Genomic DNA, 56,214 nt, shown 5'->3' on the forward strand with positions numbered 1-56,214 from the left:
GCATACCACTCAGAGGAAGTGCGCGTTGTCACAGTGGGTCCGCGAGCCAAGCCGGGGTCTGCCGTGAGGGCGACACTTACTCTCCAGCGCCAATCCCAATCAAATGCTAGTGGTGGATTGTTAGTTTTGGCGGTTGGAAGCTGCTTTCTTTGCTTACTTTCTTTGCAGCAGCAAAGAAAGTGAGTCCCGCCCCGGACAGGGGCAGAGCAAATAGACCGCTAAGAAAGCAAGTTCCATAGGAGCACGAGCGCATCAAACGGCGTTCAACAAACCCACCTCAAGCGCCAGCGTCCAACATCCCCCAAAGCGCCAGCAACCCTAAAACGTCAGCACGCTCATAAAGAGCCGCTGCAACCACCCCATCGTAGTTGAATCCGCAAGCATCCCCGCACCCGCCTGCTCGATGCGCGCATTCGCGACCTTGTTCGACGGCACATAATTGCCCGCCTCGATGTCCTTCGGGTTCACGATGCCCGAGAGCCGCAGGCGGTCCTGGTTGCCGCCCATCGCGATTACCTTGTCGCCCGCGACCATCAGGTTGCCGCTCGGCAGCGTGCCGATCACCGATACCGCGAGCGTCCCGCTCATCGCGCTCACGTTCTTCGTATTGCCTTCGCCCTTGAACGTCGTGTTCGCCGAGCCGACATTGAACAGCCGCGCAAGCCGCGCGGCCGCACCAGTCGATTTGTCGGCGGCTTCTGCGCTGATGCTGCTCGCACGGCTCGCGTCGGCGTCGGCGGAATTGCTGCCCTGGTAGCTCTCCGCGAGACGAATCGTGAGGACGTTCCCCACTTTTTGCGCGCGCGGCGTCTCATAGAGCGAGAGCGTGGTGCCCGACTGGAAGATCGCGCCCTGCGTATTCACGTTGACAGGCTGCGAAACGGCCGGCGCAAACGTCGGCATCTCGACGATCGAACGCTCGGAAGTCGAGCAGGCGGAAAGCGCGAGCGATGTGCAGAGCATCGCGGTCATGCGGTTGCGTCGGATCATCATGGTGTCGGAGAGGTTCATGGCGCGTTGAGCGATGCCGTCGCCGAGCGCCAGGCGTTCATCACCGTGCGCAAGTAAGCCTCGTGATCGGCGAGGCGATAAATCACGCGACCGTTGCTCGCCGCTGCGCTGGTCTCGATCGTGATCGAACTCGTGGCGTTGTCCCAGATGCGGCGGCTTTCACCGTGCAGGTTCTCGACGCGGCTCCTGCCATATTTCGACGCGAGCGCTTCCGCGAAGTCGCCGAGTACGCGCGCGTCCACGACGAACGACATGCGGTACAGCCGTGGCGAAGCTTCCCCAGGCATCGCGAGAAAGCGCAGGATGTGGTCGCGTGCCGGCGCGCCGTCGACGACTGCTTGCGACGCCTGCCAGCCGCCGTCGCCGCGATGCGCCCACTTGCACGCGATCGAAAGGCTCTCGGCGTTGCGCAGGCTCATGCCGAGCGCGGCGGCTTCGGGATCGGTCTCGCAGATCGCGACGCTGCCTTCGGGCGTCGCGCGTGCGGCCTGATGGCGGCGGAAATCATCGAGCGAGATGCCGAGCGGCAGTCCGCGAAATTCGAACGGTTTTTGCGCGACGGACAGCGACGGCGCGAGCGAGCACGCCGTCATCATGCAGGCGATGATAATCGGGTTCATAACGTCGTGGATCAGTCGATGGCGTTCGCGCAGAGGTCGAACGGCGATGCCGCCGCGTGGCCGACCACCGGCACGATCTTGAGCGTTGCCGACGTGACGCGGCAGGGCAACGCGGCGAGCGCGCAGCCGTCGAGCAATAGTGTCGCGGTGATCATCGAGAACGCGAGTAGGCCGCGCGCGGCATGGCGAGTAAGCATCGACATCACGCGTTCAGGCCGTGGTGTCGATGGTCGTGCCGAGATGCGGCGGCAGCGAGCGCGTGGGCGTCGCTGGTTTCGCGGTGTCTTGTGTCGGCGCGGTGCCGGAGGTGTCAGTGCTGCGCTTGATGGGAAGCGTGTGCGCCGAGGTCGTCGGCAGGCGGTTTCCGATAGGGGTGCTGGCGGTCATGATGGCGTTCCGTGAAGAGTGATCGACGGGATCGAATGCGCGTCTTGCGTATTCGATGCGTCATCTTCACGCGCGGCCGGTTCGACCGATGGCGCGAGAAAAGCGCGCTTTTCGCGGGTCCTTACGATGCGTTACGCGAGGTTCGAGAATTGCACCGGAGCGGGTACGTCACCCCTCTTTCGCCACCATCCAGCCCACGCCGCGCACGTTCTTGATCGTGTCGCTGCCGAGCTTCTTGCGCAGCGAATAGATGATGAACTCGACCGCGTTGCTCTCCACTTCCTCGTTCCAGCCGTAGATGCGGTCTTCGAGTTCGGCGCGCGAGAGGATCGCGCCGGGGCGCACCATCAGCGCCTGAAGCAGCGAAAACTCGCGCGCGGAGAGGCGCGTCGACTGGCCATCGATGCTCGCCTCGCGCGTCGCGGGATCGAGCGAGAGCGCGCCGTTCGTCATCACGGGCGCGGCCTGCCCGCTTCGACGCCGCACGACCGCGCGCATGCGCGCGAGCAACTCGGACAGCTCGAAGGGCTTGAGGACGTAATCGTCGGCGCCGCCGTCGAGGCCGCGCACGCGATCCTCCACCGCATCGCGCGCGGTGATCACGACGAGCGGCACCGGGTTCATCGACGCGCGCACGGAATGCAGCACATCGATGCCATCCATCTTCGGCAAGCCGAGATCGAGCAGCACGACGTCGTACACCTGCGTTTCGATACTCGTGAGCGCCGTCTGTCCGTCGGTAACCCAGTCGACGGCGTAGCTCGCATCCTTTAAAGCGCCTTCCACCGCCTCGCCGATCATTCGGTCGTCTTCGACCAGCAGTACCCGCATCGCGCCACTCCGCCTGTTCATCGTCGCAAGGTTCCAGCGTAGCTCATTGTTCGGATCATGGTGATACCCAGCCGCGTCGAATGAGCGGCGCGAACACCGGCCGGTAGATCGCCGTCGCCACGCGCAGCAACGGTTCTTCGAACCAGCGACCCGAGCGCGCGGCGAACCACGCGCTGCCGCTCGCGACGAGGGCCGCGCCCGCCATATCCAACGGAAAGTGCACGCCAAGGTAGATGCGCGCCCACGCCATCGGCACGCCGACGAGCGCGAGGATCGAGCCGATGCGGCGCGTTTCGGTGTGCCACATGAGGCTCGCGGCGACGGCCCAGACGAAGGTCAGGTGATCGCTCGGCATCGACGAGTCGGCGACGTGCGGCAACACGTTCGTCCCGAGGCCGATCATGAACGGACGCGGATGCGGCCACAGCGCGCCGATCACCTGCGCGGCGAAGAGCGCGGCCAGCGCCGACGCGCACGCTTCGATGAGAAAGCGCCGCCGGGCGTCGTCGCCGCGCAGCCAGCCGGCGACGAGCGCGAGCGGCACGAGCGCGATCGCGTACTCGGCGAAGAAAACGGCCATCGAGACGACAGGCGGACTCGGATCGGCCGACGCATTGATCAGCAGGAACAGCGTGTAGTTAAGGGCTTCCATGATGTGCGGGCCGGGAAGGAGTCACGGGCCCGAGTGCGCAGACTTGTGCGGCACCCGGGGCGATTTTTTTTGCTATTGCTGGGCTCATCATTACCGCGTGCGCTTCCCGTTCGCCGTACGCTCGCCCACGGTATCGCGCGAGTAGAGGCGCGATGCAATTACGATTCGAAATGCTGCAGCGCCGTCGCTTAAGAGATGCTTAAGCGGCAGGCGTCACGCACGCTCACGCTCACCGCGGTGCGTAAAAAAATGGCCCGGCTTGCGCCAGGCCATAAGGGGACGGTCATGATTCCGAGGCCATGCCCGTCCGCGTGGGAGTCCGTGGAAGATCACGGGGGTGATCGATCACGGAGCGTGCCGCAGTCACTCTGCGGGGCGAAACTTAGAAGTCACTTAGGTGACGCGTTGCAGCAATGTGTTAGCCCTTGGCGTGCGCGCGCCGTTGCCTCATACCGTCATTCAGTTCGAGATGCAATTGCACGAGCCAGTCGTGGCGGCACTCGTCGGCGATCAGCGGCTCGCTCGCGCACACCGTCCACGTCAGATGCCGCGTCGATTCGGCGGCATCGAACGCGCGACGCGCCGTCCGCTTGACGATGAGCGCGATCACCACGGCGCTGCCCAGTGCCACGATGCGCACAGCCGGTGCGCCGATGACCTCCGGCCGGCCGAAGAGCGCGGCCACGAGCAGGCACACCGCATCGGCGAAGGCGACGGCGATCGCGAGCAGCACGAGATTCGCTCGCATCGAAACCCAATTCGGCACCTGCATGGCACGCTCCCTGACCCTGCCGCTCGTGACGCAAACGCGCCGCCAGCTTCATGCCGTCATAATGCAGGGCCGTTCCTTAGGAAACGCTTAAGGGTGGGCAGGCTTCTGTGCGTGCGCGGACAAAATGCATTTTTCATGCGTGAATGCGGGTCGCTTGCGTGACTTTTCGCACACGTCGCATCGGGTGTTGCGAGCTTAAGTAGCGCTTAAGCTCGCGCGCGTCACAATCCGCAAATCATCAGGACGAATCGACGGAGAACGCACATGCGTCTGCTTTTGGTGGAAGACGACGACATGATCGCCGAGACGGTTCTCGGCTCACTGCGGCGCACGGGCTATGCGGTCGATTGGGCGCAGGACGGGCGCGCGGCCGAACTGTCGCTTGCCAACGGCGTCTACGATCTCGTGCTGCTCGACCTTGGCTTGCCGAAGCGTGACGGCATCGACGTGCTGAACGACTACCGCCGCTCGGGCGGCGAGGCGCCGGTCATCATCCTGACCGCGCGCGATGCGGTGGATGACCGCATCCGCGGCCTCGACGCCGGCGCCGATGACTACCTGATGAAGCCCTTCGACCTCGATGAACTCGCGGCCCGCGTGCGCGCGCTGCTCAGGCGCCGCACGGGGCAGAAACATCCGGTCTACACGCACGGCGAACTCACGCTCGACCCCGCTGCGCACGAGGCGACGAAAAGCGGCGTCGCGCTCAATCTCGTGCCGCGCGAGTTCGCGCTGCTGCAGGCGCTGATCGAAGAGCCCGCGCGCGTGTTCCGGCGCGCCGAGCTCGAAGAAAAACTGTACGGCTGGGGCGAGGAAGTCGGCAGCAACACCATCGAAGTCCACGTGCACAGCCTGCGCCGCAAGATCGGCGCGGAAGAAGTGGTGACGGTGCGTGGCGTCGGTTATCGGCTGAAGAGGCTCGGATGACGTCGATACGCCGCTGGCTTCTCGGCTGGCTCATCTTCGGGCTCGCGGCAGCGTGCGCGGTCGCGGCGTTCGGCATCTTCCAGACGGCGCGCGGCGAAGCGGGTGAACTCTTCGACTACGAATTGCGCACCGTCGCGCTCTCGCTGCCGATGAACATCGCGGCCGCCGACAGCACGGAACGCCCGAGCCACGACTTCAAGGGCATCGCGGACGACCGGCTCGTCATCGACATCTGGGACAGGACTGGCCGGCTCATCTATCACCCGCTGAAGGAGCCGGCGTTGCCGCGCATCGGCGAGGGCTTTCGCTCGGTGGATCGCGAGGGTTATCGCTGGCGCGTGTTCGGCGTCGAGCAGGCCGATCGCTTCGTGCAGGTCGCGCAGCCGTACTTCGTACGCGAGGAACTCGCGCTCAAGCTCGCGCTGCGCACGCTCTGGCCGCTCGCGGTGCTCGTGCCAGTGACCGTCGCCCTCGTGCTGTTCGTGGTCGCGCGCGGACTCGCGCCGATCGGCTGGCTCTCGCGCGCGCTCGCCGGGCGCGCCGCCGAATCGCTCGAACCGGTGCGGCTTGAAAAGCCCGTGCCGACCGAGATCCGCCCGCTCGTCGAGGCCCTCGACGATCTGCTCGCGCGGCTCGCGGCGGCGTCGCAGGCGCAGCGTACTTTCGTCGCCGATGCCGCGCACGAGCTGCGCACGCCGCTCGCGGCGCTCAAGCTGCAGGTGCAGGCCGCCGTGCGCGACGGCTCGCTGCAAGGCAGCGGCGACACGCTCGCGCGCATCGAAGGGCGCCTCAACCGCATCATCCATCTCGCGCAGCAACTGCTCACGATGGCGCGCGAGGACGCCGAGCGCGAAACGTCGATGAAAGCGATGAGCCTTCGGCGTCTGTGCGAAATCTGCGTCGGCGATTTCTCGATGCTGGCTGAGGCGAAGGCGATCGATCTCGGCCTCGAACTCGAACACGCCACCGGTCCCGCCGATGCGTTCATGATCGTCGGCGATTCGCACGCGCTCGCCGTGCTGCTGAACAACCTGCTCGACAACGCGATCCGTCACACGCCGCAAGGCGGCCGCGTCGATGTGACGCTGCGGCGGGATCAGGGCGGCATCGCGCTCGCCGTCCTCGACGACGGGCCGGGCATCGCCGCTGAAGAGATCGAACGCGTCTGCGACCGGTTTTATCGTGGCGCGGGCGCGCAAGGGCAGGGCAGCGGGCTGGGGCTCGCGATTGCGTCGCACATCGCACGGCGCCATCGCGCGGCGTTTTCCGTCGCCAATCGCGAGAGCGGGAAGGGACTCGCGGTGTCGGCGAGCGGGCTGCGCGCGGCATGAATCCGCGGCCGTTTGGAAATCCGCACGCGATGGTCTAATGTCCAAAGACGCACCGTCCGTGCAGGGCTTTTAAGCGCCCGAGGAGTCCATCATGCAGCCGACTTACACGAAACCCGACCACTTGCTGCGCTACGAGACGCTCCGTGAAATTCTCGCCGGCAAGCCGCCGGGCGTGTATTTCGTGCCGCCCGATGCTACCGTCCTCTCCGCGTTGCAGACAATGGCGGAGAAGGATGTCGGCGCGCTCGCCGTCATCGATCAGGGACGGCTCGCGGGCGTCTTCTCCGAGCGCGACTACGCGCGCAAGGTCGTGCTGAGCGGCAGGACGTCAAAAGACACGCTCGTGAGCGAAGTCGCCACCGGCGACGTGTTCTCTGTCAGCCCGGAGCACACCGTTCCGCAATGCATGGAACTGATGACGGAGAAGCGCATCCGGCATTTGCCCGTGGTCGAGCGCGGCGAGGTGATCGGCATGCTGTCGATCGGGGATCTCCTGAAAGAAATGCTCGCGCATCACGAACAGTTGCTGCGGCAAATGGCGATCGAGCGGACGATTCTCCTCACGCCCGACCCAAGCAGCTACTGATTGCGCCCATAAAACGCACGCCCGTCCGCATTGCGACGCGGACGGGCGCCGGTGCGCCTTTAATGGTATTGGTCAGCGGAAAAGGGCTCGTCTTGCCGACCCACGGCATGCAGCGCCGATGTAAAGTGATGAGCGGCGGCGATGCGCGCGCGATGCCCGGCGCGCGCGGCGTCGTGCGGCATGACTGTTGCTCGAAATGCCGGTACACAAGCGCACCACCCGCGAATCATTCGCGCAGAATCCGCGCACAACTCGCGACCACCCCCGCGACCCCAGGAGACAATCATGGCTGACCAAACCAACCCCTTCGGCGATCTGACAAAGATGCTCGAACAGTTCAAGGTGCCGGGCGTCGACATGTCGGCGATCGTCGAGTCGCGCCGCAAGGACATCGAGGCGATCGTCGAGGCGAACAAGACCGCCTACGAGTCGATGCAGGCCGTCGCGCGCAAGCAGCAGGAAATGCTGGCGCGCGCGATGCAGGACATCCAGGCCGCCGCGACTTCCGGCATCTCCGACCCTGCCAAGCAGAGCGAAGTCGCTCGCAACGCCTATGTCAAGGCGATCGACGACATGAAGGATCTCGCGGAGATCGCGCGCAAATCTCAAGCCGATGCGATGGCGAGCATCACGCAGCGCGCCAACGAGCACATGGAAGAGATCAAGAAGATGCTGCAACGCGGCTAGTCACGCGCGTCTTCAGGCGATCAAGCCAACGCGGCACGCGCTTGAGCGCATGCCGCGCCGCAGCCTTTTCGACAGAATTATCAGGAGAAACGCATGCCCTCGCCGTTCAACATGCCGGACGAGTTCGTCCGGGGCTTTTTCAAATCGGGGCAGACGCTGTTGCAGGCCTACACGGGCGCCGCCGGCCACACCGCCGACGCGCCCGCCGCTCCGTTGTCATCGGCGAAACTGCCGGCCCTCGCGCTCGCCCAGGCCCAGGCGCATTACTGGCAGCAGCAGATGGCCCTTTACATGGGCATGGTGGCGAGCGCGACGGGGCAAAAGCCCACGCCCGCCGTCGAACCCGAGCGCGGCGACCGCCGCTTCAGCGCCGATGCCTGGCGCGAGAACCCGTGGTACAGCGTCCTCAAGCAAACGTATCTGCTCAACTCGCGCCTGCTCAACGACATGGTCGAAGCGGCGGGCGTCGGCGAGAAGGAGAAGCACAAGCTGCGCTTCTACGCTCGCCAGTTCATCGATTCGATGAGCCCCGCGAACTTCGCCGCGACCAACCCCGAGGCGATGAAGACCGCCATCGAGACGCAAGGTGAGAGCGTGCGCACGGGCTTCGCGAACCTGCTCGAAGATCTGAAGCGCGGCCGCATCTCCATCACCGATGAAAACGCGTTCGAAGTGGGCAAGAACGTGGCGGTGTCGAAGGGATCGGTGGTGTTCGAAAACGAATTGTTCCAGTTGATCCAGTACGCGCCGCTCACCGAACAGGTTGCCGAGCGGCCGCTCGTGATCGTGCCGCCGTGCATCAACAAGTTCTACATCCTCGATCTGCAGCCCGAGAACTCGTTCGTGCGCTACGCGGCCGAGCAGGGGCAGACGGTGTTCCTCGTGTCGTGGCGCAATCCCGACGCGGAACTCGGCCACATCACCTGGGACGACTACGTCGAGAACGGCGCGATCAAGGCGATCGAAGTCAGCCGCACGATCAGCGGCGCCGACAAGGTCAATGCGGTCGGCTGGTGTGTCGGCGGGACGATTCTGTCGTCGGCGCTTGCGGTGCTGCGCGCGCGCGGCGATGAATCGGTCGCGAGCTTCACGCTCCTCACGACGATGCTCGACTTCAGCGATCCGGGCGACCTCGGCGTGTTCATCGACGAGCAGGGCGTGTCGCAGCGCGAGCAGACGATCGGCAAGGGCGGCATCTATTCGGGCGGCGAGCTCGGCTTCGTGTTCCAGACGCTGCGCGCGAACGATCTGATCTGGCCGTATGTCGTGAACAATTATCTGAAGGGCGGCGCGCCGCAGGCGTTCGACCTGCTCTACTGGAACGCCGACGGCACCAACCTGCCCGGCCCGATGTACGCCTGGTATCTGCGCAACATGTATCTCGAGAACAACCTGTGCAAGGCGGGGCGGCTCTCGATGTGCGGCACGCAGGTGGACTTGGGCAAGATCGATATTCCGAGCTATATCTTCGGCACGCAGGAAGATCACATCGTGCCGTGGAAGGGCGCGTACCGGTCGACGCAGCTCGTCGGCGGCGATACGCAGTTCGTGCTCGGCGCGAGCGGGCATATCGCGGGCGTGATCAATCCGGCGTCGAAGAACAAGCGCAGCTACTGGACCGACGGCACCCTTGGCGACGATCCGCAGGCGTGGCTCGAGACGGCCAAATCGCAGCCCGGAAGCTGGTGGACGCACTGGAACAACTGGCTGCAGGCGCACGCGGGCAAGCAGGTCGCAGCGCCGAAGAAGCCGGGCAACGCGAAGTTCAAGCCGATCGAACCGGCGCCTGGGCGTTATGTGGCGAAACATCCTCCGGAGGTGATGGGCGCGTGAGCATCGACATTTTTAGCGAAGAAAAAATCGACTGCCATAACCACGTATTCGATCCCGCCCGGTTTCCGTATCGCGAGGACACGGTTTATCGTCCCTCGGGACAGGAGATCGGGACGGCCGCCCAGTTCCTGCGCGTGATGGACGCGCATGGCGTGCGTCACGCGCTGCTCGTCGGCCCGACGAGCGGCTATCGCACCGACAACCGCTGCATGCTCGACGCGATCGCGCAGGCGGCGGGGCGGTTCAAGGGCATCGCGGTGGTCGATAACGATGTAAGCCGCGCTGAGCTTGCTGCGTTGAAGGCGGCGGGCGTCGTGGGCGTCGCGTTCAATCCGGCGATGGAGGGCGCTGAAGTCGTAACGGAGGCCGGGCCGCTGCTGGACCTGCTCGCCGATCTGGACATGTTCGCGCAGATTCAGGTGGTCGGCGATCAACTCGTCGAGTTGATTCCGGTGATCGAACGCACGCGCATGCGCGTTCTGATCGACCACTGCGGACGGCCGGATGTGCGGAACGGTGTGAAACAGCCAGGGTTTCAGACGCTGCTGGGGCTCGCGGATGGCGGAAGAACGGTCGTCAAACTCTCCGGCTGGCAGAAGATTTCGCAGCAGGATCATCCGTATGAGGACGTGCACGTCTATGTGAGGGAACTGCTGCGCGCCTTCGGGCCGGATGCCTGCGTGTGGGGGTCGGACTGGCCGTTCCTGCGCGCGCCGTCGCGGCTGGATTACGGACCGCTGCTGCAGCTTTTCGGAGAGATGGTTTCCGATGCAGACGTTCGGCGGCGCGTCTTTTGGGACACGCCGCGCAGGCTGTTCGGGTTTGCGGATTAGCTTGAGCGTCCCGCGGCGGCTACCGTGGCGCCGCGCTGCTTGTGCGCCCAGGCAATCGTCATACCGATGCCGAGCGTCGCAAGGCAAACCATCGGCACGACCATCGGCGCGCCTGCATTGCCCGCGACTTTACCCACATATGGCATGAGGTTCTGGCTGAAAAAGCCGCCGAGATTGCCGATCGAGTTGATCGCCGCGACGCTCGCCGCCGCCCTGGCGCCCGAGAAAAAGCGCGGCGGCAACGACCAGAAGCACGGATAGAGCAGCGGAATGCATGCGCCGCCGAGCACGAGTGCGGCGAAGCGCAGCGGCAGTGTCGGCAGTGCGAGGCTCAGCGCGAAACCCACTACGCCGACGCCAGCCACAATCGCCATCGCCTTGAGCACCACGCTCTCGCGCTTCAGTTTCGCCGGCAGCCAAAGCAGCAGCAACGCGCCGAGCGCCCAGGGAATCATGTTCAGCAGGCCATTGAGCGACGGCGACACGCCGCCGCTTTTCAGGAGTGTCGGCATCCAGTAGGTCACGCCGTAGAGCGACGTCGACATCAGCATGTAGGCGCCCGCGAACATCAAGACACGCGGGTCGATCAGCGCGCGCCACGGATGCTCCGACTTCGCCTCGGGCGACGCCTCGCGCTTCAATGCGAGCTTCATCACGCGCTTTTCGTCGTCGGAGAGGAAAGGCGCCTCGTCGACGGAATTCGGCAGGAAGCGCAACGCGACGCCCGCAACCAGCACCGCCGGCGCGCCGGTCGCGACGAACACCCATTGCCAGCCCGCGAGGCCGAGACTGCCGTCGAGCGACAGCAGGAGCCCGCCCGCGAGCGCTCCGAGCATGTTCGCGAGCGCGCTGCCGAGCGTGAAGAACCCGAGCATCCTCGTGCGATGGCTCTGCGGAAACCACAGCGTCAGGTAGAAGATCACGCCCGGATAAAAGCCCGCTTCCGCCACGCCTAAAGCAAAGCGAAAGACGTAGAAGAGCGCCATCGAATGGGTGAATGCCATCAGGATGGTGATCGCGCCCCACGTCAGCATGATCCGGGCGAGCCACAGCCGCGCGCCGAAGCGATGCAGCGCGAGCGTGCTCGGCACCTCGAACAGCAGGTAGCCGATGAAGAACAGCGACGCGCCGAGCCCATACGACGCCTCCGTCATGCCGAGGTCGTGGACCATCTGCAGCTTGGCAAAGCCGACATTCTGCCGGTCGATGAAGGCGATCAGGAACATCACGATCAATAGCGGCATCAGCCGCCAGGCGATTTTCGTGACGACTTGCTGTTCGGTGAGAGCGGTGGGGTGGGACATGCGAATCTCCGTTGAATTCATCTATATGTTTGGTTGAATCGGTGTTTGTGAACATCCGTGAAAACCCGCTGGCAAGGTTCATACGGGTTTGTACGGTCGTGACGAGCACGCCTATCACATGCAAACATATAGATGAATTCACCAGACACAGACATGCAAGCCGACAACCGACTCCCCCGCTACCAACGCCTGCGCGATGAACTCGTCGCGCAGATCGCCGCGCGCCACTGGCTGCCGGGCGAGGCCATCCCGACCGAACAGGCGCTCGCGAAAAGCTACGACGTCGCGATCGGGACGGTGAGGAAGGCGGTCGATCTGCTGGTCGCGGAAGGAATGCTCGAACGCTTTCAGGGGCGCGGCACGTTTGTGCGGCGCGCCAGTTTCGACAGCTCGCTCTTTCGCTTCTTCCGCTTCCAGAGCAAACAGGGCGAGCGGCGCATTCCCGAGAGCCGGATTTTGCGGCGGGAGGTGGTCGAAGCGCCGTCGGCGGTGGCGGCTGCGTTGCAGATCGCGCCGAATGCGCGGGTGATCCGCGTGTCGCGGCTGCGCCTGATCGACGACGTCCCGCTGCTCGCCGAGGAAATCTGGCTGCCGTTCGAGCGCTTCGAGGCCTTCGCCAAGCTGCCGATCGACGATATCGGCGACCTGCTGTATCCGGTCTACGAGGCGAAATGCAATCAGGTGGTGGCCTCCGCCACCGAGACGCTGACCGTTGAAGCCATCGGGCCGCTGCATGCGCGGCTCTTGCGCATCGAGCAGGGCACGCCGGCGGTCGTCATCGAGCGGCTGGCTTACGGCTACGACCGTCGGCCGCTCGAATGGCGGCGCTCGCGCGGGCCGGCGTGCGAATTCATCTATCAGGCCGAAATCCGCTGATCGTCAGAAGCCAGCTACACGCAGGAGACAACCGATGTTCCGATGGTTCAAGGAAATTTCCGGCAACGAGCGGCGCACGTTCTGGGCGTGCTTCGGCGGCTGGGCGCTCGATTCCCTCGACGTCCAGATGTTCAGCCTCGTGATCCCGGCGATCATCGCGGAGTGGTCGATCAGCCGGACGCAGGCGGGGCTCGTCGGCGGCGTGACGCTCGTGGCGTCGGCGCTCGGCGGCTGGATCGCGGGGATGCTGGCGGACCGGATCGGCCGCGTGAAGACGCTGCAATGGACGGTTGCGTTCTTCTCGGTCTTCACGTTTCTTTGCGCGTTCGCGCAGACGTATCCGCAGTTTCTCGTGCTCAAGAGCCTGCAGGGCTTCGGTTTCGGCGGTGAATGGGCGGCGGGCGCCGTGCTGATGGCCGAAACGATCCGCCCGCAGCATCGCGGCAAGGCGATGGGCACGGTGCAGAGCGCGTGGGCGGTCGGCTGGGCGGCGGCCGTGCTGCTCTTCGCGCTGATGTTCTCGCTCCTCCCCGCCGAAACCGCCTGGCGCGTGATGTTCGGCATCGGCCTGTTGCCTGCGCTGCTGATCCTCTACGTGCGGCGCGGCGTTCAGGAGCCGCCCGCACCGGCCGCGCGAGCTTCCGATTCGATGGAAAGCGTGCCGCTCGTCGGGATTTTCGCGCCGCAGGTGCTGCGCATGACGCTGATCGGCGCGCTCCTGGGCGTTGGCGCGCACGGCGGCTATTACGCGCTGATGACGTGGCTGCCCACGTATCTCAAAACGGAGCGCCATCTGTCCGTGCTCGGGACGGGCGGTTATCTCGCGGTGATCATCGTCGCGTTCTTTTTGGGATGCATCGCGAGCGCGCAACTGCTCGACCGCATCGGACGGCGCAGCACGATTCTGCTGTTCTCGATCTGCTGCGTCGCCACGGTGATCGTCTATTTGTTCCTGCCGCTCGGCAATCTGGCGATGCTCGCGCTCGGCTTCCCGCTCGGATTCTTCGCGGCGGGCATTCCGGCAAGCATGGGCGCGCTCTTCTCCGAGCTGTATCCGCGCGGCACGCGAGGCACGGGCGTGGGCTTTTGCTACAACTTCGGGCGCGTGGTGTCGGCGGGGTTTCCGGTGCTGGTCGGGCATATGTCGGCCAACATGACGCTCGGCACGGCGATTGGCATCGATGCGGCCGTCGCTTATTCGATCGTCGTCGTGGCTGTCTTGATGCTGCCGGAAACGCGCGGACGCACGCTCGCCGATCACCTGCCCGAACGCGAGGTAGATGTGCCGATGCCGCGCGCGCATCGGCACTGATATGTCGATGCCAGTCAAGGCGATCGATGCCCACGCGCACGTTTTCGAGCGTGGCTTGCCGCTTGCCGCGCGCCGTCGGTACGCGCCCGGTTACGACGCGCCGCTCGCCGACTATCTCGCTCAACTCGATGCGCACGGTTTTTCGCACGGCGTGCTCGTGCAGCCGAGCTTTCTGGGCACGGATTGCGGCTATCTGCTGGACGCGCTGGCGCGTGCACCCGAGCGGCTGCGCGGCGTCGCGGTGATCGATCCGGCTTGCGATCCGGCTAATATCGATGCGATGGATCGTGCCGGCGTCATGGGGATTCGCCTGAATCTGATCGATGCGCCCGCGCCGCGTCTTGACGATCCGGCTTGGCGTAGCACGTTAGGCCATGTTGCGAGGCTGGGCTGGCATGTCGAGGTACACGTGGAGGCGGGGCGGCTGCGGAGCATCGTGGAACCGCTGCTGGAACACGACGTGAAGATCGTCGTCGATCACTTCGGACGGCCCGATCATGCGCTAGGCGTGCTCGACGCGGGTTTTCGCCATCTGCTGACGCTCGGGCGGACGCGGCGCGTCTGGGTGAAGATTTCGGGCGTTTATCGGAATGGCGCGGGGTTGGCTTTTTCAGCCACCGATGCGCTGAAGGCCGAGTTCGGCGTCGATCGGCTGGTGTGGGGCAGCGACTGGCCGCATACGCAGTTCGAAAGCGTCGAGAACTTCGGCCGCGCGCTGGGCGTGCTGCGCGCGGTTGTTCCCGATGAATCCGAGCGTCAGGCGGTGCTGGCGGAAACGCCTGCCCGGTTGTTTGGGTTCACGCCGCCTTGACCTGGACATCCTGCTCAGCCCATATCTGGCTATCCGGAAACCAGAACGCATCGGGCCTTGGCGGCGCGACGAGCTTGACCGGCAATTGCGGATTAAAAATCTTCGACCAAGCCGACAGATAAGAAGCCGTCTTGACCAGATAACCGCAGTTCGAAAGCAATAAGCTGGAAACCAGCGCCTCCCGCCCGATCTCCATTCCCGGATAGCCACTGAAATGAATCGGCAGATCGCCATTCGCGAGCATTTTCGCGGGCGCGACTTTAACCGGCCGCTTGAAGGGCCACGCGCAAAAGAAATCGATAAACCGCTGCTCGTCGCTTGAAACGAAGATATTCGTCAAGCTGGGATTTTCAGCCAATGTCGTTTCTACCGTCTTGCAGAAATCCGCCCACGGAACCGTCAATGCCTCGATGACTTTATCCGTGCCGCGGAAGTGAACGCCGAGCGTCGATTTACCGATATCGAGCCGCTTGCAAATCGTGCTCACTTCATCGACGACAGGCGCCGTCGGCCGGTAATGCGAAAGAAAAAGCTCGCTCGCGCTGCGAAGCCGCAACCGCGATTCATAGCGCTGCCGAAAGCCCAATTGCACGAGATCGCGAACCGTCGAGGTCCGGACTTTCTGCATCGATATCGATTCAGTCGCCGGCCTGACGCTCTCGAAGAACGTCGAGAACCAGTCGATTTCCCCGGCTGCATCGCCGTAAAGCCCGCCGCGCGCGGAGATGCGCGGCGTGAGCCCTTTCTCTTCGCAATGCATCAGGATGAAAAGCACCATCTGCATGACGGAGAAGAACCCCGAATTTTCCTGTATCTCGATCGCGAACACGCTTTTGTTCAGCCGCTGGCGCGCATGCAGCTTCAGGCGCACGGGCGCGGCGACGGAGTGCTTGAACCCCTCGCTGCGTCGAAATTGCCTGACTCGATCGACCACCTTTCGCAGCATCGCGATTCTCCCAAAACTCAAGGCTTGTTGGAATTCGAGTTCGGCGTCCGATACATGAAACTGAGCGATCAGAATAGCATCGGGCAATTGCCGGGACGTCATTCAGCAAAACTGTTTAGTGGGGTAGCAAACCAAGCCCGGTAACATTTTCCCGGCAGTTAATCGCGCAAACGTTGTCGCTGTTTCAAACCAGGATCATTAATCGACGCGAAATTGGAGTTAACCCGATACATTAAAAACACGTGTATCGTGTTCAATCCCGACAATAAGCTTTCACAATGGCCGATTTATCGATTTACGCCGGGCTCTTCGCCGTCGCGCTGATTGCCGCGACGATTTTCCCGCTGCAATCCGAAGCGCTGCTAGTGGGGTTGCTGCTCGCGGGCGGCCATCCGGCGTGGCTGCTCGTCGCGGTCGCGAGCGTCGGAAACGTGATCGGCTCGACGGTCAACTGGTGGCTCGGGCGTTCAATCGAGCGGTTTCGCGAGCGCCGCTGGTTCCCGATCAAGCCCGCCGCGCTGGATCGCGCCGCACGCTGGTATCACCGCTACGGGCGCTGGACGCTGCTGCTCTCGTGGACGCCCGTTATCGGCGATCCGCTCACGATGATCGCCGGCGTGATGCGCGAGCCACTCGTGTCGTTTCTGATCATTGTCACGATTGCGAAGACGGGGCGATATGTGGCCATCGCGGCGCTCGTGCTGCGCTGACCGCGCTCAGTCGGCCGGATCGGAGCGCCGCGCCGCATCGACGAGCGCGCGGATTGCCCAGCGCTTCACCTTGCGCGCGCGGGCATCGTCGAGTTGCAGGACGTCCTTGAACACGACCATCGCCTCCGTCCCGATGACGAGCGCGAGCGCCTGACTCAACGTCGCCAGCACGTCGGGACTGAACTGGTCGCGCGCGGGTTCGAGCGCGGCTTCGATCAGCGGCGTGCGGCGGTTCTGCCGCGGCGGGATGCCATCGGCGCTCCCGCCCCGCGTCGCGCGCTCCAGCGAATGCGCGAGCATCATCCGAAGCGGCGCCTCGTTGGCGAGGATCAGGTCGTGCAGCGCGGTATCGACGCGTTCCAGCCGCGCCACCGGATCGTTCGACGCCCGCGCGCGAAACAGCTCGGCCGCGTCCGGCACGGCGACGTCGATCGACGCCTCCGCGAGCAGCGCGTCCATGCTCGGAAAATGCCGGTAGGCGGTCGCGCGCGAGACGAGCGCCTCCTCGGCGATCTCCTCCAGACTCGGCTTGCGTCCCGCCTTCATCAAGCGCGACGCGGCTTCCAGCAAATCCTTGCGCGTGCGCCGCTTCTGGTTCCGCCGCCGGGTGAGGTCAGCGTCCGCCATGCGATTCCGGCGGCAACTGGCGCATGATGGCAGCGAGGTCGACCCACACGTTTTCGCGGCGGATATCGCCGGTTTCGGCGAATTCCACGACGTGCAGCAGGCGGAATTCGAGCGGCCGACCGTGGCCTTCGAGCCCGAACGGCCGGCCCGGCGCCTTGCCGCGCCAGAGCGATTCGTCGACGACAAACGCGTCGCCGTAAAGCCGCCGCAGGCACTCGACCCGGCTCTCCGACAAACCCGCGAACAGTGCCTCGTAGAATGGGCGCGCCGCCGCGCGGCCGTGCGTCGGCCCCGCCGGCCAGCCGACGATGTCGTGCTCGACGTCCGGCGAGAGCGTTTCGAGCACGCCGTCGACGTCGTCGAGATTCTCGAAGCGGAAGTGCTCGTCGATCTTCCTGTCCATTTCGCTGCGGGTCAGCGCCATGATCGCTCCTCAAGTCCGAAAAATTGCCGCTCGGTCCGACCGCTCGGCAAAATCCAGTTTAGTGAGACATTCGTCTCATTACAAGATTTTGATGTCTTTCTTTCGCGCATATAACCTCTAGCTCACCACTCCCTGACCGACGCCATGGCCGACTCTCTCAACACGCTCGCCCAGATCGTCCGCGAGGCGTCGTTCGCGCTCGGCCGCGAACTGGCGGCGTGGAAGCCATCCACCGAACGCGCGAGCTTCGCGACGCAGGCGATGCTCTCCGTCGCGCTCGCGGTGGCGTTCGCTTATGCGCTGCATCTGTCGAATACGTGGTGGGCGGCGATCAGCGGCTTCGCGGTGATGCAGTCGAGCTTCGCGGCGTCCGCGCGGCGCGGCTTGCTGCGCATCCTTGGCACGGTGGTCGGCGCGGCGCTGGGGGCGGTCGCCGGGCCGGCGATCGGCAATTTGCCGTGGGTCTTCGTCCCGGCGATGGGCGTGATCGGTGGCGTCGCGGTGTATCAGGCGCTTGCGTCGGAGGCCGGCTACGCCTGGGTGCTCGGCGCGGCGACCGCGCTGATGGTGACGTTCGAGGCGCATACCCTCGGCTCGGCATCGGCGACGGCATCGTTCGCGATGCTGCGCGTGGCGGAGGTCGTCGTCGGGACGCTCGCGTGCGTGATCGTTTCGGGGGCGTTTTATGTCGCGGGGCGCTATCGGCGGGGTGGCGGTCCCGTGAGCAACGCGGCGAGCGCATTGCTCACGCCGGATGCGAACATCGCCGCGCGCAAGCTCCTCGCGTGGCAAGGCGCGGCGTCGATAGTGATACTCGCCGCGCTCACCTACATCCTGAAGCTGCCCGGCTTCGCGCAGGCGATGGTCACGGCAATCGCCGTGCTGATCCTGCCTGCGGCGTCATTAGCGACGAACACGCGGCGGCCGGTCGCCGAGCGGATGGTGCAGCGTTTCGCGGGCTGTCTGCTGGCGGGCTTGATCAGTATCGCGCTGTTGCCGCTGCTCGGCGATCACGCGTGGCTCTGCATGCTTGCGCTGTCGCTCGGCGTGTGGTTCGGCTGCCACGTGCAGACCGGCAAGGAAGGCGCGAGCTACGTCGGACGGCAGTTCACGATCGCGTTCATCATGGTCTTCGTGCAGGACCATCACTGGTCCGCCGATCCCGTTCCGGCGTTGATGCGGCTCTCCGGCATCCTGACGGGCATCGTCGTTCTGGCCGTCGTGATCCTCGCGATGAGCCGCCTGCCGCTCGCACGGCAAAGCGGCGGCGCGCTTTGAAGCACGCCGCCGCCGTTCAACGCATTACGGGATCGTCAAGCCTCTTCGGCCCACGCCATGTTCTCGCGCGCCATCAACGCCGACGATGCCGCCGGCCCGAAGGTCCCAGACGTATAGCTGCGCGGCCGGTCGTTGAGTTCCTTCCAGCCGTTGAGGATCGGTTCGACCCACGCCCATGCCGCTTCCAGCTCGTCGCGCCGCATGAAGTGGGTGAGGCGTCCGCGAATCACGTCGATAAGCAACCGCTCGTACGCTTCCGCGCGACGCTCGGTGAACGCCTGCTGCAAGTCGAGGTTGAGGTTTACCGGCAGCATGTGCATGCCGCTGCCCGGTTCCTTCGCGAGCATCTGAAGCTGGATCGATTCCTCCGGCTGCAACTGGATGATGAGCCGGTTGCCGTAGTTGCGCGGGCCGCTCGGGATGATCGAGAACGGCAGGTCGGCGAAGTCGATCACGATCTCCGACTGGCGCTTTTGCAGCCGCTTGCCGGTGCGCAGGAAGAACGGCACATTCGCCCAGCGCCAGTTGTTGATATGGGCACGCAAGGCGACGAAGGTCTCCGCGCGGCTCTCGGCGGGAACGTTCGCTTCCTCGAGATAGCCCTTCACCGGCTCGCCGCCGATCGCGCCCGCCGCATACTGGCCGCGCACGGTATCGCGCGCGATATCCGCGACCGACATCGGCCGCAGCGAGCGCAGCACCTTGAGCTTTTCGTCGCGCACGGCGTCGGGATCGAGCGACACCGGCGGCTCCATCGCGACGATGCAGAGCAGTTGCAGCAAGTGGTTCTGCACCATGTCGCGCAACGCGCCCGTCTGGTCGTAGAAGCCTGCGCGGCTGCCGACGCCCACCGTTTCCGCCACCGTGATCTGCACGCTCTTGATGTAGGGCGCCTGCCACAGCGGCCCGAAGATCGCGTTGCCGAAGCGCAGCACCATCAGGTTCTGCACCGTTTCCTTGCCGAGGTAATGGTCGATGCGATAGATCTGCTGTTCCTTGAAATGCGCCCCGACCGACGCGTTGATCGCCTGCGCCGAGGCCAGATCGTGGCCGAGCGGCTTTTCGAGGACGACGCGCGAATGCTCGTCGACGAGGCCCGCGTTCGTGAGGTTGTCGCAGATTGTCGTGAAGAGATCGGGCGCGGTCGCGAGATAAAACACGCGCAGCGCGTTCGGACGCGAAGTTTCGGCCAGGCGCCGGAAGTCGTCGGCGGAATCGATATTGATGCGCACGTAGTCGAAGAGCGCGAGGAATTTGTCCCACGCTTCGGGATCGAGCGCCTTCTTGTCGACGAACGGCTTCGATTGCTGATCCATGAAGGCGAGGAAGTCGTCGCGCGACCAGTCCTTGCGGCCGATCGCGATGATGCGCGTCTCGGCCGGCAGGTTGCAGTGCAGATGCGCCATGTAGAGCGCGGGCAGCAGCTTGCGCGCGGAGAGGTCGCCGCCGCCGCCGAAGATGATCATGTCGACGGGTTTTTCGCTGGCGGATGAGGTCTGGGTCGTCATGGTGCGTAGAGGGTTGCCGGTTGATGGAGCATCCGCTGGAGGCAAATGCGTGAAGCAGAAGGCAAGACTTTCCGAAGACGCCTATGGTGCATGTTTTGTAGGTTTTTTGCACGTAACGCGTCGAACGGGCGCCGGGCAAGGCCGGGTGACTTCGATGCTTTCAAAAACCGCCCGAAATAGCGCGACCGTTCAATTCAGCGACGGGTCCGCGCGCAGCGTATCGATGGCGAGATCGAGGAACGCGCGCACCTTCTGCGCGGCGTGTCGTCCCTCGCGATGCACGACCTGCACCGGCAGCGCGGGCGGCTCGAATTCCGGCAACACGATCTGCAGCGTGCCGTCGCGCAAATGGTGCGCCACCTGATACGACAGCAGCCGCGTGATGCCGAAGCCCGCCGCCGCGGCGGCGATCGCGGAGTCGTTGGTGGTGGTCGTCAAGCGCGGTTGAAGGCGCACGATGACTTGCTTGCTGCCCTCGTTAAGCCGCCATTCGGGCGTGGTCGAGATGCCGCTGACGAGGATCGTCGTGTGTCCGTCGAGGTCTTGCGGGCGGCGCGGCACGCCGTGACGCTCCAGATACTCCGGCGATGCGCACAGCACGCGCCGGACGCTGCCGACGCCGATCGCCTGCAGTGACGAACTCGCCAGCTCGCCGATGCGCACCGCCACGTCGATACCTTCATCGACCATGTTCACCACGCGGTCGATGAACCACGCGGTCACGTTGGCATCCGGATAGCGCGCGAGGTAATCGATCACGACGGGCATCACGTAGTACTTCCCGAACAACACGGGTGCGGTGACGGTCAAGTGGCCGCGCGGCGACGAGTGCGTGCCGGTCGCGGAGAGTTCGGCGTCATCGACTTCGCCGAGGATGCGGCGGCAGTCATCGAAGTAGGCCGAGCCGGCGTCGGTGAGCCGCACGACGCGCGTCGTGCGCGTGAGAAGCCGGACGCCGAGCCGCTCTTCGAGATCGGTGACGACGCGGCTCACCACCGACGGCGATACGTCGAGCTTGCGCGCCGCCGACGCGAACCCGCCGGTCTCGACGACCGTCACGAACGTCGCCATCGCCTGGAATCGATCCATCTCATGCTCGGGGTAGCCGCGGTGACGTGCATTCTCGGGCATAAGCGGTCGATCGACAATAAGGCGGCTCAGAGGTCGAGCACGAGCCGGCCGGCTTCCGATTGAGCGGGCATCGCGCAACAGATGAGCGCTTCGCCTTCGGGCGCCTGGAACGACGGCGCGTTCCGGTACGCCACCGCGCCCTCGACGATGCGCGTGCTGCATGTCCCGCAACTGCCGCCGCGGCAACCGAAGTCGGGTGTGAGGCCGCGCGCTTCGGCGAGGTCGAGCAGCGTGCCGGACGCGGGGGTCCAGCGCGCTTCCTTCGCCGACTTCACGAACGCGACGGGAACGGGTTTCGTGGCGGGCTCGGCCGCTCCGGTCTTCTCATTCGTACGCTGCAAACCAGCGGGACCGAACGCCTCCGCGTGAAAGCGCGCATCGGCGATGTTCAGACCGCGCAGGCCGTCGTAGATCGACTGCATGAACGCCGCCGGGCCGCAGAGGTAGAAATCGTAGTCGTTGAAGGGGAGCGTCTTCATCAGCAGCGCGACATCGATACGGCCCGCCACGTCGTAGTCGATGCCTTCGCGCGCGCCTTCCGTATCGGTCAGCGAACGGATCACCTGCACGGCGCCGTTCGCGGCTTGCGCGAGGGCGTCGATTTCGGCGGCGAAAGCGAGGTCCGCGAGCGAGCGCGCCGAGTGGAAGAACCACACCGGCCGCGTGCGCCGGGTGCGCCGCCCTTCGTAGACGACGTGCCGCAGCATCGCGAGCATTGGCGTCACGCCGACGCCCGCCGCGAGCAGCACGGCGGGACGCCGCTCGCGGGCGTCGATCGTGAAATCGCCCGCCGGCGCGCGCGCCTCGATGATGCTGCCGACGCGCAACGTGTCGTGCAGATGCGCGGACACAACGCCCTGCCGTTTCACGCTGATGCGGTAGAAGCCGTCGGACGGCGCCGCCGACAGCGTGTACGTGCGGATCACCGGCTTGCTGTCCGGTGTCACCTGGACGCGGATCGGCAGATGCTGCCCGGCCGCGTGCCTGGCGATACCCGCGCCGTCGGCTGGTTCAAGATAAAACGAGCGGATGACCGCGCTTTCATCGACCACTTTCGATACGCGAAACGGCCGCCATGCTTTAGCGAATGTCGCGGCCTTCAGACGATCGGCGGTTTCGTCCCAGGTGCCGGTCATGCGCGCATTCGGCGACTGGCCTCGCGCATCTTTGTGCCAGCGCAGCGGCAGCGCCTGCTCGCGATACACAATGCGGCGCGGCGTGAAGCGCCAGAGACGCTCGGCGCCCTGGAACGCGGCGATTTCCGGCGAATCGAGGAGGACTTCGGCGTCGCCGGAAAGCTGGAGCAGGTCGCCGGTCTCGAAGTCGGCGAACACGAGGCCCGCCTTCGGATTGACGAGGAAATTGCCGAGCGTGTTGAAGAAGAGGTTGCCCGCGAAATCGGGGATCGTGAGCACGCCGTCGTCGCCGATGCGCACGAAGCCCGGCCGGCCGCCGCGATGCGACACATCGACTTGCCGCACGCCTTCCTCGCGATCCACGTAGGACGCGACGAAAAACGCGTCGGCGCTGGCGATCATTTGCGTGGCGCGCGCCGACAGGCCGTCTTCCCACACCGGCGCGACCGGCGAGTGTACGGCCGGATCGCGAACGAACGCGGAGTCGCGCAACTGGATGTACTGCGGGCAGTTGCCGAAGCTCTGCGCGACCTCCACGCCGAAGCCCGCCGCGCCCTCGCGCCGGATTACGCCGTTCAGGCGATTACGCCGCCGGGTGCGCAAATCGATGCCGAGCAGACCTATAGCGGCACCGTCGTTGAAACCGGCATCAGCCGGATCGGACGGATCGCGCATCGCGTTGACGTTGAGCATCGCCGGCGTCGGCGCTTGCAGGAAGCCCGGCTTGCCGGCGATGAGCGTCGCCCACGGGTCGCCGGCGTCATCGACCGCGCCCGCGACGATGAACGGCAGCAGCGGATAGAACTGGCGGTGTTCGTCGAGCAGGAAGTCGCGCACGAAGCGGCGGCCCGGCCCGTCCATCCGCTCGACGACCCCGACGCTGCGTTGCATCGTGAGTTCTCCGTCGTGCCACGGTGAACGGCTTTCGACTTGGGATGGACTGGACATGACGTGCCTCCGCACGGTTTCGACTTCAGGCTCAAGCTCGGACTCAGGCGGCAGCGCTCAGCCCGGCGGGCGTCTGCTGGAATTCGACGAAGCCCGGCAGCCCCTCGATGCGTTTCAGCCACGCGTTCACGTTGCGGTACGCAGACAAATCGACGTTGCCTTCCGGCGCCCGCGCGATGTAGCTGTAGAGCGCGACGTCGGCGATGGTCGGGTGGTCGAGCGCAATCCAGTCGCGACCGGCGAGTTCTTCATCGATCACTTTCAGCACGACGTGCGCGCGGCCGATCACTTCCTGCGCGTCGAACGGCCGGTTGAACACGGTGACGAGGCGCGCGGCGGCCGGTCCGAACGCGATCTGGCCCGCTGCGACCGACAGCCAGCGCTGCACAGCGGCGGCTTCGGCGGGCGATTCCGGCAGCCAGTCGGTCTTGCCGAGTTTCTTCGCGGCGTAGACGAGGATCGCGTTCGAATCGGCGATGACGCTCTCGCCGTCGACCAGCACGGGAATCTGGCCGAAGCGGTTCAGGCGCAGGAATTCGGGGGTTTGGTGGGCGCCGGCGCCGAGATCGACGTCGATGACTTCATGCGGCGCGTCGATCAGCGACAGGAACAGGCGGGCGCGGTGCGCGTGGCCGGACAGCGGGTGGTGATAGAGCTTCATGTACGACTCTCCTTCTTCGATGTGGGGTTCATGGGGAAATCCATGAATCGAAGTCTAGAGTCGTGCGCTCAGGAGTTGAATAGCAGGGAAATTCAAATGACTGTTCTGGAAACGCGAACAGTGGGAAATCTATTTCTTATGCTTCTTTTTGAGCTTCGCTTTCCGTTCCCCGCGCGCATCGATGATCTTCACGCGATGCTTGTCCTTCATCTTCTTCCACTCCTTGCACTCGTCCTTCGTGCGCAGGCAGCCGATGCAAAACCCGGTCTTGTCGTCGAATTTACAGATGCTGATACAGGGCGATTCCACAGCCATAGCTTGTCCAGGTTACGAGGTGCAAAGGTGCCAGAAGAGCCTGAATCTCGCATGCGGCGTGCCCGCCCGGCCAACTGTTTCTCCCAATGGCATCGATAGGTCAGCCGTTTTACGAATGCTAAGATGCCCGCATCCTCGCGCGATGCGGCCCGATCGACGCGCTAACGTGCTCCAGAACATGCGGCGACCCCTGGTCTTCTCCACGTTGAGTCAGCTTGAATTCGAACGCGCGGTGCTCGGGCGCGTCGTCGCCGGCATGCCGCTCGCGGAAGTGCTCGAACACGTGATTCATCGCGTCGAGGCGTTGTCCGGCGAGCGCCTGTATGCGTCGATCCTGCTCGTCGATGCGAGCGGCAAGCGCCTCATCCTCGGCGCCGCGCCGAGCCTTCCGGCGAGCTACAACGAAGCGATCGACGGCGTCGAATTCGGCCCGCTAACGGGTTCCTGCGGCGCGGCGGCGTACAACGCGGTGCCGGTGATCGTCGACGACATCGAGACCGATCCGCTCTGGGAGCCGTTTCGCGACCTCGCGCTCGGCCACGGCCTGCGCGCCTGTTGGTCGATGCCGATCCGCGCCGCCGACGGCAGCGTGCTCGGCACCTTCGCCAACTACTATCCGATCCCGAAAAGCCCTTCGAACGACGACCTCGAGGAGATCGCGTTCGTCGCGAGCGTGACGGCGCTCGCGATCGAGCGCCACAAGACCGACCGCGCGCTGCGCGAAAGCGAAGAGCGCCTGCGCATTGCGCAGCAGGCGGGGCGCGTCGGCACGTTCGAGCTGTTTCCGGAGCGCGGTCGCGTCGCGGTATCGGAGGAATTCTGCCGACAGTGGGGCCTGCCTGTGCTCGCGGAATTCGACATCGCCGAACTGATTGCGCTGATTCATCCGCAAGACCGGGCCCGCGTGCTGACGGGCGCGAGCGATATTCCCGGCAGCGCGCTGGAGTATCTCGAATACCGCATCCGCCGCCCCGACAACGGCCAGGAACGCTGGATGGGCCGGCGCGGCGAGGCGGTGGAAGGCGCGTCGGCGAAACGGTATCTTGGCGTGTCGTACGACATCACCGACCACAAGCGCGTCGAGGAACGCCTGCGCGTGAGCGAAGCGCAACTGCTGCGGCTGAACGATTCGCTCGCGGGCGAAGTCGAGGCGCGCACGCGCGAGCGCGACCGCATCTGGCGCAATTCGCGCGATCTCTTCATCGTCGCGAGCGACGACGGCGTGCTGCGCGCCGTCAATCCGGCCTGGACCTCGATTCTCGGCTTCCAGGAAGACGAGTTGGTCGGCAAGTCGTTTGAGGAGATCGTGCATCCCGAGGACACCGGCGTGACGCGCGCGGCGCTCGATGCCGCGAACAGCGCCGGTTTCGCGCACTTCGAGAACCGCAACCGGCATACGGACGGCTCGCACCGCTGGGTGTCATGGGTCGTGACGCGCGAAGGCGACGCGCTCTACGGCAACGGCCGCGACATCACGCGCGAAAAGGAGACGCAGCGCGCGCTCAGGCAGACCGAGGAAGCGCTCAGGCAGGCGCAAAAGATGGAAGCGCTCGGGCAATTGACGGGCGGCATCGCGCACGATTTCAACAATCTGCTGCAAGGCATCACCGGGCCGCTGGAACTGATCCGGCGCTTCGTGCAGCTCGGCCGGATTGAGGAAATCGAGCGCTTCATCACGATGGCGACCGGTGCGGCGAATCGCGCGGCGGCGCTCACCCATCGGCTGCTGGCGTTTTCGCGGCGCCAGCCGCTCGACCCCAAGCCCGTCAACGCGGACGAGCTGCTCAATTCCATCGACGATCTCCTGCGCCGCACGATGGGCGAGGCGATCGAAGTGACGGTGAGTCGAAACGACCATTTGTGGCTCACCCGTTGCGACGCCAACCAGCTCGAAAACGCGCTGCTCAACTTCGCGATCAACGCCCGTGACGCGATGCCGGACGGCGGCCGCCTCACGCTCGAAACCGACAACGCCGAACTCGGCGCGGATTTCGCCGCGCGCCATCCAGACGTGCTGCCGGGCTCCTATGTGGTGGTGTCGGTATCGGACACGGGCGGCGGCATGTCCGACGACGTTCGCGAGCGCGCCTTCGACCCGTTCTACACGACGAAACCGCTCGGGCAGGGCACGGGGCTAGGGCTATCGATGGCTTACGGGTTCGCGAAGCAGTCGGGCGGCGTCGCGACGATCGAAAGCGAGCTTGGCCTCGGCACGACGGTGCGGCTCTATTTGCCGCGCTACATGGGCGGCGCCGAGCGTGCGGAAGTCGCGGCCGAGTTGACGGAGGCGCATCGCGCGGAAGAGCGGCATGCGATTCTTGTCGTCGAGGACGATGCCGCCGTGCGTGAACTCGTCTGTGAGATCCTGCGCGACCTGGATTACGAAGTAATGGAAGCCGTCGATGGCCCGGGCGGCCTCGCGGTGCTGAATTCGCCGGCGCGCATCGACCTGCTCGTGACCGACGTCGGCCTGCCAGGGCTGAACGGCCGCCAGCTCGCCGATGCAGCGCGCGCCACGCGGCCCGCGCTCAAGGTGCTGTTCATGACGGGCTACGCTGAAGCGGCCACGCGCGCGGACGGCTTTCTCGACACCGGCATGGAAATGATTACGAAGCCGTTCACCTTGGAATCGATGGCGAGCCGTATTCGGCGGATCGTCGCGGCGCCCGCGCGTTAAGTAGCTCCGCCTCCCGTATTGGCTCACCGCAGCAGTTCCCGTATCGCCTCACCGTTCGCGATCAACGGCACGCGCCTTGCTTCCTCCATGGGAATAAACCGCCGGTCCAACGAGAACGCGTCCATGCCCCCACCGTCCGGCCCGCGCCGCCCGCCTGCCAAAGTCCTGCCGCCCGAAGTGCCCAGCATCCGGGCGCTGACCTCGCTGATCACCGGCGTCGTGGTCATCTGCGCGCTGTATTTCGGCCGCGCAGTGATGATCCCGATCATCCTCGCCGTGCTGATGAGCTTTCTGCTCGCGCCTTTCGTCGATCTTTTGAGGCGTTTTCGCTTCGGGCAAGTGCCGTCGGTGATCGTCGCCGTGCTGATCGCGCTGTCGGTGCTGACGGCCGTCGGCGCGCTGATCGGCGCGCAGGTCGCGCAGCTTGCCGGCGATTTGCCGAAATACCAGGTGGCCGTTGAGCGCAAGATCGAAAGCGTGCAGAAGGTGACGGTCGGACGCGCCGACGAGTTCCTCGGCAAGGCGTCCCGCGCGCTGAAGCGCCTCTCGCCCGCGCGCGAGCAGGAAGCGCGCAAGGACGAGAACAACCAGGCCGCTTCCCCGATCGACCAGCCGATGCCGGTCGAAGTCCACGAGCCGTCGCCGTCGCCGCTGGAACTGGCGCAGCGGTTTCTTTCGCCGGTGATCAGTCCGCTTGAGACGACCGGCATCGTGCTGGTCGTCGCGATTTTCATCCTGCTGCAGCGCGAAGATTTGCGCGACCGGCTGATTCGCCTCTTCGGCTCGCGTGACCTGCACCGCGCGACCACCGCGATGGACGAAGCCGCGCGGCGCCTCTCGCGCTATTTTCTCGCGCAACTCGGGATCAACGTCGGCGTGGGGATCGTCATCGCGATCGGGCTCGCGATCATAGGCGTACCGGGCGCGCTGCTGTTCGGCGTGCTCGCGACGCTCTTGCGCTTCGTGCCCTACGTCGGGACGTGGATCGCCGCGCTGATCGCGGTCGTGTTCGCGGCCGCCGTCGGTCCCGGCTGGACGATGCTGATCTGGACCATCGTGCTCTTCGGCGTCACGGATGTCGTCGCGGGGCAGGTCGTCGAGCCGCTGCTGTACGGCCACAGCACGGGGCTTTCGCCGTTCGCGGTGATCGTCGCGGCGATTTTCTGGAGCTGGATCTGGGGGCCGATCGGCCTCGTGCTCTCGACACCGCTCACGCTCTGCCTCGTGATTCTCGGCCGCCACGTGGATCGTCTCGAATTCCTCGACGTGCTGTTCGGCGACCGGCCAGCGCTGACTCCAGCGGAAAACTTCTACCAGCGCCTGCTGGCGAATGATCCCGACGAAGCGCTCGTGCAGGCCGAATCACTGCTGAAAGAGCGCTCGCTGACGGCGTACTACGACGAAGTGGCGCTCGCAGGCCTGCGGCTCGCGCACAACGACGTGTTGCGCGGCGTCGTAACGGCGGACCAGTTGCGGCGGATCAACGAATCGGCGCTGGACATCATCGAAGGCCTCGACGACGCCGACGATTTCATTACGACGCGCGCAGTGGAAGACGAGCTACCCGCAAGCCTAGAAAGCCCGGCTGACCGCGCGGGTCCGCCGCACGAAGCGCCCGCCGAGCGCTTCGATGCCGCGCAGGAAGGGCACACGGCGTCGGTTCTATGCATCGCGGGGCGAGGCGAACTCGATGACCTCGCCGCAACGATCGCCGTGCAGCTTTTCCGCAAGCACGGCATGAGCGCCGACCTCGGGCCGTACGAGCGATTCTCGCGCAATCGCTTCGCCGAAGTGGATCTGTCGGGCGTGTCGATCATGTGCGTCGTCTCGTTCGATGCCGCCGAATCGCCGCCGTACATGCGTAATCTCTTGCGGCGCCTGCATCAGCGCGCACCGTCGGCGGAACTTGTCGTCGGACTCGTCACGCCGGAGAGTTCGCTGCAGGGCGAGGCGCTTGTGCGCACGAGTTCGGCGGCGGCGACGTCGTTCCGGGAACTGGTCGATACCTGTGTGGCCGCCGCGCGCCTCCAGCCGAATGACGGCGTCTCGTGGACGAGCCTCAATCCGCCGGACGAAGAACCCGGCGCCGACGGCAGGCCGGCGGAAACACCGGGCGTACCGGCGGGAGCCTGAGCCGGAAAATCAGCGGTTGCCGTCGAAGAGATCGTTGAGCATCGTGTCGAACGACGCCTGCGCTTCCTCGAGTTCCTGAAGCGCGGCGTCGAAGGTTTGCAGCGCCATCTGGGAGGGGCGGCCGTCGCCCTCCGGCGGAAAGTGCGCCTGAAGCGCAGTGAAGGCGGTCTGCACCTGCTTGGTCGCGTTGACGATTCGTTCCATCGCTCGCGCTTCTTCCACGCGATTGTTTTCGGCGCTCATCTAAGCCTCCTCGGTTGTAATACTCCGATAGTACCAAGCGATGATGGCGCCGGCTTTACGCCCGACGACATGGGCCGAACGTCAGGCGCGAAGCTCGGCGACGGTTCTTGGGGCGCCGCCTCGTTCAGCAGGGCGATGCCGTCCGGCCAAGCGCTCCGGGCGAGCGCTTCAGCCTCCCGCGACACGTTTACTGCGCGCTCCATCCGCCGTCGATTTGCAGCGCCGAGCCGCGCATTTCGCTCGCGGCATCGGAGCAGAGGAACACGGCCATGTCGCCGATCTGCTGCGGCGTCACGAACTGCGCCGACGGCTGCTTTTCGCCGAGCAGCTTCGCGCGCGCGGCATCGGGCGAAAGCGACTCGCGCGCGGCGAGATCGTCGATCTGCTTTTGCACGAGCGGCGTCAGCACGAAGCCCGGGCAGATCGCATTGACGGTCACGCCGGTGCGCGCGTTTTCGAGCGCCGCGACCTTCGTGAGCCCCAGGATGCCGTGCTTCGCCGCCACATACGCGGACTTCCCGGCCGAGCCCACGAGCCCATGCACCGACGCAATATTGATCACGCGGCCCCAGCCACGCTCGCGCATCGCGGGGAGCGCGACGCGCATCGTGTGGAACGCGGAGCTCAGGTTGATCGCGATGATCGCGTCCCAGCTTTCGACCGGGAACGTGTCGATGGTCGCGACGTGCTGGATGCCGGCGTTGTTCACGAGGACGTCGACGGCGCCGAAACGCTCGGCCGCGAACGCGATCATCGCTTCAATGTCGGCGGGCTTGGTCATGTCGGCGGGGTGGTACGCGGCTTTCACGCCGATGGCTTCGATTTGCGCGAGCGCGGCTTGCGTGTCGCCGAAGCCGTTCAGCACGAGGTTCGCGCCGGCCTGCGCGAGCGCCGTCGCGATGCCAAGACCAATGCCGCTCGTCGAGCCGGTGACGAGGGCGGTTTTGCCGGTGAGGGGTTTCGAAGCCGAAGCGGTCATGGGCGGTCCTTTGGTTGGGAAACGGATGGCGGGTGTTACATCGGGTCACAAATTGTGCGTGACGGGTGGCGCTTTTGCCAGCCGGCGCACGCCGGCTTTGGTGCGTTGCCGATCTCGAAACGGCAGTCCCAAGTGCGGGACGTAGGGTCCTCACTAATGGTAATCTTTCGTTGCAGTCGGCCTTTTTTTCGGGGCCGCATGGTAGGGGGTGGGCATCGACCAAGCGCTTGCTTCACTCCCGCGCGACGAGCGCCGCATTTGGGCAGGCTCGCGATTCCGACGACAAAACATTCAGCTAGTGGTCGCGGCCTGCCGGACGAGCAGCGGCTTCCCGTGCGTTTGAACCGTTCCCCGGCGATATCGTCCGCGGATATTTATCTCCGAGTGCGCCCGAGCGGGCGGTGCTCTTTTTTCACAAGCGACCGGGAGATAAGAATGGGCCACGCTGAAACGCTACAACGGCGTATCTGCCCTCGATGTAAAAACTTCGGCGCCGGTTACGCGTCGGACTCCGACGTCTGCCCGATTTGCGGCGCCGATACCGTGGTCGTGCCCGCGGCGCGCGTCGAGCCGCCCCGCGCGGATGCGTTCAATGCGCCGCCGAAATTCGAGCCGGAGCCGGATTTCGAGCCGCAGCCGCTGCCGAGTGTCGGTGCGCACCGGCGTTTGCGCGACGCCGCGTTGCCTTTCGCCGCCGGGATTCTCGCGACGGGTTCGCTCGTCGCCGTCTTTCATTACGCCGGGCAGCCGCAGAAGCCGGAACCCGAAGAGCGTGCGTCGGATGCGGGATCGGTCGTCGCGGTGACCCCGCGCGTTGCAGCCAAGCCGACTCCCGTGCCCGCACCTGCTCCCGCGCCGGTTGCAAAGATCGAACCGCCGCCAGTTGACAACACCGCGCGCAGCGACACGGTCATGCCGGCTCAACCGCCGGCCGCTACCGCTGCTGTTGCCGTCGCTCCGAAGCCCGAAGCCCCGCCGCCGGTGAAAAACGCGATTTCTGCGCAGGAGAAAAGCATCCTCGACAGCGCGCGCACGGCACTAAGGAAATCCGATGTAACGGAAGCCCGTGCGCAACTGCGTCGGCTGCCTGCGAACGCGCAATCACAAGGGGAGTTTCGTCAGCTTTCTAACGAGCTGACGCGCCGGGAACGTGAACGCGATGCCGCCTTGCAGCGTGCGCACTGGTGCGAGGAAGGCAAGGATTGGACGTGCATGGCGCAGAATGCGGCGCGCGCTCAATCGATCGACACGGGCAACGCGGAATCGCACGTGATGCTTTCGCTCGCGACGACGCGGCTGCGCTGGGCGACGGTATCGAACAGTTCCGCGGCGGCGCCGGTACGTACGACGCCGCCGATGCCGCCGATTCTCAAACCAGTCCAGTGACGTAATACACGCCGATCACGAAAAACACGGCCAGCGTCTTGATGATCGTGACGGCGAAAATATCGCGATAAGACTGGCGGTGTGTCAGCCCCGTCACCGCGAGCAGCGTGATCACGGCGCCGTTATGCGGCAGCGTGTCCATGCCGCCGCTCGCCATCGCGACCACGCGATGCAGCACTTCCAGCGGAATGTGCGCGGCCTCGGCGCCCTTGATGAACGTGTCGGACATCGCCGCGAGCGCAATGCTCATCCCGCCCGACGCCGACCCCGTGATCCCCGCGAGCGAACTCACCGACACCGCCGCGTTGACCAGCGGATTCGGGATGCTTTTCAACGCATCGCTGACGACGATGAACCCCGGCAACGCCGCGATCACGCCGCCGAAGCCGTATTCCGACGCCGTGTTCATCGCCGCGAGCAGCGCGCCCGCAACCGCGACGCGCGTCCCCGTCGCGAAACGCTCCTTCACGCGGCTGAACGCCGTCAGCAGCACGAGCACGATGCCGAGCAGCAGCGCGCCTTCGACCGCCCAGATCGCGACGACGGTCTTCACCGCCGTCGTCACCGGCGCGTGGACGCCCGGCAGAATTTCAGGCGCGACCGTGTAGCTCGCGCCGTACCACGTCGGAATCCACTTCGTCAGCGCGAAGTTCGCCACGCCGACGAGGATCAGCGGCGCGATCGCGAGCAGCGGATTCGGCAGCGATTTCGCTTCGACGCGCTCCGGCTCGTTCACAAGCGATGTGCCGTAGCCTTCGCCTGTCGCCATCGCGCGGCGGCGACGCACTTCGAGGAACGTCAGGCCGACCACGATGATGAACGCCGAGCCGATCACGCCCAGCCACGGAGCGGCCCAGCCGGTGGTCTTGAAGAACGTTGTCGGGATGATGTTCTGGATCTGCGGCGTGCCGGGCAGTGAATCCATGGTGAACGAGAACGCGCCGAGCGCGATCGCGCCGGGCATCAGCCGCTTCGGGATATTGCTCTGGCGATACATCTCGGCCGCGAACGGATACACCGCGAACACGACCACGAACAGCGACACGCCGCCATAGGTGAGCAGCGCGCACACCGCGACGATCACCGCATTCACGCGCGACTTGCCGATATAGCGGATCGCGGCGGCGACGATCGACTCGGAGAATCCCGAGAGTTCGATCACCTTGCCGAACACAGCGCCAAGCAGGAACACGGGGAAATACAGCTTGACGAAGCCGACCATTTTCTCCATGAAGATGCCGGAAAAAACAGGCGCGACGGCGGCGGGATCAGTGAGGAGGACGGCGCCGAGCGCGGCGATCGGCGCGAACAGGATGACGCTGTAGCCGCGATAAGCGGCCAGCATCAGGAACGCCAGGGCGGCGAGCACGATGATGAAGGACATTGAGTCTCCGTTGATGTTTTTGTGAGGCGAGCTTCTCGTGAAAGCCGGACGTGCGCGAAACGATGACGCGACGGGCGTGGCGAAATGCAGGTTTCGTGCCAGCGCCGGTGTTAAAGGCCTCCGGCCGGCTAAGCCGCCGCGATCGGACGCTTTGACGCGAAATTGTACAGAAACGTCTACCGCGAGAGACACCGTTCAAGCACTAATTCTCACTCTTCAATGCTCGCTACACAGGATGAACAAGGTGTTGCGGGCTGTCTCTTTTTTGAGATATTCTGTCTCGAAAAAGAGATTGGAGACAGCAAGCGATGCACAACGACTGGACAACCGTACCTGCCAACTACAGCGATGTCCTTCGCCGGGCGATGGAGTCGCTGTTCAAGACCTTCGAGAACCTGAGCGAAGGCACCTTCATCGTCGATGCGGACGCGCGCGTCGTGTGGATCAACAAGCGCTACGCGGCGCGCTTTGGCTTTTCCGACCCGGAAGACGCGATCGGTCGCGACTGTGAAGCCGTGATCCCGCACAGTCTGATGCGCGAAGTCGTCATGACCGGCAAACCGATTCTGCTCGACGTGCTCGAAACCGACCGCGAGCCGTTGGTCGTTACGCGCCTGCCGTTGAAGGACGATCACGGCGTGACCGTCGGCGCTATCGGCTTCGCGCTTTTTGACGAGATGAAGGCGCTCACTCCGCTTTTCGCGCACTACTCGCGCGTTCAGCAGGAACTGATCGCGACGCGCCAGTCGCTTGCGCAGGCGCGGCGCGCGAAATACACGTTCGCGAGCTTCGTCGGCACGAGCGCGGCGAGCCTTGAAGTGAAGCGTCAGGCGCGACGGGCGGCGCAAGTCGAGTCGCCGGTGCTCTTGCTCGGCGAAACCGGCACCGGCAAGGAACTGCTCGCGCACGCGATCCACGGCACGTCGACGCGCGCCGCGAAGCCGCTCGTGACGGTGAATGTGGCGGCGATCCCCGATACGCTGCTCGAAGTCGAGTTCTTCGGCGCGGCGCCAGGCGCGTATACAGGCGCGGATCGCAAGGGGCGGGTCGGCAAATTCGAACTCGCGGACGGCGGCACGCTTTTTCTCGACGAAATCGGTGACATGCCGCTGCCGCTCCAGGGCAAGCTTCTGCGCGTTTTGCAGGACAAGGAGTTCGAGCCGCTCGGGTCGAATCGCATCGTGCGCGCGGACGTGCGGATCATCGCGGCGACCTCCGCCGATCTGCCCGCGCTCGTCGCGGCGGGGCGTTTTCGCGCGGATTTGTTCTACCGGCTGAACGTGCTGACGATCCACGCGCCGCCGCTGCGCGAGCGTCTCGGCGACATCGAGGCGCTCGCCTACGCGATCCTCGAAGACCTGGCGACGCAGGCGCGTCCCGGCGACGCCGGTCACGTCGTCCTTCAGGACGACGCGCTGCGGCTCCTCTGCGCGTATCCGTGGCCCGGCAACGTGCGCGAGCTGCGCAACACGCTCGAACGCGCGCTGATGCTTTCAGACAGCGAACATATCGATGCCCGCGCGCTCGCGCCGTTCATCGGCTCGGCGCGGGTGCAGGCGCCGTCGGACTTGCAGCCAGACGCGGACGAACCGGTGACGTCCTACGCCCACGCAATGGCCACTTTCGAGAAATCCTTTTTGGCCGATGCGCTCGCCGCATGCGGCGGACGCGTGACGGAAGCGGCGAAGCGGATCGGCATGGGGCGCGCGACGCTGTACAAAAAGATCGTGGCGCTCGGCATCGACGTATGAAGCGCACGCCTGCATGGCATACTCCAAACATCAAAAAAAACAACGTGAACAAGGGGTTAGGATGATCGGACGAGCACTCAGCCTTTCTATTTCATTCGCGGCGACAGTGTCGGCGCTCGCCGGCTGCAGCAGCGCGCCGCCGCTTTTTTCCTCCGACGGCCGCCCGACCACGCTGATCCAGTGCCCCGCGTACGGCGGCTGGACCCTTTGCCAGCAGAACGCGCGCGCCACCTGCCAGGGCGCGAGTTACGACGTGCTGGAACAATCCACCGACAATGGCCAGAACGGCCTGCTGATCGCCTGCAAAACGCAATGAAAGGCGTGGCAAGGACAAGGAGAACCGATGCACGCAGCCGGCTTTGATCCAGACCGCCTGGCCCGCCTGACCCGCGCGTTGCAACGCTATGTCGATGCGGGCGACGTCGCCGGCATCGTCACGCTGGTGTGGCGGCACGGCGAGATCGGCCACGTCGATACGCTTGGCGTCCGCGACCTCGAATCGCGCCAGCCGATGACGCGCGACACGCTGTTTCGCATCGCGTCGATGACCAAGCCGGTGACGAGCGTCGCCGCGCTGATGCTGGTGGAGGAAGGCCGTCTCGATTTCGAGACGCCGGTCGCGAAGTGGCTGCCCGAGCTCGCGAACGTCGCCGTGCTCGCCTCGCCCGACGGTCCGCTCGACCTCACCGAACCGCTCAACACACCGATCACGCTGCTCGATCTGCTCACGCATCGCGCGGGTTTCGCGTATCACTTCACGGCGCTCGGCGCGCTGTCCGAAGCCTACGAGCGCGTGTTCAACGGCTTCGACATGATGGTCGATCCGGGCGTCTGGCTCGACCACGTCGCCGAATTGCCGCTGATGTTCCAGCCCGGCACGCGCTGGCATTACGGCATTACGACCGACGTGCTCGGCGCGCTGATCCATCGCGTGTCGGGCATGCCGCTCGGCGAGTTCTTCCGCACGCGCATCTTCGAGCCGCTCGGCATGACGGATACCGGTTTCGTCGTGCCGCCTGAGAAGGCGGCGCGGCTTTCGACGTCCTACGCCGTCGATTCCGCGAGCAAGCGGCTTATCGTCGAGGATCATCCGGCGACGAGCCGCTGGATCAAGCCCGAACGCTTTCAAAGCGGCGGCGGCGGGCTCGTCTCGACCGTTGACGACTATCTGCGATTCGCGCGCGTGCTGCTCGGCCGCGGCCGACTGCAAGGCGCTGCCGCCGAGCGCATGAACGGTCCGCGCCTTCTATCTCACAAATCGGTCGATTTGATGCGCTCGAACTTCCTCACCGCCGAGCAGCGGCGCATCCCGGCGTTCGGCTATCCGGTGTGGGCGAGCCAGGGTTTTGGCCTCGGCCTCTCCATCGTCGACGATGCCGCGCGGCAATTGCGTGGCGGCTATCGGTCGGCGGGGACGTTCGGCTGGCCGGGCGCGCTCGGCACGAGCTGGTTCGCCGATCCCGTCGAGGACATGATCGGCCTCTTCATGATCCAGCGCCGCGCAGAAGACCCGTTCCCGATCGCGCAGGAATTCGAGCGCCTGCTCTACGACGCCGTGGACGACTAGGTCTTGGCGGCACTTTTTGCCGTTTCCGTGGTCTTCTTGTGTGAGGAATCACTACGGAGGCGCTCGATGCCCACCTACAAGCAACTCACCGCGCAACTGGAAAAGCTGCAGGCCGAAGTGGTGGCGGCGCGCGAGAAGGAAGTCGCCGACGCCATCGTCGAAATCAAGCAAAAGATCGCCGAATACGGACTGACCGCCGAAGAACTCGGCTTTCGCAACGTGCGCGTCAAGGGCGCCGCTGCCATCAAGCGGGCACCGCTGCCGCCAAAGTATCGCAATCCGAAGACGGGCGAAACGTGGAGCGGACGCGGCCGCGCGCCCGCGTGGCTCACCGGCAGGAACAAGGAACGTTTCCTGATCGAGTGACCTATTCGTGCTGCGTCTCGCGCAGCATCGTGACGTCGTAGCCGAGCGCGCGCACCCGTTCCACCAACGCCGTGCGTGCCGCCGCCGCAGGTTTCGCGTCGCGCGTGAGTATCCATAGATAACGCCCGCTCGGCTCGCCGACGATCGACCAGGTGTAGTCGTCGGCGTGATCGAGCACCCAGTAGTCGCCCACGTAGAACGGCCCGAAGAAAGATACCTTCAGCTTCGCGTTACCCGATTCCGGGACGATCTTCGCGCGCCCCTCGGCCGATTTGTACGGTCCGGTTAGCCCGCCCGCGCGGCAGGCGTTGACGACGGAGATGAGGCCGTCGTCGCGCGTAGCGTAGTCAGCGGTGACGGCTTCGCAATCGCGCTCGAAGCGGTTCTCATAGCGCGCGAACTCATACCAGCGCCCGAGATAGCGATCGAGATCGACGCCTTTCGCCGGTTGCGGCACGCTCGCGTTGCCGCTCTTGCCTTGCGTCGCGCAGGCGGCAATCGCCCCGATTCCGCCGACGGCGAGCAGTGCTGCGGCACCATATATCCAGGGTCGTTTGATGGTCATTGAGAGGTTTGAAGGTGTTGGAGGGCCAAGCGAGGGAGCAAGCCTTGGTCCCGAAAGCGCTCACCTTTAGCGCGCTTTGCGCCAAACGCACAGTGAGGAAAGCACTTCGAATCTTCGATGCAAGCCATTGATGCAATTGCGTTTATGCAAAAGCGTGAAGCGTCGGCATTGTGCCTCTACAGAGACGTTTTCGCGGGTCCCGTATTCGCTCACCTGAACGGCATGGGAACGAATCGGAATTGTGTGCGCAATCATCTGTTGCGTATGCAACGATCTACTGTCCGGCTTCACGAGCGTATCTTGATAAACCGTGCAAAGCTATATGAAACAACGCCTTGCACGCTATCGTTGAGAATGCTCATTGAAGACGAGCGATGCTTAGAAATACTGGTAATCGGGCAATCGTGAGCTTCGACCATCCATCGCGACTCACCCTTCACCGGCTCCCGCAATGTCTCACCTTTGCCGATCGACGGGCTATGCTTTGCGCGCCTCGTCCAACCGTTCGCACGATCCCTCTTCATGCTGTCATCGTTCTTCACGCCGCTCGTTACGATCATCCTGCCGATCTTCGGCCTGATCTTCGCGGGCTATGCGTGCCGCAAGCTGAACCGGCTCGGGCCGCATGCGTCGTCGGAACTGAACCGCTTCGTGGTCTATCTCGCGCTGCCCGCGCTACTCTTCGACATCATGGCGAACACGCCGTGGAGCATGCTCGACGAGCCGTCGTTCATCGCGGTGTTCGGGATCGGCTCGTTTGTCGTCTTTGCCGCGACGGTGCTCGTGCGGCTGAAGCAATCGCGCCATCTCGCGGACGCAAGCCTCGACGGCCTCAACGCCGCCTATCCCAACACCGGCTACATCGGATTGCCGCTGTGCCTGCTCGCGTTCGGAAAAGCGAGCCTCGCGCCCGCCGTCATCGCGACGATCATGACCGTGTGCGTGCTGTTCGCCGTCGCGATCGTGGTGATCGAACTCGGCTTGCAGAGCGAGCGGCACATCGGCGCGACGATGCGGCGCGTCGCCAGATCGTTGATGCTGAATCCGCTGTTGATCGCGCCGCTCGCGGGCGCGTTGTGGAGTGGGGCGGGCTTGCATGTGTCGGGCGGCGCGCAGGCGTTTCTCAAGCTGCTCGGCGGCGCGGCGAGTCCGTGCGCGCTGGTCGCGCTCGGACTCTTCCTCGGCGAGAAACCTCACGCACGCGATGCCAGGAGGGCGAGCGCGCTGGTCGCGGCGAAGCTCGTCGCGCAGCCTTTGCTCACGTGGTGGCTCGCGTTCCATGTATTCACGCTGCCGCCGATGTGGGCGAAGACGGCCGTGCTCCTGAGCGCGCTGCCGACGGGCACGGGCCCGTTCATGCTCGCGGAGTTTTATCGACGGGAGGCGGCGGTGACATCGACGGCGATTCTTTTTTCGACGCTCGTCTCGCTAGTCACGGTCACGCTTTGTCTTGCGGCGATGCTTGCCTGAACAGGAAAAAAAAGCGCCCGGCGGGGATGAGACGCCGGGCGAAACCACCATCTGACTGATGGGTGGAGGAGGCCTGTTCTTCGCGCCAAGGCTTCAGGTCACTGCGTGCGTTGCGCACGCATCGCGACGGTCTGCGCATGGCGCTGCTGATAGGGCAGTAATTGCGGATACGTATTGATGTTGACGGCGTCGAGGTCGCCATTGCGGCGGGCGGCGGCCAATTCGGCCTTCACTTCGGCGCGCGTCTTGGCGCCATCGGCGGTCGCTTGCGCTTGCGCATATTCGGCGGCAAACGTGGGCGCGCTGGCGACGAGTGCGGCGGAAATCAGCAATGCCTGGATCAGAATGCGTTTCATCGTGAGTCTCCTGTGGCCCCATGCAGTGCATCGGATGAGTGCAGTCTAGGAGAAAAACTATCGGACATTAATACCGATTGAACCAACACATTGTTGTTGGTAATCAGGGAAATGCTGGCATGCACCGCTCTGATGCGCGACCGTCCGATCGTTCGAATTATTGCGAATGCGGTAAGAATTAGTTGGCGGTATCGGGATTTTTCTGCGAACGCTCCATAGTTAAGCTTCGTTTCACTCGATCGATTCCGATCGTTTCAACGAACTTCCCGAAGGTGTCTCATGAAACGCATCCTCTCCGCACTCATCGCTTCTGTCGCTCTGCTGGCCGCCGCGAGCGCCGCGCAAGCCGCCGATGCATCGTCGACAGCGTGCCAGGGCCCGGCATCGCAGTGCAACGTATTTTTCGGACAGTAAGCGCGACAATTTGGCCGTGTTTGACCAGAAAGAGCGCCCGATGGCGCTCTTTCCACGTTTACCGTTCCAAAACTAAACGTGATGCTCTCATCTCCCCAACTTATCCACATTTTCTGTGCATAACTTTGTGGAAATCGCGGTCGGAAGGGCGAGGGCATGCGCCGTCGCCCGGGTTGCACCGCAATTGCGCACTGCACACTTGGAGCGCATGCAGGTTCGCCGTCGGGCGCCTATCATGAGCAGTCGTATAAGTGGTTCGTTGGCGGCTCCCATGCGGCGAGACGCGCCGAAACGTTCGTCGATATCCGCCGGACGATGTCTCTCTCCACCCGTTCACAGGAAACCAAGTCATGCCCTACAAAGTTGCGGTTGTCGTCGGGAGCCTGCGTCGTGAGTCTTTCAACAAGCAGCTCGCACACGCGCTCGTTTCGCTCGCGCCGGGCGATTTCACGTTCGAGTTCCTCGATATCGGCAACCTGCCGCTCTACAGCCAGGACTACGACGCCGATTTCCCCGAAGCCGCGCGCACACTCAAACAGAAGCTGTCCGAGGCGAACGCGCTGCTCTTCGTCACGCCGGAATACAACCGCTCGATTCCGGGCGTGCTGAAGAACGCGATCGACTGGGGTTCGCGGCCGTGGGGCCAGAGCGCGTGGGGCGGCAAGCCGGGCGCGGTGATCGGGACTTCGGTCGGGGCGATCGGAACGGCGCTTGCTCAATCGCATCTGCGCAACGTCTGCGCTTATCTCGATATTGCGCTGCTCGGGCAGCCGGAGATGTTCATCAAGCACGACGAGAAGCGCATCGACGCGAACGGGAACATCGTGAGTGAGGACACGCGAAAGTATCTGCAGGGGTTCATGGATAAATACGTCGCGTGGGTGAAGGATCACGCGAACGTTTGAGTTTTTAACGCGTCGCAAAAAACGACGGCCCGCACTAGCGGGCCGTCGTTCATTGCAGCTTTGTTGAGTTTCACACGTGGTGATGCCCCGTCACGCGGTCCCAGCCGTGACGCACGGCTGCCTTGAAACGCTCCCACGTGTCGCCGCCCGCGTCCGGATGGCGGCTTTCCCAGTCGCGTTGCAACTCGTATTCCATCTGGTCGTCCCATTGGCGATTGCGGAAACGATCGTCATTGCCGAGTGTCGCGCCGTAGCGATATGCGCCTTCGTAATCCTCGTACGGCAAGCCCGACTCCGCGTACTTCGAGTCATAGTGCGTGCGGAAATCGTCCTCGTATTCCATGTACTCATCGGGGACGGTTTGCGGGCCAAGCGCGCCCGGCGCACCGACCGGCGTCGCAGAAGGCACTGCACCGCGCGTCGCGAAGGAATCGTTGGCGGCTGCGTCGGTGCCGTCGAGCGCGTTCACCGGGCGCCAGTCGGCCGCCGTATCACTACGCGTGCCGGGCAGCGGATCGCGGGCGGCTGCGTCGCGATTCTTTTCCGGATCGTACTCATACGTCGCATCGCGGCCGCCGAGCGCGTCGCTATCGGCGATGGCGTCGCGCACCGCCGATCCGGCCGGGCTCGCGCCGAGCGCACCGTGGCCGGCGAGCGCATCGCGTTCGGAGACGGAATCGGCTCCAAGGGGATCGCGCTGAGCGGGCGAGCCGATGTCGCTCGCTGTCAGCGGGTCGCGTCCGGCGGGCGCGCCGCGCGCGAGTGAATCTTCGCGCGTGGCGGGCATGTCGAGCGGTCCGAGCGGATCGGCGGCGGGGTTTTCGGTGAAGGTGTCACGCGGCGCGAGCGTCGCGGGGTCTTGCGCACGCAACGGGTTGCCGAGCGGATCAGCGAGCGGATCGAGCACCGGCTGCGCCGCTGCGACCGACGGATCGCCGACGTCCGCGCGCGGATACGCCCGCGCGCGATTCACCTCCGACGTCGTGCGATAGGCGGGGTCCTCATTCACCGGCCGAGTGCCCGGCACGGCGCTGCCGCTACCGAGCCCGAGTTCGTCGAGCAGCGAATGATCGCGGGTATCCGAGGCCGCCGCCGATGGCGAATGTCCAAGCGTGCCCCAACTGGCGGCGCGTTCGTCGATGTCAATCGCGCCCTGGTCGGCGAGCGTCGTGCGCGCGATGTCGGCCTGCGCCTCGCTGTCGGTATCGACGGCGACGAGCACCGCCCCGCGCCTCACCGCTTCCGAGTAATGCGCGACTTCCGGCGGCTGGTCGCGTCCGCCGAACAGCATCGAGAAGAAGCGCTCGATGTTCGCAAGCACGCCCGGTTCGGCGTGAGTTTCGGAGTCAGGTGCGAGCGACGGTTCGGCTGCATCGTCGCGCTGCGGGTTGGCTTGCAATTCGATGTCGCCGTGTGAGAAGCCGGCGGCAGTCAGGGCCGAGCGCGCGTTCTCGGCCTGGCCGTAAGTGTCGAAAACGCCGATGACGGTGTGTCGCATGATGCCTCCTGCGAAGGGATGTGGTCTCTGGACGCGGCACACGCGAAACCGGTGCGGCGCATGTCACAGCCCTCACGCAACTCGCGTGCCGGATGCCTCCAGGCGATCGACGCGCGCGGCGTGCGGTATCGGCGGCGCGCTTTTTTTACAAAATCGGTAGAAACGAAGCGACCTCAATGATAGGCCTCAATGAGCGGCCTCAATGAGCGGCTTCAATGAGCCGCGTCGCCGGTGGCGCGATCGGCGGAACGCGTTGCGCGGCGGGCCGCCTCGCCACCTTCGCGGATTGCCTGCAGGAGCGAGTCGAGCAGCGCGATGTCGAACGGCTTCGAGAGCACGCGCGCATCGACCTGGCGCGCGCGGTCGAGTTCTTCCGCATAGCCGGTGACGAGAATCGTCGGCACGGGCGGCGCGAACGTCTGCAGGATTTCGGCGAGATCGATACCGTTCAGCCGCCCCGGCATATGGATGTCCGAAAGCACGACATCGAACGGAAATGCGTCGGCGGGCGGATCGGCGTCGCGCGCGGCTTCGAGCAAAACGAGTGCGGCATCGGCGTTGAAGGCGCACGTCACGTGATGTCCCATCATCGTGAGCAACGCCTCGGTCCCCGCCGCGACCTCTTCGTTGTCTTCGACGAGCAGCACGTTCAGCCCGTGCGTCTCGACGCGCGCGGCCGGTTCCTCCTTGACGGCCACGCTCGGCGGGTTCACCACGCCCGCGCGCGGCAGATAGAGCCGCACCGACGTACCCGCGCCGACCGCGCTGTCGATCGTCGCGAGCCCGCCCGCGCGCTCGCAGAACGCGAACACCTGCGGCAGCCCAAGGCCCGTGCCCATGCCTTTCGGCTTGGTCGTGAAAAGCGGCTCGAACGCGCGGCCGAGCACCTCGGAACGCATGCCGGCGCCCGTGTCCTCGAGCGTCAGTTGCACGAACTCGCCGACGAGCGGAAAGCCGTCCTCGTGCCGGAAGGTGATGTTGTCGGCGAGGACGGTGAAGGTGCCGCCGTTGGGCATCGCGTCGCGCGCGTTCACCGCGACGTTGATGAGCGCGAGCTCCAGTTCCGCGGGATCGACGCGGATCGGCCAGGCGTCGGGCCGCACTTCGACGTTCAGCGCGACCTTCGCCCCGAGCGACGGGCGCAGCAACTCGCGCGCGGCCGTGATCCACTTGGCCGGCGCGATCGTCTCGCTGCGCAGCGGTTGCTTGCGCGCGACGCCGAGCAACTGCCGCGTGAGCGACTGGCCGCCCTTCAGCGCGCGTTCCATCGCGGAAAGCTCGCGGTCGAGGCCGAGCGCGCCGCGCCGGCGGGCGATCTGCACGTTGGTGGACACGATCATCAGCAGGTTGTTGAAATCGTGCGCGACGTTGCCGACCAGGTTGCCGAGCGCTTCCATCTTGCGCGCCTGCCGGTAGGCGGATTCGATCGAGCGTCGCATCGACGCCTCCGCCCGCCAGCGCTCCCACGCTTCCTCCTCGGTCGCCAGACGCCGCAGCGACAGCCCGATCACGCCCCACAACACGATGCACGGCGCGAACAGCGACACCGCGAGCACGGTCAGATGGCGATACCACTCGGCCCAGATCGTCGAGATCGGGTAACCGCTCGACACATACACCGGATATTTGCCGACCCGCCGGAACGCGACGATCTTCATCTCGTTATCGAGCCCCGAGCGCATTTCGACGGTGCCGCTTCGCGTGCCTTCGCGGTACGCGGCGCGCAGTGGCGAGTGCGGCGCGAGGGACATCCGGTCGGGTGGGCGCGGCGGATACCACGCGAGCACTTCGCCGTCCGAGCGCGACAGGCCGAGCGAGACGGTCGGCTGGTCGCCGATGAGTTCGCGGTAGAACGCGTTGAAATACGACGGTCGCAGCGCGATCGACACCATGCCACCGAATCCGCCGCCGCTCTTGAAGCGCGTGACCGCCGTATTGAACACCTGCTCGCCCGCGACGCGCCCCGTCATCACGCGCGACACCTGCTCGAGCGTTTCGCCGCCCTTCAAACCGGCGAAATCCGGGCGATCGGCGACGGAGACGGACGGCGTCGGATAGGCGCGGCTCGTTGCGAGGAGCGTGCCGTCGGCGCCGAAAATCGACACCGACGCGACCTGCGGATAGCCGCCGCCCATCGCCTTGAGCTTCTTGTAGATCGTGAGGTCGTCGCGGCGGATGGCGACGTCGTCGAGGCCGTCGACGAGATCGACGGCGCGCTCGTTGAGCATCACGTTCATGTCGAATACCTTGAGCGCGTGCTCCTCGGCGACGCGTGCATTGCGCGTGGCGAGGTCGGTGGCGGCGGCAACGCGCGAACGGTAGTCAAAGAACGACGTGAACGCGACGTAAATGAACGGCAGCACGATCGCCGCGACCAGCAGCGCGTAAAGCGTCAGCCGCTGGGCGGCGAAGTTGGGCTCGGGCACCACCGGAAACGGCGCCTCGTCCTGCCATTGCTCGGCGGCGGACCCGCCGTCGGGCTCCTCACGTAGCGACGTCATGGAAAGAGCGTTTTGAAATTTTTATCGGGCAGAACGCGGGTCATGTCGGGTTAAAAACTGACGTGCCGATACTGCAAACGTTTGGCGCGGTAAATCGGATGAATAACGCAATTTAACCATGCCGAATCTATCAACGTTGCATAAAACATGCCGAAGATAATCGGCCACGATTCAAACGCGGTGATTATTTCCGATTTGTACCTTGCGGGAACAAATCGAAATGAGCGAGATTTCCGGAAGCGCAAACGTACACAAAAGAAAATAAAAATAGATAAACCGCTTAATAAGAGTAATAAATACTCATATTATCGGTTAACAGGAAAAATATTAGTATCGTCGGGGTTTTGGTGAGTTGCTTTGACATCTCATTGATCGGACAATCCAATCGTCTGATGGACACGCGCCTTCAAGAACGCGGCCACAGGCCCGGACCTTTGCGCAGCGTCTTTCCGGCGGAAGACACGTGAAAGGCGGCCACGAGCCGCCATGCACGACTGCACCAGGGCAAAACCAGAAACGATTCGGCCGATTGGCGCGAATCCTGCACGGGGCTGGCTTCATGATGCCGAACGACACCCTCATTGCGCGCGCGCCGACCACGCCGCGCACCATCGCCGCCTGGCGCGCCTACGCGCACTTGCGCCGCACCTTGCCGGCGGGCGCCGGCGCGCGCCGTCGGCAGCGTCCGTTCATTTCTACCGCGCCGAAAAACGCTCCGGAAAATCGGCCGAATCGTCACGAGCGGGCTTTGTGCGCATTTCCCGCGCATTTTTAGACGATTTCATCTACGCAATTTCCGGGCGTTTCATAAAGACCGCACGGAGTGCCGCCGTAAACGTCTCCGTATGCGCGTCGCACGCACTCAATGAATGCGCACGGCCGAATAAACCGTTTTATCGATCCCGCGAACCATGCCCTTGCCGATTGTTATTGCCGACGATTCCCTGCTCGCCCGCAAGGTATTGACGCGCGCGCTGCCCGAGGACTGGGACGTCGAGATCTCCTACGCCACGAACGGCCGCGAAGCGCTCGACCACTATCGCGCGGGCCGTGCGGCGGTCATGTTCCTCGATCTCACGATGCCGGACATGACGGGCTATCAGGTGCTCGACGCCCTCCAGCACGAGGACCTGAACACGTTCGTGATCGTGGTGTCGGCGGATGTGCAGCCGCTTGCGCAGGAACGCGTGCGCGCGCTCGGCGCGGTCGCGTTCTTGCCGAAGCCCGTGACACCCGAGGCGTTGCGCCCCGTCCTGAAGGAGTTCGGACTCCATGCCTGATCCAGCCATGAACGAAGACCAGCGCGACGCGCTGCAGGAAGTCGCCAACATGGCGATGGGCCAGGCGGCGACGCGTCTGTCGAAACTGCTCGGCACCTTCATCGAACTGTCGGTGCCGCGGGTGCGCGTGGTGAGCGTCGCCGAGGCGTCGGCGGCGTTGCGCACGATGACCGGCATCACCGGAACCGTCACCGCTGTGCGTCAGGGCTTTCGCTCCGACATCAAGGGCGAGGCGATCGTGCTGTGCAAGAGCGGCAGCGTCGAGCAACTGTGCGCGCTCGTCGACGATCCGTATGCCAAGTCGACCTACGAGACGACCTCGCAGACCGAGCTGATCTTCGACGTCGCGAACGTGCTGATGGGCGCGTGCGTGTCGTGCATCTTCGACCAGCTCGGCCGCACGCCGATCTTCTCGCCGCCGGGCATGCTCGGCACCGACCTGGCGCTCGACGACGTCTTCCAGCCCGACATGCTCGCCTGGAAAACCGCGCTGCTGCTGGAAGTGAATTTCGCGCTGGAGGATCACAGCTTCCGCGCGCACCTCGTCATGCTGATGGCGGAAGACGCGATCCAGCGCATGAACGAAGCGCTCGACGCGCTTCTTTCGAGCCTATGAACGAACTGCGGCTCGTGCTGAGCGAACTGGTCGTCGAGCGCGTCGGATTCGGGATTTTCGTACTCGATCGCGAGCTAAACGTCGTGATGTGGAACCGATTCATGCAGGACCACAGCGGCAAGACGGCCGAGCAGGTGATCGGCAAGTCGATTTTCGCGAGCTTTCCCGAACTGCCGCGCGTGTGGCTTACGCGAAAGGTCGAAAGCGTGTTCCAGCTCGGCAGTTTCGCGTTCAGCTCGTGGGAGCAGCGGCCGTATCTCTTCAAGTTCGACCACGACCGGCCAATTACGGGCGGCGTCGACTTCATGCAGCAGGACTGCACGTTCATGCCGCTTACGCGCGAGCGCGACGTGGTAGCCGTCTGCGTCACGATTTCCGATGCCACCCACGCGAGCATGATGCAGCGCGCTCGCGACGAAGCGGTCGCGAAACTTCAGGAATACGCCGATCGCGACGGCCTGACGGGCATCGCGAACCGCCGCTATTTCGAGCTGCGTCTTGCGGACGAATTCGCGCGCTGGCATCGCTACGGCGGCGAGCTTTCGCTGCTGCTCTTCGACATCGACCACTTCAAGCGCATCAACGACGAACACGGCCATCTGGTCGGCGACACCGTGCTGCGCGTGATGGCCGGGCGCGTCGCGCAGACGGTGCGCGTGCAGGACGTCTTCGGCCGCTTCGGCGGCGAGGAATTCGCGTTGCTCTTGCCGTGCACCGGCTTCGACGACGCGATGTTCGTCGCCGAGAAAGTGCGGCGCGCGATCTGCGAGACGCCAATCGACGTGCACGGCACGCGCGTGACCGTGTCGGCGAGTTTCGGCGGCACGCAGGCGAGAAAGGACGCGACCTCGTCCTACGAGGCGCTCATCAACGAAGCCGATGCCGCGCTCTACAGCGCGAAACGGCAGGGACGCAACCGCAGCGTCGGATTTGTCTGATTGCGCGCGCGACCGAAGCACGGGCCGCATGAGCGCGAAAAAGGCCGATTATTGCTATACTTTTTGCCGCTTCCGGTGCTGTGCGGACCGGCGCGCGCTGGTCTATCTGTTCGCTTTCGGCAATTTGCCCCCGCCTTCGGGACGCGTGAGCGCAGCGCGCGATCCTTTAAATTGCCCGTGGGGGCGCCACAGCGGAGTTCGACTTGGCCGTTTCCAATCTGAGCGTCGACGATGCCGCCCCTGATGCCGCCAAGGTGAGCACGGGCAGCTCGTTCTATCTCGCGATGCGCATCCTGCCAGCTGCGCAGCGGGACGCGATGTACCAGATCTACGCGTTCTGCCGCGCAGTCGACGATATCGCCGACGAAGGCACGTTGCCCCGCCGCGAGCGCGCGGTCGCGCTCGACCGCTGGCGCGCCGACATCGAAGCCTGTTATGCCGGCACGCCGAAGAAGTCGCTTGAAGCGCTCACGCGCCACATCCACGCCTTCCAGCTTTCCCGCGACGACTTCCATGCCGTGATCGACGGCATGGCGATGGACGCCGCCGGCGACATCGTCGCGCCCGACGAAGCCACGCTCGACGTGTATTGCGATCGCGTCGCGAGCGCGGTCGGGCGGCTGTCGGTGAGGATATTCGGGATGCACGAAGACGCCGGCCGGCGCCTCGCGCACCACCTCGGCCGCGCGCTGCAACTGACCAACATCCTGCGCGACATCGATGAAGACGCCGGCATCGGCCGCGTGTATTTGCCGCGCGAACTGCTGTCGCGCGAAGGCATCTCGACGACCGATCCCGCTTCGATCGTCGCCGATGCGCGCTTGCCGGCCGTTTGCGCGGTGCTCGCCGAGCGCGCTCGCGGGCACTTCACGCAATCGAACGCGATCATGGCCGCGTCGCCGCGCGCCCAGGTCCGCGCGCCGCGCATCATGGCGGGCGCGTACCGCTGCGTGCTCGACGCCAATCTCAAGCGCGGCTTCGACCTGCCGCGCACGAAAGTCCGTACGCCGCGTTCGCGCCTGTTGTGGATCGTCGCGCGTAACGTTTTCTGATGTCCCGACTCGTGCACGTAATCGGCGCTGGCCTGTCGGGCCTCGCCGCAGCGGTTCAATTGCAGCGGCGCGGCGCGCGCGTCGTGCTGCACGAAGCAGCGCCCCACGCGGGCGGACGCTGCCGGTCGTACTTCGACGCGACGCTCAACGCCACCATCGACAACGGCAACCACTTCATCGTGTCGGGCAATCACGCGACGCTCGCGTACGCGCGCGCGATCGGCGCGGGCGAAGAACTCGTCGGCCCGACGCAGCCCGAATATCCGTTCTTCGATTTGAAGGACAGCGCGCGCTGGACGCTGCGTCTGTCATCCGGCCGTTTGCCGAAATGGATTTTCGACCCGCAGGCGCGTGTGCCGGGCACACAGCCGGCCGACTATTTGCCGCTCGCGTCGTTGTTGTGGGCGAAGCCGGGACGCACGGTCGCGGAGTCGATGCGCGCGCAGGGCCGCGTCTGGGACGCGCTCGCACGGCCGTTCCTGCGCGCGGCGATGAACGCCGAGCCCGCCGAGGCGAGCGCGCTGCTCGCGGCGCAAGTGCTGCGCGAAACGCTCGCGGCGGGCGGGCAGGCGTGCCGGCCGCTGACGGCGAAGGCCGGCTTGGGCCGCGCGTTCGTGGAACCGGCGCTGCGGCTCCTGCAATACGGCGGCGCCGATATCCGGCTCGGCGCGCGGCTCGAAGGCATCGGCTTTGCCGGCAGTGATTCGAATTCGCGCGTGAGTTCGCTCGATTTCGGCAGCGGGCCGCTCGCGGTTGCGGCGAGCGACGGCGTTGTGCTCGCCGTGCCGCCGGACGTGGCGCAGACGCTCGTGCCGGAACTGACGGCGCCGAATGAATTCCGCGCGATTCTCGTAGCACATTTTGCGGTCGATCCGCCGCACGGCTTCGCGCCGATGACGTGCGTGCTGAACGGCATCGGCCACTGGGTTTTCGCCTACGACGGCCGGATGTCGATCACGGTGAGCAGCGCTGATCGTTTGATCGACACGCCGCACGACGAACTCGCCAAAACGCTCTGGCGCGAGGTGGCGGCCGTCGCCGGATTGCCCGCCGCGCCGATGCCGTTGTCGCAAATTGTCATTGAACGGCGCGCGACTTTCGCCGCCATCCCAAGCCAGGAAAGCCTGCGCCCCGCGACGCGCATGCGCTGGCCCAATCTGATGCTGGCGGGCGACTGGACCGCCACCGGCCTGCCCGCCACAATCGAGGGCTCGATCCGCTCCGGACAGCAGGCTGCGGATGCGCTGATGAACTCATCGATGGAAAGACCATGAACGACACCACCATGCCGGGCCTCGAGCGGCTCGCTCCTGTTGCCTCGCAGGGGGCGCGGCTCGACGCAGCGGTCGCGAAGGCCACGGACGCGCTGCTCGACGCCCAATTCGCCGAAGGCTACTGGCTCTACGAACTTGAAGCCGACGCCACGATTCCCGCTGAATACGTGCTGCTCGTGCATCACCTCGGCGAAACGCCGAACCTTGAACTCGAAGCAAAGATCGGCCGTTATCTGCGACGTATCCAGCTCGATGACGGCGGATGGCCGCTCTTCACCGACGGCGCGATTAATGTCAGCGCGAGCGTCAAGGCGTATTTCGCGTTGAAGATGATCGGCGATTCGCCCGATGCCGAGCACATGCAACGCGCCCGACGCGCGATCCTGGCTGCGGGTGGTGCGGAGCAGTCGAACGTATTCACGCGCTTGCAGCTCGCGCTGTACGGCGCGTTGTCGTGGCGCGCGGTGCCGATGATGCCCGTCGAAATGATGCTGCTCCCGCAGTGGTTCCCGTTCCATTTGACGAAGGTGTCGTACTGGGCGCGCACGGTGATCGTCCCGATGATCGTGCTGAACGCGAAGCGGCCGCTCGCGCGCAATCCACGCGGCGTGCGGATCGACGAACTGTTTCAAGAGGCGCCGGTGAACGTCGGCTCGCTGAAGCGCGCGCCGCATCAGAGCAAGGGGTGGTTTGCGTTTTTTCGCGTCGTCGATGAAGTGCTGCGCACGGTGGACGGCCTGTTTCCGCGCGCGACGCGCGAGCGGGCGATTCGCAAGGCGGTCGATTTTGTCGACGAGCGGCTGAACGGTGAGGACGGTCTCGGCGCGATTTATCCCGCGATGGCGAATTCCGTGATGATGTATGACGTGCTCGGCTACCCGGAAGATCATCCGAATCGCGCGATTGCCCGACGATCGCTGGAGAAACTGCTCGTCATCGACGAATCGCCGGAAGGGGAAGCCTATTGCCAGCCGTGTCTTTCGCCCGTCTGGGATACATCGCTCGCGGCGCACGCTTTGCTCGAAACTGGCATGCCGAAAGCGAGGGCGGCGGTATCGCGTGGGTTGGAATGGCTGCGTCCGCTGCAGATTCTGGATGTGCGTGGTGACTGGATCTCGCGCCGCCCGGACGTACGGCCCGGCGGCTGGGCGTTCCAGTTCGCGAACCCGCACTACCCCGACGTCGACGATACGGCCGTCGTCGTGATGGCGATGCAGCGCGCTGATCGCGAAAACGGCACTGCGCTTTATGGGGACGCGATCGCCCGGGCGCGTGAGTGGGTCGTCGGGATGCAGAGCAGCGACGGCGGCTGGGGCGCATTTGAACCCGAGAACACGCAGTTGTACCTGAATAACATCCCGTTCTCCGACCACGGCGCACTGCTCGATCCGCCGACCGTCGACGTCTCGGCGCGCTGTCTGTCGATGCTCGCCGAACTCGGCGAAACGCCTGCGAACAGCGAGCCGGCCCGCCGCGCGCTCGACTACATCCTGCGCGCGCAGGAAAGCGACGGAAGCTGGTACGGCCGCTGGGGCATGAACTACGTCTACGGGACGTGGTCGTCGCTTTGCGCGCTGAACGCGGCGGGTCTTACGCCGACCGATTCGCGCGTGCGGCGCGCGGCCGAATGGCTGATCGGCATCCAGAACGCCGATGGCGGCTGGGGCGAGGACGGCGAAAGCTACAAGCTCGACTATCGCGGATTCGAAGCGGCGCCGAGCACGGCGTCGCAGACCGCGTGGGCGTTGCTCGGTTTGATGGCGGCGGGCGAGATCGATCACCCGGCGGTGGCGCGCGGCGTCGCGTATCTGCAATCGACGCAGCGCGAGCACGGTCTGTGGGACGAAACGCGCTTTACCGCGACCGGTTTTCCGCGGGTTTTCTATCTGCGCTATCACGGGTATCGCAAGTTTTTTCCGCTGTGGGCGCTGACGCGTTATCGGAATATGACGCGCGAGGGTTTATCGCGCGTGACGGCGGCGATGTGAGCGATGTGCGAACGGGCGTGCCCGTGCTCGCCGTCACCGGCATGGCGTTCGAAGCCCAAATCGTGCGCGGACGTGGCGTCGATGTCGTGTTCGCCGCGCGCGCCGACTGGCTCGAACGCGCGCTGAGCGAAGCGGTGGCGCGCGGGTGTTCGGGCATCGTCAGCTTCGGGACGGCGGGGGGGCTTGCGCCTGATCTCGAAGCGGGGACGTTGATCGTGGCGGATGCGGTGGTTGGACCGTTGGGTCGTATTGCTACCGATGTGACATGGTCGAACCGTATCGCCGACGCTTTGCCTGTTGGCTTCCGAATGCGGCGCGGAGTGATGGCTGGGGTGACGGCGCCGGTTACTAGTGAACAGCAGAAGCGGTTGTTGTTTCAGTCGACGGGAGCGCTTGCTGTCGATATGGAGTCGCATATTGCGGGGGCGATTGCTTCCGCACGTGGCTTGCCATTTGCGGTCTGTCGCGCGATCGTCGATCCGGCTTGGCGCACTTTGCCGACTGCTGCGACCGCCGGTTTGCGTGACGATGGGCATACGGCGATTGTGCCTATTCTTCGCGAATTGTTGCGGCAGCCGTCGCAGTTCGGCGCGTTGCTGCGGCTCGCTGGCGATGCGCGCGCGGCGCGAACGTCGCTTGTGCAGGCGCGGCAGGCGATGAGTGCTGCTGGGGCGCTGGCCTTTGATTGAGATGGTTTTGCCTGTTTAGAACAGAGTGCATGGCAAACCGTTTGCTTCTACTTTCTCCACGGGTTTGCGAAATTGAGGCTTGTTTGCGCGCGAGCTAGATGGCGTTCGAAGTATCAATGGACCGAGGCAGCGAACGCTTTGCGGGCTTAAAAATTCGCGGAAGTCGAACCGTCTCGACGGGCCAAGCGAGCCAAACGAGCGGCCCAAACGGCCCAAACGGCCCAAACGGCCCAAACGGGCAAAATGGCCGCGCGGCTCAAGCGCTCAAGCTCGAGCAGGCCGGTGTGCTAGCGGCTAAAGCAGACGAGCGGCCCAGCGGCTAGAGCGACTCGGGCGGTCCAGACGGCTCAACGGTATATATGGCGCAGTCTCAGCCAAATCAATAGAACAGCTCAAGCGCCCCAACCCCGCAAATTCTTCAAACCATCCAAAACCCCGCCACATTTCCCTCCATCCCGCATACCATTCAGCCGAGGCGACAACAAAGCTGAGCCATGCGAAGCTCATCCATAGGACTGACGGTCCGGATTGAGCGATACGTTCTGGCAAGCGAGGGTCGGACATGCGGCGATTGCCATCATTGATTGCATTGCGTTTTTTCGAGGAAACAGCGCGTCATCTTAGTTTCAACCGTGCCGCCCGGACGCTTTGCGTCACGCAAGGCGCCGTCAGCCGGCAGATCAAGGCGCTGGAAGAATCGCTCAAAGTGAAGCTGTTCGAGCGCGACCACAAGGGCATTCGCCTGACGCCGGCGGGTGCCGTGCTGATGCCGTGCGTCTCCGGAGCGTTCGATCTGATCGAGCGCGGCACGCGTCAACTGGACGGGGCCATGCATCGCGAGCGGCTCGTCGTCTGCTTGCCTCCGACGTTCGCGACGCAATGGCTGTCTTCGCGTCTCAACGCTTTGGCGGTCGGGTTGCCCGGCGTCGAGCTCTCGCTGCGCACACAACCAAACGACGCCTGTCATTGCGCGATTCGCTTCGGGCGTGAAGCGCTCGCGCAGGGGTACTCCGAACTGCTGATGACGGAGCGCCATGCGCTCGTCGGTGCGGCGACGCTGGAGGGCCAGGACATCGCGCCGCTCCTCGACCGCCTGCCCGCACTGCACGTGCTTCACGACGACATCCGCCTCGATCTCTGGCCCAACTGGCTCGCCGCGGCACGCCTGCCGCAACGTTTCGCCGACGATGGCATCGAATTCTCGAGTCTGGAGCAGGCCATTCACGCGGCGCGGCGCGGAGTTGGACTCGCTGTCGTGGACCTGAATATGATCGCCGACGAACTCGCGGACGGCGTCCTCGTGAAGATGTCGGAGGTGGAGGTCATCGGGCCTTACGCTTACTGGCTCGACGTGCCGGAAAGGCACGTCGAGTCAAGGCACGTAAGCGCATTGGCCGCGTGGCTGCTGTCCGAAGTGGCAGGCACGCGGCCTCACTATGCGTGATCAGGTGCCGCTCGCTTCCTGCAGCGTGAGGTTCTTCGTCTCCGGTGCCCAGGCAATCGAGACGATCATGCCGATCAGCAGAACGCCTGCGAGCGCGATCATCGTCGCCGGGAAGCCGAACTGCGCGATGCCGACCGGCAGCAGGAACGTGCCGATCGCCGACCCGAGCCGGCTGCATGCGATCGCGAGTCCGACGCCGCGGGCGCGCACGTCAGTCGGGAAGCATTCCGGTGGAAACACGCCGACGAGATTGCTGAATGCCGACATCGTCAGCGTGAAGACGGCGAACGCGAGGATCATCGCGATCGACGCCGACGCCGGTAGAACGCTCAGCGCTAACAGCATCGCGCAAGTGACAGCGAACGAGCCGATCAGGAAACTCCGGCGCGGCAGTTTGATCGTGAGCCAGATGCCGATCACCGCGCCGATGACCAGAAACGCGTTCAGCAGCAGATCGGCGCCGAAGCCGTTGTTCAAATCGACGATCTTGAGAATGACCGGCAGGAACGTGTAGATCGCGAAGTAGGGGATGACGAGGCACATGAAGAACGCGCAGTTGAACAGCGTGCGCCGGATCAGGTCCGGACCGAAGAGCCGCGCGTAGCCGCCCTTGCTGCTGTGTTCGCCTGAGTTGCCGTCCGCATCGAGCGTGACGTTCGGGCCGAAGTGCTTGCGCACGATCGCATGCGCTTCGACGTCGCGCCCTTTTCCAAGTAGCCAGCGCGGCGACTCGGGCGTGCCGATGCGCAGCAGCAGCACGATCAGCGCGGGCACGCTCGCCGACGCCAGCAGCCAGCGCCAGGCGTCCGGAACCGCATCGCCATAGTGCAGGCCCAGCACGTTCGCGGCCACGTAACCGATGGTCCATACAACACTGAACGAGCCGAGCAGCGCGCCGCGATGTTTGCGCGGCGAGAACTCCGCGAGAATCGCGTGGCCAACCGTGAAGTCGCCACCCATTCCGATGCCGATCATTACGCGCAGAAGAAACAGTTCGAGCGGCGAGGTCGCGAAGAATTGCATGAACGCCGCGACGGTGATGATCACGAAACTCGTCAGAAAGATCCGCTGGCGACCCAGCCGGTCCGACAGCCAGCCGAAAAACAGGCTGCCGAGGAAGATGCCGATCAGCGCGGAACTGCCGAGCGCGCCCATCCAGAACGAATCGAGCGGAATCTGCCGGTTCAGCGAAGACAGCGCATAGCCGACCGTGCCGAGCGCATAGCCTTCGGTGAAATGTGCGCCGAAAGTCAGGCCAGCGATCTTGACGTGAAAGCGGTTGAGCGGAAGGTCGTCAAGGGCGACGGGGTGTGGCGGATGGTGCGCTTGATGGGTTGCGATTGCCGGCTGTGCGATCAATCCCGGCGGGGCGGTTTGCATGTCGTGCTGGGTCATCGGCGTCTCATTTTTTTAGATCGCCAAGGACGCCACGCGTCGCGCAGCGGCCTCGGCGGGCAAATCAACGGCCGAGGCCGCTCATCATCATGTATTTCAGTTCGACGTATTCATCGAGCCCGTACTTCGAGCCTTCGCGCCCCAGTCCCGATTGCTTGACCCCGCCGAACGGCGCGACCTCTGTCGAAATGATTCCTTCGTTGATTCCGACCATTCCGGCTTCGAGCGCCTCCGCGACCCGCCACGCGCGGCCCAGATCGCGCGTGTAGAAGTACGCGGAAAGGCCGAACGGCGTGTCGTTGGCGCGGTGAATCGCCTCCGCTTCCGTGTCGAATCGAAAGCACGCGGCGACCGGGCCGAAAGTCTCTTCCTGCGCGATGAGCATGTCCTCGCTGGCGCCGGTTAAGACGGTCGGCTCGTAGAACGTCCCGCCCAGCGGATGCGCCCGTCCTCCTGTCAGTACCGCCGCGCCGTGCCCCAACGCGTCGTCGACGTGTCGTTGCACCTTGTCCAGCGCGGCTTCGTTGATCAGCGGTCCCTGGTCGACCTCGCCCTTCAACGCATCGCCGACGCGCAGTTTGCCGACCGCTTCAGCCAGCCGCCGCGTGAAGGCGTCGTAGATGCCGTCCTGGACATAGAACCGGTTCACGCACACGCAGGTCTGCCCGGTATTGCGAAACTTCGAGGCCATCGCGCCCTGGACGGCGGCATCGAGATCGGCATCGTCGAACACGATAAACGGCGCGTTGCCGCCGAGTTCCAGCGAGAGCTTCTTGAGCGTCCCGGCCGATTGCGCGGCAAGCAGCTTCCCGACGCGCGTCGAGCCGGTGAACGACAGCTTGCGCACTACCGGCGATGCGGTCAGCGTTGCGCCGATCGCGATGGC

The 56,214-nt window shown here is 64.8% G+C and carries 54 protein-coding genes (1 of these 54 only partly in view); 29 read left to right on the forward strand and 25 right to left on the reverse strand.

What is annotated here, in order from left to right:
* Positions 1–318: 318 nt before the first annotated feature.
* From AWB65_RS20430 to AWB65_RS20455, 7 genes are all read right to left on the reverse strand, one after another.
* Entirely contained in the window at positions 319–1,011 is a 693-nt protein-coding gene (locus AWB65_RS20430; protein WP_374729755.1) for a flagellar basal body L-ring protein FlgH, read from the reverse strand.
* Positions 1,008–1,631 (reverse strand): hypothetical protein, encoded by a 624-nt coding sequence (locus tag AWB65_RS20435; RefSeq protein ID WP_087668877.1) that lies wholly within the window; start codon positions 1,629–1,631, stop codon positions 1,008–1,010. Before AWB65_RS20435 ends, AWB65_RS20430 begins: the two co-directional genes overlap by 4 nt.
* A gap of 11 nt (positions 1,632–1,642) precedes the next feature.
* Positions 1,643–1,786: a DUF6726 family protein gene (locus tag AWB65_RS20440; RefSeq protein WP_374729756.1), complete on the reverse strand. Its 144-nt coding sequence runs from the start codon at positions 1,784–1,786 to the stop codon at positions 1,643–1,645.
* A 55-nt stretch (positions 1,787–1,841) separates the two neighbouring features.
* Positions 1,842–2,018 (reverse strand): hypothetical protein, encoded by a 177-nt coding sequence (locus AWB65_RS36390; RefSeq protein ID WP_159907722.1) that lies wholly within the window; start codon positions 2,016–2,018, stop codon positions 1,842–1,844.
* A gap of 168 nt (positions 2,019–2,186) precedes the next feature.
* Positions 2,187–2,849 carry a response regulator transcription factor gene (locus AWB65_RS20445; protein ID WP_087668878.1) on the reverse strand — a complete coding sequence of 221 codons (663 nt, stop codon included), beginning with the start codon at positions 2,847–2,849 and terminating at the stop codon, positions 2,187–2,189.
* A 55-nt stretch (positions 2,850–2,904) separates the two neighbouring features.
* Entirely contained in the window at positions 2,905–3,501 is a 597-nt protein-coding gene (locus tag AWB65_RS20450) for a phosphatase PAP2 family protein (RefSeq protein ID WP_087668879.1), read from the reverse strand.
* Positions 3,502–3,919: 418 nt separating this feature from the next.
* On the reverse strand, positions 3,920–4,273 hold the full coding sequence (locus tag AWB65_RS20455; RefSeq protein WP_087668880.1) for a hypothetical protein: 354 nt from the start codon (positions 4,271–4,273) through the stop codon (positions 3,920–3,922).
* A 264-nt stretch (positions 4,274–4,537) separates the two neighbouring features.
* On the opposite strand from AWB65_RS20455, the gene AWB65_RS20460 reads away from it, so the two are divergent.
* The 6 genes from AWB65_RS20460 to AWB65_RS20485 all read left to right on the forward strand — a co-directional run bounded on the left by AWB65_RS20460 (position 4,538) and on the right by AWB65_RS20485 (position 10,470).
* On the forward strand, positions 4,538–5,200 hold the full coding sequence (locus AWB65_RS20460; RefSeq protein WP_087668881.1) for a response regulator: 663 nt from the start codon (positions 4,538–4,540) through the stop codon (positions 5,198–5,200).
* Complete coding sequence (locus AWB65_RS20465; protein ID WP_087668882.1) at positions 5,197–6,531, forward strand: ATP-binding protein; 1,335 nt, start codon at positions 5,197–5,199, stop codon at positions 6,529–6,531. The genes AWB65_RS20460 and AWB65_RS20465 overlap by 4 nt, the downstream gene beginning before the upstream one ends.
* A 91-nt stretch (positions 6,532–6,622) precedes the next feature.
* Positions 6,623–7,117 carry a CBS domain-containing protein gene (locus AWB65_RS20470; RefSeq protein WP_087668883.1) on the forward strand — a complete coding sequence of 165 codons (495 nt, stop codon included), beginning with the start codon at positions 6,623–6,625 and terminating at the stop codon, positions 7,115–7,117.
* A gap of 285 nt (positions 7,118–7,402) precedes the next feature.
* Positions 7,403–7,804, forward strand: coding sequence for a phasin family protein (locus AWB65_RS20475; protein WP_087668884.1), 402 nt, complete (start codon positions 7,403–7,405; stop codon positions 7,802–7,804).
* 93 nt (positions 7,805–7,897) lie between these two features.
* On the forward strand, positions 7,898–9,637 hold the full coding sequence (gene phaC / locus AWB65_RS20480; protein WP_087668885.1) for a class I poly(R)-hydroxyalkanoic acid synthase: 1,740 nt from the start codon (positions 7,898–7,900) through the stop codon (positions 9,635–9,637).
* Between the two features lie 2 nt (positions 9,638–9,639).
* Positions 9,640–10,470 carry an amidohydrolase family protein gene (locus AWB65_RS20485; RefSeq protein WP_087668953.1) on the forward strand — a complete coding sequence of 277 codons (831 nt, stop codon included), beginning with the start codon at positions 9,640–9,642 and terminating at the stop codon, positions 10,468–10,470.
* Here the strand turns inward: AWB65_RS20485 and AWB65_RS20490 are convergent.
* A complete protein-coding gene (locus AWB65_RS20490; RefSeq protein ID WP_200821753.1) occupies positions 10,467–11,774 on the reverse strand; it encodes an MFS transporter in 1,308 nt (435 codons plus the stop codon). The two genes, AWB65_RS20485 and AWB65_RS20490, sit on opposite strands and share 4 nt — an antisense overlap.
* A gap of 153 nt (positions 11,775–11,927) precedes the next feature.
* Here AWB65_RS20490 and AWB65_RS20495 point away from each other — a divergent pair, with 153 nt between their 5' ends.
* Genes AWB65_RS20495 through AWB65_RS20505 form a run of 3 tightly spaced genes read left to right on the forward strand, consistent with a single transcriptional unit; the run spans position 11,928 to position 14,773 of the window.
* A complete protein-coding gene (locus tag AWB65_RS20495) occupies positions 11,928–12,650 on the forward strand; it encodes a GntR family transcriptional regulator (RefSeq protein WP_087668887.1) in 723 nt (240 codons plus the stop codon).
* Between the two features lie 34 nt (positions 12,651–12,684).
* Positions 12,685–13,962 carry an MFS transporter gene (locus AWB65_RS20500; RefSeq protein WP_087668888.1) on the forward strand — a complete coding sequence of 426 codons (1,278 nt, stop codon included), beginning with the start codon at positions 12,685–12,687 and terminating at the stop codon, positions 13,960–13,962.
* Positions 13,931–14,773, forward strand: a complete 843-nt coding sequence (locus AWB65_RS20505) for an amidohydrolase family protein (RefSeq protein ID WP_087668889.1) — start codon at positions 13,931–13,933, stop codon at positions 14,771–14,773. The genes AWB65_RS20500 and AWB65_RS20505 overlap by 32 nt, the downstream gene beginning before the upstream one ends.
* Here the strand turns inward: AWB65_RS20505 and AWB65_RS20510 are convergent.
* Positions 14,760–15,719, reverse strand: a complete 960-nt coding sequence (locus tag AWB65_RS20510; protein ID WP_087668890.1) for an O-fucosyltransferase family protein — start codon at positions 15,717–15,719, stop codon at positions 14,760–14,762. The two genes, AWB65_RS20505 and AWB65_RS20510, sit on opposite strands and share 14 nt — an antisense overlap.
* 278 nt (positions 15,720–15,997) lie before the next feature.
* Between AWB65_RS20510 and AWB65_RS20515 the strand changes: the two genes are divergently transcribed.
* Entirely contained in the window at positions 15,998–16,429 is a 432-nt protein-coding gene (locus AWB65_RS20515) for a YqaA family protein (RefSeq protein WP_087668891.1), read from the forward strand.
* A 6-nt stretch (positions 16,430–16,435) separates the two neighbouring features.
* On the opposite strand, the gene AWB65_RS20520 is transcribed toward AWB65_RS20515, so the two are convergent.
* Entirely contained in the window at positions 16,436–17,056 is a 621-nt protein-coding gene (locus tag AWB65_RS20520) for a TetR/AcrR family transcriptional regulator (protein WP_087668892.1), read from the reverse strand.
* Entirely contained in the window at positions 17,043–17,480 is a 438-nt protein-coding gene (locus AWB65_RS20525) for an ester cyclase (protein WP_087668893.1), read from the reverse strand. Before AWB65_RS20525 ends, AWB65_RS20520 begins: the two co-directional genes overlap by 14 nt.
* 144 nt (positions 17,481–17,624) lie before the next feature.
* Between AWB65_RS20525 and AWB65_RS20530 the strand changes: the two genes are divergently transcribed.
* A complete protein-coding gene (locus AWB65_RS20530; protein WP_087668894.1) occupies positions 17,625–18,758 on the forward strand; it encodes an FUSC family protein in 1,134 nt (377 codons plus the stop codon).
* Between the two features lie 35 nt (positions 18,759–18,793).
* On the opposite strand, the gene zwf is transcribed toward AWB65_RS20530, so the two are convergent.
* From zwf to AWB65_RS20555, 5 genes are all read right to left on the reverse strand, one after another.
* Positions 18,794–20,266 carry a glucose-6-phosphate dehydrogenase gene (gene zwf / locus AWB65_RS20535; RefSeq protein WP_087668895.1) on the reverse strand — a complete coding sequence of 491 codons (1,473 nt, stop codon included), beginning with the start codon at positions 20,264–20,266 and terminating at the stop codon, positions 18,794–18,796.
* A 189-nt stretch (positions 20,267–20,455) separates the two neighbouring features.
* A complete protein-coding gene (locus AWB65_RS20540; protein ID WP_087668896.1) occupies positions 20,456–21,355 on the reverse strand; it encodes a LysR family transcriptional regulator in 900 nt (299 codons plus the stop codon).
* Positions 21,356–21,423: 68 nt separating this feature from the next.
* The gene (locus tag AWB65_RS20545) at positions 21,424–23,481 is read right to left on the reverse strand and encodes a 2Fe-2S iron-sulfur cluster-binding protein (RefSeq protein WP_087668897.1); all 2,058 of its coding nucleotides are present in this window, start codon (positions 23,479–23,481) and stop codon (positions 21,424–21,426) included.
* A 43-nt stretch (positions 23,482–23,524) separates the two neighbouring features.
* Entirely contained in the window at positions 23,525–24,142 is a 618-nt protein-coding gene (locus tag AWB65_RS20550; RefSeq protein WP_087668898.1) for a glutathione S-transferase family protein, read from the reverse strand.
* Between the two features lie 129 nt (positions 24,143–24,271).
* Entirely contained in the window at positions 24,272–24,457 is a 186-nt protein-coding gene (locus AWB65_RS20555; protein ID WP_087668899.1) for a DUF1289 domain-containing protein, read from the reverse strand.
* Between the two features lie 178 nt (positions 24,458–24,635).
* On the opposite strand from AWB65_RS20555, the gene AWB65_RS20560 reads away from it, so the two are divergent.
* Both AWB65_RS20560 and AWB65_RS20565 read left to right on the forward strand, forming a co-directional pair.
* A complete protein-coding gene (locus AWB65_RS20560) occupies positions 24,636–27,134 on the forward strand; it encodes a PAS domain S-box protein (RefSeq protein ID WP_159907725.1) in 2,499 nt (832 codons plus the stop codon).
* 123 nt (positions 27,135–27,257) lie between these two features.
* Positions 27,258–29,267 (forward strand): AI-2E family transporter, encoded by a 2,010-nt coding sequence (locus AWB65_RS20565; protein WP_087668901.1) that lies wholly within the window; start codon positions 27,258–27,260, stop codon positions 29,265–29,267.
* A 9-nt stretch (positions 29,268–29,276) separates the two neighbouring features.
* Here AWB65_RS20565 and AWB65_RS20570 read toward each other — a convergent pair whose 3' ends face one another.
* The gene (locus AWB65_RS20570; RefSeq protein WP_087658218.1) at positions 29,277–29,510 is read right to left on the reverse strand and encodes a hypothetical protein; all 234 of its coding nucleotides are present in this window, start codon (positions 29,508–29,510) and stop codon (positions 29,277–29,279) included.
* Between the two features lie 187 nt (positions 29,511–29,697).
* The gene (locus AWB65_RS20575) at positions 29,698–30,489 is read right to left on the reverse strand and encodes a 3-hydroxybutyrate dehydrogenase (protein ID WP_087668902.1); all 792 of its coding nucleotides are present in this window, start codon (positions 30,487–30,489) and stop codon (positions 29,698–29,700) included.
* A 435-nt stretch (positions 30,490–30,924) separates the two neighbouring features.
* Between AWB65_RS20575 and AWB65_RS20580 the strand changes: the two genes are divergently transcribed.
* Positions 30,925–31,875, forward strand: coding sequence for a hypothetical protein (locus AWB65_RS20580; protein WP_125474161.1), 951 nt, complete (start codon positions 30,925–30,927; stop codon positions 31,873–31,875).
* Here AWB65_RS20580 and AWB65_RS20585 read toward each other — a convergent pair.
* Complete coding sequence (locus tag AWB65_RS20585; RefSeq protein ID WP_087658215.1) at positions 31,859–33,259, reverse strand: GntP family permease; 1,401 nt, start codon at positions 33,257–33,259, stop codon at positions 31,859–31,861. The two genes, AWB65_RS20580 and AWB65_RS20585, sit on opposite strands and share 17 nt — an antisense overlap.
* A 308-nt stretch (positions 33,260–33,567) precedes the next feature.
* Between AWB65_RS20585 and AWB65_RS20590 the strand changes: the two genes are divergently transcribed.
* The 4 genes from AWB65_RS20590 (at position 33,568) to AWB65_RS20605 (ending at position 36,943) form a co-directional block, all read left to right on the forward strand.
* Complete coding sequence (locus tag AWB65_RS20590) at positions 33,568–35,010, forward strand: sigma-54 interaction domain-containing protein (RefSeq protein WP_087668904.1); 1,443 nt, start codon at positions 33,568–33,570, stop codon at positions 35,008–35,010.
* Between the two features lie 13 nt (positions 35,011–35,023).
* Positions 35,024–35,326, forward strand: a complete 303-nt coding sequence (locus tag AWB65_RS20595; protein WP_235007708.1) for a hypothetical protein — start codon at positions 35,024–35,026, stop codon at positions 35,324–35,326.
* A 27-nt stretch (positions 35,327–35,353) separates the two neighbouring features.
* Positions 35,354–36,577, forward strand: coding sequence for a serine hydrolase domain-containing protein (locus AWB65_RS20600; RefSeq protein ID WP_087668906.1), 1,224 nt, complete (start codon positions 35,354–35,356; stop codon positions 36,575–36,577).
* Between the two features lie 66 nt (positions 36,578–36,643).
* Positions 36,644–36,943 carry an H-NS histone family protein gene (locus AWB65_RS20605; RefSeq protein ID WP_087668907.1) on the forward strand — a complete coding sequence of 100 codons (300 nt, stop codon included), beginning with the start codon at positions 36,644–36,646 and terminating at the stop codon, positions 36,941–36,943.
* Between the two features lies 1 nt (position 36,944).
* Here AWB65_RS20605 and AWB65_RS20610 read toward each other — a convergent pair whose 3' ends face one another.
* The gene (locus AWB65_RS20610; RefSeq protein WP_087668908.1) at positions 36,945–37,508 is read right to left on the reverse strand and encodes a lipocalin family protein; all 564 of its coding nucleotides are present in this window, start codon (positions 37,506–37,508) and stop codon (positions 36,945–36,947) included.
* A 522-nt stretch (positions 37,509–38,030) separates the two neighbouring features.
* Here AWB65_RS20610 and AWB65_RS20615 point away from each other — a divergent pair.
* Entirely contained in the window at positions 38,031–38,978 is a 948-nt protein-coding gene (locus AWB65_RS20615; RefSeq protein ID WP_087668909.1) for an AEC family transporter, read from the forward strand.
* A 98-nt stretch (positions 38,979–39,076) separates the two neighbouring features.
* On the opposite strand, the gene AWB65_RS20620 is transcribed toward AWB65_RS20615, so the two are convergent.
* A complete protein-coding gene (locus AWB65_RS20620) occupies positions 39,077–39,334 on the reverse strand; it encodes a DUF4148 domain-containing protein (protein WP_087668910.1) in 258 nt (85 codons plus the stop codon).
* Positions 39,335–39,613: 279 nt separating this feature from the next.
* On the opposite strand from AWB65_RS20620, the gene AWB65_RS37645 reads away from it, so the two are divergent.
* Both AWB65_RS37645 and AWB65_RS20625 read left to right on the forward strand, forming a co-directional pair.
* The gene (locus AWB65_RS37645; RefSeq protein ID WP_268808256.1) at positions 39,614–39,748 is read left to right on the forward strand and encodes a hypothetical protein; all 135 of its coding nucleotides are present in this window, start codon (positions 39,614–39,616) and stop codon (positions 39,746–39,748) included.
* 350 nt (positions 39,749–40,098) lie between these two features.
* Positions 40,099–40,653 (forward strand): NADPH-dependent FMN reductase, encoded by a 555-nt coding sequence (locus AWB65_RS20625; RefSeq protein WP_087668911.1) that lies wholly within the window; start codon positions 40,099–40,101, stop codon positions 40,651–40,653.
* Positions 40,654–40,723: 70 nt separating this feature from the next.
* Here the strand turns inward: AWB65_RS20625 and AWB65_RS20630 are convergent, their stop codons facing one another.
* Both AWB65_RS20630 and AWB65_RS20635 read right to left on the reverse strand, forming a co-directional pair.
* The gene (locus AWB65_RS20630) at positions 40,724–42,151 is read right to left on the reverse strand and encodes a hypothetical protein (RefSeq protein WP_087668912.1); all 1,428 of its coding nucleotides are present in this window, start codon (positions 42,149–42,151) and stop codon (positions 40,724–40,726) included.
* A gap of 212 nt (positions 42,152–42,363) precedes the next feature.
* A complete protein-coding gene (locus tag AWB65_RS20635; protein WP_087668913.1) occupies positions 42,364–44,652 on the reverse strand; it encodes a hybrid sensor histidine kinase/response regulator family protein in 2,289 nt (762 codons plus the stop codon).
* Positions 44,653–45,563: 911 nt separating this feature from the next.
* Between AWB65_RS20635 and AWB65_RS20645 the strand changes: the two genes are divergently transcribed.
* The 8 genes from AWB65_RS20645 to AWB65_RS20680 all read left to right on the forward strand — a co-directional run bounded on the left by AWB65_RS20645 (position 45,564) and on the right by AWB65_RS20680 (position 53,933).
* Entirely contained in the window at positions 45,564–45,932 is a 369-nt protein-coding gene (locus AWB65_RS20645; RefSeq protein WP_087658203.1) for a response regulator, read from the forward strand.
* Entirely contained in the window at positions 45,925–46,548 is a 624-nt protein-coding gene (locus tag AWB65_RS20650) for a chemotaxis protein CheC (RefSeq protein ID WP_087668915.1), read from the forward strand. Before AWB65_RS20645 ends, AWB65_RS20650 begins: the two co-directional genes overlap by 8 nt.
* Positions 46,545–47,486: a GGDEF domain-containing protein gene (locus AWB65_RS20655; protein ID WP_087668916.1), complete on the forward strand. Its 942-nt coding sequence runs from the start codon at positions 46,545–46,547 to the stop codon at positions 47,484–47,486. The genes AWB65_RS20650 and AWB65_RS20655 overlap by 4 nt, the downstream gene beginning before the upstream one ends.
* Positions 47,487–47,689: 203 nt before the next feature.
* Entirely contained in the window at positions 47,690–48,538 is an 849-nt protein-coding gene (hpnD, locus tag AWB65_RS20660; protein WP_087668917.1) for a presqualene diphosphate synthase HpnD, read from the forward strand.
* The gene (gene hpnE, locus AWB65_RS20665) at positions 48,538–49,812 is read left to right on the forward strand and encodes a hydroxysqualene dehydroxylase HpnE (protein WP_087668918.1); all 1,275 of its coding nucleotides are present in this window, start codon (positions 48,538–48,540) and stop codon (positions 49,810–49,812) included. The genes hpnD and hpnE overlap by 1 nt, the downstream gene beginning before the upstream one ends.
* A gap of 11 nt (positions 49,813–49,823) precedes the next feature.
* Entirely contained in the window at positions 49,824–51,800 is a 1,977-nt protein-coding gene (gene shc, locus AWB65_RS20670) for a squalene--hopene cyclase (RefSeq protein ID WP_200821755.1), read from the forward strand.
* 41 nt (positions 51,801–51,841) lie between these two features.
* On the forward strand, positions 51,842–52,489 hold the full coding sequence (locus AWB65_RS20675; protein ID WP_087668954.1) for a phosphorylase: 648 nt from the start codon (positions 51,842–51,844) through the stop codon (positions 52,487–52,489).
* 562 nt (positions 52,490–53,051) lie between these two features.
* On the forward strand, positions 53,052–53,933 hold the full coding sequence (locus tag AWB65_RS20680) for a LysR family transcriptional regulator (protein ID WP_087668920.1): 882 nt from the start codon (positions 53,052–53,054) through the stop codon (positions 53,931–53,933).
* Here AWB65_RS20680 and AWB65_RS20685 read toward each other — a convergent pair whose 3' ends face one another.
* Positions 53,934–55,328, reverse strand: coding sequence for an MFS transporter (locus AWB65_RS20685; RefSeq protein ID WP_087668921.1), 1,395 nt, complete (start codon positions 55,326–55,328; stop codon positions 53,934–53,936).
* A gap of 64 nt (positions 55,329–55,392) precedes the next feature.
* Positions 55,393–56,214, reverse strand: the 3' portion of a protein-coding gene (locus tag AWB65_RS20690) for an NAD-dependent succinate-semialdehyde dehydrogenase (protein ID WP_087668922.1). The gene runs 615 nt beyond the window's last position; only the last 822 of its 1,437 coding nucleotides appear in the window; the start codon falls outside the window, past its right edge; the stop codon is at positions 55,393–55,395.

The organism is Caballeronia humi (assembly GCF_001544475.1).
Classification (GTDB): Bacteria; Pseudomonadota; Gammaproteobacteria; order Burkholderiales; family Burkholderiaceae; genus Caballeronia; species Caballeronia humi.

Bases quoted from the DNA above. Each gene is read 5' to 3' on its own strand.
- AWB65_RS20430 (WP_374729755.1), bottom strand. From the start codon at position 1,011: ATGAACCTCTCCGACACCATGATGATCCGACGCAACCGCATGACCGCG.
- AWB65_RS20435 (WP_087668877.1), bottom strand. From the start codon at position 1,631: ATGAACCCGATTATCATCGCCTGCATGATGACGGCGTGCTCGCTCGCG.
- AWB65_RS20440 (WP_374729756.1), bottom strand. From the start codon at position 1,786: ATGATCACCGCGACACTATTGCTCGACGGCTGCGCGCTCGCCGCGTTG.
- AWB65_RS36390 (WP_159907722.1), bottom strand. From the start codon at position 2,018: ATGACCGCCAGCACCCCTATCGGAAACCGCCTGCCGACGACCTCGGCG.
- AWB65_RS20445 (WP_087668878.1), bottom strand. From the start codon at position 2,849: ATGCGGGTACTGCTGGTCGAAGACGACCGAATGATCGGCGAGGCGGTG.
- AWB65_RS20450 (WP_087668879.1), bottom strand. From the start codon at position 3,501: ATGGAAGCCCTTAACTACACGCTGTTCCTGCTGATCAATGCGTCGGCC.
- AWB65_RS20455 (WP_087668880.1), bottom strand. From the start codon at position 4,273: ATGCAGGTGCCGAATTGGGTTTCGATGCGAGCGAATCTCGTGCTGCTC.
- AWB65_RS20460 (WP_087668881.1), top strand. From the start codon at position 4,538: ATGCGTCTGCTTTTGGTGGAAGACGACGACATGATCGCCGAGACGGTT.
- AWB65_RS20465 (WP_087668882.1), top strand. From the start codon at position 5,197: ATGACGTCGATACGCCGCTGGCTTCTCGGCTGGCTCATCTTCGGGCTC.
- AWB65_RS20470 (WP_087668883.1), top strand. From the start codon at position 6,623: ATGCAGCCGACTTACACGAAACCCGACCACTTGCTGCGCTACGAGACG.
- AWB65_RS20475 (WP_087668884.1), top strand. From the start codon at position 7,403: ATGGCTGACCAAACCAACCCCTTCGGCGATCTGACAAAGATGCTCGAA.
- phaC (WP_087668885.1), top strand. From the start codon at position 7,898: ATGCCCTCGCCGTTCAACATGCCGGACGAGTTCGTCCGGGGCTTTTTC.
- AWB65_RS20490 (WP_200821753.1), bottom strand. From the start codon at position 11,774: ATGTCCCACCCCACCGCTCTCACCGAACAGCAAGTCGTCACGAAAATC.
- AWB65_RS20495 (WP_087668887.1), top strand. From the start codon at position 11,928: ATGCAAGCCGACAACCGACTCCCCCGCTACCAACGCCTGCGCGATGAA.
- AWB65_RS20500 (WP_087668888.1), top strand. From the start codon at position 12,685: ATGTTCCGATGGTTCAAGGAAATTTCCGGCAACGAGCGGCGCACGTTC.
- AWB65_RS20505 (WP_087668889.1), top strand. From the start codon at position 13,931: ATGTGCCGATGCCGCGCGCGCATCGGCACTGATATGTCGATGCCAGTC.
- AWB65_RS20510 (WP_087668890.1), bottom strand. From the start codon at position 15,719: ATGCTGCGAAAGGTGGTCGATCGAGTCAGGCAATTTCGACGCAGCGAG.
- AWB65_RS20515 (WP_087668891.1), top strand. From the start codon at position 15,998: ATGGCCGATTTATCGATTTACGCCGGGCTCTTCGCCGTCGCGCTGATT.
- AWB65_RS20520 (WP_087668892.1), bottom strand. From the start codon at position 17,056: ATGGCGGACGCTGACCTCACCCGGCGGCGGAACCAGAAGCGGCGCACG.
- AWB65_RS20525 (WP_087668893.1), bottom strand. From the start codon at position 17,480: ATGGCGCTGACCCGCAGCGAAATGGACAGGAAGATCGACGAGCACTTC.
- AWB65_RS20530 (WP_087668894.1), top strand. From the start codon at position 17,625: ATGGCCGACTCTCTCAACACGCTCGCCCAGATCGTCCGCGAGGCGTCG.
- zwf (WP_087668895.1), bottom strand. From the start codon at position 20,266: ATGACGACCCAGACCTCATCCGCCAGCGAAAAACCCGTCGACATGATC.
- AWB65_RS20540 (WP_087668896.1), bottom strand. From the start codon at position 21,355: ATGGATCGATTCCAGGCGATGGCGACGTTCGTGACGGTCGTCGAGACC.
- AWB65_RS20545 (WP_087668897.1), bottom strand. From the start codon at position 23,481: ATGTCCAGTCCATCCCAAGTCGAAAGCCGTTCACCGTGGCACGACGGA.
- AWB65_RS20550 (WP_087668898.1), bottom strand. From the start codon at position 24,142: ATGAAGCTCTATCACCACCCGCTGTCCGGCCACGCGCACCGCGCCCGC.
- AWB65_RS20555 (WP_087668899.1), bottom strand. From the start codon at position 24,457: ATGGCTGTGGAATCGCCCTGTATCAGCATCTGTAAATTCGACGACAAG.
- AWB65_RS20560 (WP_159907725.1), top strand. From the start codon at position 24,636: ATGCGGCGACCCCTGGTCTTCTCCACGTTGAGTCAGCTTGAATTCGAA.
- AWB65_RS20565 (WP_087668901.1), top strand. From the start codon at position 27,258: ATGCCCCCACCGTCCGGCCCGCGCCGCCCGCCTGCCAAAGTCCTGCCG.
- AWB65_RS20570 (WP_087658218.1), bottom strand. From the start codon at position 29,510: ATGAGCGCCGAAAACAATCGCGTGGAAGAAGCGCGAGCGATGGAACGA.
- AWB65_RS20575 (WP_087668902.1), bottom strand. From the start codon at position 30,489: ATGACCGCTTCGGCTTCGAAACCCCTCACCGGCAAAACCGCCCTCGTC.
- AWB65_RS20580 (WP_125474161.1), top strand. From the start codon at position 30,925: ATGGGCCACGCTGAAACGCTACAACGGCGTATCTGCCCTCGATGTAAA.
- AWB65_RS20585 (WP_087658215.1), bottom strand. From the start codon at position 33,259: ATGTCCTTCATCATCGTGCTCGCCGCCCTGGCGTTCCTGATGCTGGCC.
- AWB65_RS20590 (WP_087668904.1), top strand. From the start codon at position 33,568: ATGCACAACGACTGGACAACCGTACCTGCCAACTACAGCGATGTCCTT.
- AWB65_RS20595 (WP_235007708.1), top strand. From the start codon at position 35,024: ATGGCATACTCCAAACATCAAAAAAAACAACGTGAACAAGGGGTTAGG.
- AWB65_RS20600 (WP_087668906.1), top strand. From the start codon at position 35,354: ATGCACGCAGCCGGCTTTGATCCAGACCGCCTGGCCCGCCTGACCCGC.
- AWB65_RS20605 (WP_087668907.1), top strand. From the start codon at position 36,644: ATGCCCACCTACAAGCAACTCACCGCGCAACTGGAAAAGCTGCAGGCC.
- AWB65_RS20610 (WP_087668908.1), bottom strand. From the start codon at position 37,508: ATGACCATCAAACGACCCTGGATATATGGTGCCGCAGCACTGCTCGCC.
- AWB65_RS20615 (WP_087668909.1), top strand. From the start codon at position 38,031: ATGCTGTCATCGTTCTTCACGCCGCTCGTTACGATCATCCTGCCGATC.
- AWB65_RS20620 (WP_087668910.1), bottom strand. From the start codon at position 39,334: ATGAAACGCATTCTGATCCAGGCATTGCTGATTTCCGCCGCACTCGTC.
- AWB65_RS37645 (WP_268808256.1), top strand. From the start codon at position 39,614: ATGAAACGCATCCTCTCCGCACTCATCGCTTCTGTCGCTCTGCTGGCC.
- AWB65_RS20625 (WP_087668911.1), top strand. From the start codon at position 40,099: ATGCCCTACAAAGTTGCGGTTGTCGTCGGGAGCCTGCGTCGTGAGTCT.
- AWB65_RS20630 (WP_087668912.1), bottom strand. From the start codon at position 42,151: ATGCGACACACCGTCATCGGCGTTTTCGACACTTACGGCCAGGCCGAG.
- AWB65_RS20635 (WP_087668913.1), bottom strand. From the start codon at position 44,652: ATGACGTCGCTACGTGAGGAGCCCGACGGCGGGTCCGCCGCCGAGCAA.
- AWB65_RS20645 (WP_087658203.1), top strand. From the start codon at position 45,564: ATGCCCTTGCCGATTGTTATTGCCGACGATTCCCTGCTCGCCCGCAAG.
- AWB65_RS20650 (WP_087668915.1), top strand. From the start codon at position 45,925: ATGCCTGATCCAGCCATGAACGAAGACCAGCGCGACGCGCTGCAGGAA.
- AWB65_RS20655 (WP_087668916.1), top strand. From the start codon at position 46,545: ATGAACGAACTGCGGCTCGTGCTGAGCGAACTGGTCGTCGAGCGCGTC.
- hpnE (WP_087668918.1), top strand. From the start codon at position 48,538: ATGTCCCGACTCGTGCACGTAATCGGCGCTGGCCTGTCGGGCCTCGCC.
- shc (WP_200821755.1), top strand. From the start codon at position 49,824: ATGCCGGGCCTCGAGCGGCTCGCTCCTGTTGCCTCGCAGGGGGCGCGG.
- AWB65_RS20675 (WP_087668954.1), top strand. From the start codon at position 51,842: ATGGCGTTCGAAGCCCAAATCGTGCGCGGACGTGGCGTCGATGTCGTG.
- AWB65_RS20680 (WP_087668920.1), top strand. From the start codon at position 53,052: ATGCGGCGATTGCCATCATTGATTGCATTGCGTTTTTTCGAGGAAACA.
- AWB65_RS20685 (WP_087668921.1), bottom strand. From the start codon at position 55,328: ATGACCCAGCACGACATGCAAACCGCCCCGCCGGGATTGATCGCACAG.